General features: G+C 30.2%; 45 protein-coding genes (1 of these 45 cut by a window edge). 25 read left to right on the forward strand and 20 right to left on the reverse strand.

Annotation, left to right across the window (positions count from 1 at the left end):
- Positions 1–109 precede the first annotated feature (109 nt).
- The 11 genes from QWY99_RS10235 to QWY99_RS10285 all read left to right on the forward strand — a co-directional run bounded on the left by QWY99_RS10235 (position 110) and on the right by QWY99_RS10285 (position 5,728).
- The gene (locus QWY99_RS10235; RefSeq protein ID WP_290264515.1) at positions 110–1,231 is read left to right on the forward strand and encodes a hypothetical protein; all 1,122 of its coding nucleotides are present in this window, start codon (positions 110–112) and stop codon (positions 1,229–1,231) included.
- Complete coding sequence (locus tag QWY99_RS10240) at positions 1,228–1,452, forward strand: hypothetical protein (protein ID WP_290264519.1); 225 nt, start codon at positions 1,228–1,230, stop codon at positions 1,450–1,452. Before QWY99_RS10235 ends, QWY99_RS10240 begins: the two co-directional genes overlap by 4 nt.
- Positions 1,453–1,551: 99 nt before the next feature.
- Positions 1,552–1,779: a hypothetical protein gene (locus QWY99_RS10245; protein ID WP_290264521.1), complete on the forward strand. Its 228-nt coding sequence runs from the start codon at positions 1,552–1,554 to the stop codon at positions 1,777–1,779.
- 50 nt (positions 1,780–1,829) lie between these two features.
- On the forward strand, positions 1,830–1,994 hold the full coding sequence (locus tag QWY99_RS10250) for an HTH domain-containing protein (RefSeq protein WP_290264524.1): 165 nt from the start codon (positions 1,830–1,832) through the stop codon (positions 1,992–1,994).
- Between the two features lie 108 nt (positions 1,995–2,102).
- Positions 2,103–2,825 (forward strand): hypothetical protein, encoded by a 723-nt coding sequence (locus QWY99_RS10255; RefSeq protein ID WP_290264526.1) that lies wholly within the window; start codon positions 2,103–2,105, stop codon positions 2,823–2,825.
- Between the two features lie 2 nt (positions 2,826–2,827).
- The gene (locus tag QWY99_RS10260) at positions 2,828–3,340 is read left to right on the forward strand and encodes a hypothetical protein (RefSeq protein ID WP_290264528.1); all 513 of its coding nucleotides are present in this window, start codon (positions 2,828–2,830) and stop codon (positions 3,338–3,340) included.
- A 117-nt stretch (positions 3,341–3,457) separates the two neighbouring features.
- Positions 3,458–3,670: a hypothetical protein gene (locus QWY99_RS10265; RefSeq protein WP_290264531.1), complete on the forward strand. Its 213-nt coding sequence runs from the start codon at positions 3,458–3,460 to the stop codon at positions 3,668–3,670.
- 120 nt (positions 3,671–3,790) lie between these two features.
- Complete coding sequence (locus tag QWY99_RS10270; protein ID WP_290264533.1) at positions 3,791–3,961, forward strand: hypothetical protein; 171 nt, start codon at positions 3,791–3,793, stop codon at positions 3,959–3,961.
- Positions 3,939–4,505: a hypothetical protein gene (locus QWY99_RS10275; RefSeq protein WP_290264536.1), complete on the forward strand. Its 567-nt coding sequence runs from the start codon at positions 3,939–3,941 to the stop codon at positions 4,503–4,505. Before QWY99_RS10270 ends, QWY99_RS10275 begins: the two co-directional genes overlap by 23 nt.
- A 123-nt stretch (positions 4,506–4,628) precedes the next feature.
- On the forward strand, positions 4,629–5,201 hold the full coding sequence (locus QWY99_RS10280; protein WP_290264538.1) for a hypothetical protein: 573 nt from the start codon (positions 4,629–4,631) through the stop codon (positions 5,199–5,201).
- Between the two features lie 17 nt (positions 5,202–5,218).
- Complete coding sequence (locus QWY99_RS10285; protein ID WP_290264540.1) at positions 5,219–5,728, forward strand: hypothetical protein; 510 nt, start codon at positions 5,219–5,221, stop codon at positions 5,726–5,728.
- A gap of 1,233 nt (positions 5,729–6,961) precedes the next feature.
- Here QWY99_RS10285 and QWY99_RS10290 read toward each other — a convergent pair.
- Positions 6,962–7,375: a hypothetical protein gene (locus QWY99_RS10290; protein ID WP_290264541.1), complete on the reverse strand. Its 414-nt coding sequence runs from the start codon at positions 7,373–7,375 to the stop codon at positions 6,962–6,964.
- A 151-nt stretch (positions 7,376–7,526) separates the two neighbouring features.
- Between QWY99_RS10290 and QWY99_RS10295 the strand changes: the two genes are divergently transcribed.
- Positions 7,527–8,756 carry a multidrug effflux MFS transporter gene (locus QWY99_RS10295; RefSeq protein WP_290264543.1) on the forward strand — a complete coding sequence of 410 codons (1,230 nt, stop codon included), beginning with the start codon at positions 7,527–7,529 and terminating at the stop codon, positions 8,754–8,756.
- A gap of 481 nt (positions 8,757–9,237) precedes the next feature.
- Here the strand turns inward: QWY99_RS10295 and QWY99_RS10300 are convergent, their stop codons facing one another.
- The 4 genes from QWY99_RS10300 to QWY99_RS10315 all read right to left on the reverse strand — a co-directional run bounded on the left by QWY99_RS10300 (position 9,238) and on the right by QWY99_RS10315 (position 14,511).
- A complete protein-coding gene (locus tag QWY99_RS10300) occupies positions 9,238–10,503 on the reverse strand; it encodes an NAD(P)/FAD-dependent oxidoreductase (protein ID WP_290264545.1) in 1,266 nt (421 codons plus the stop codon).
- 81 nt (positions 10,504–10,584) lie between these two features.
- Complete coding sequence (locus tag QWY99_RS10305; RefSeq protein ID WP_290264548.1) at positions 10,585–11,919, reverse strand: DEAD/DEAH box helicase; 1,335 nt, start codon at positions 11,917–11,919, stop codon at positions 10,585–10,587.
- Between the two features lie 411 nt (positions 11,920–12,330).
- A complete protein-coding gene (locus tag QWY99_RS10310) occupies positions 12,331–13,869 on the reverse strand; it encodes a DEAD/DEAH box helicase (protein ID WP_290264550.1) in 1,539 nt (512 codons plus the stop codon).
- A gap of 108 nt (positions 13,870–13,977) precedes the next feature.
- A complete protein-coding gene (locus QWY99_RS10315) occupies positions 13,978–14,511 on the reverse strand; it encodes a DUF6155 family protein (protein WP_290264553.1) in 534 nt (177 codons plus the stop codon).
- A gap of 104 nt (positions 14,512–14,615) precedes the next feature.
- Between QWY99_RS10315 and QWY99_RS10320 the strand changes: the two genes are divergently transcribed.
- Together QWY99_RS10320 and QWY99_RS10325 are read left to right on the forward strand one after the other, a co-directional pair.
- Positions 14,616–14,900, forward strand: coding sequence for a DUF3817 domain-containing protein (locus QWY99_RS10320; protein ID WP_290264555.1), 285 nt, complete (start codon positions 14,616–14,618; stop codon positions 14,898–14,900).
- A complete protein-coding gene (locus QWY99_RS10325) occupies positions 14,893–16,152 on the forward strand; it encodes a mechanosensitive ion channel family protein (protein WP_290264557.1) in 1,260 nt (419 codons plus the stop codon). Before QWY99_RS10320 ends, QWY99_RS10325 begins: the two co-directional genes overlap by 8 nt.
- 449 nt (positions 16,153–16,601) lie before the next feature.
- On the opposite strand, the gene QWY99_RS10330 is transcribed toward QWY99_RS10325, so the two are convergent.
- Positions 16,602–16,985 (reverse strand): acyl-CoA thioesterase, encoded by a 384-nt coding sequence (locus tag QWY99_RS10330; RefSeq protein ID WP_290264558.1) that lies wholly within the window; start codon positions 16,983–16,985, stop codon positions 16,602–16,604.
- 69 nt (positions 16,986–17,054) lie between these two features.
- Between QWY99_RS10330 and QWY99_RS10335 the strand changes: the two genes are divergently transcribed.
- Positions 17,055–17,456: a glyoxalase gene (locus tag QWY99_RS10335; RefSeq protein WP_290264560.1), complete on the forward strand. Its 402-nt coding sequence runs from the start codon at positions 17,055–17,057 to the stop codon at positions 17,454–17,456.
- A 219-nt stretch (positions 17,457–17,675) separates the two neighbouring features.
- Here QWY99_RS10335 and QWY99_RS10340 read toward each other — a convergent pair whose 3' ends face one another.
- The 11 genes from QWY99_RS10340 to QWY99_RS10390 all read right to left on the reverse strand — a co-directional run bounded on the left by QWY99_RS10340 (position 17,676) and on the right by QWY99_RS10390 (position 40,454).
- A complete protein-coding gene (locus tag QWY99_RS10340; RefSeq protein WP_290264562.1) occupies positions 17,676–20,015 on the reverse strand; it encodes an O-antigen ligase family protein in 2,340 nt (779 codons plus the stop codon).
- Between the two features lie 507 nt (positions 20,016–20,522).
- Positions 20,523–22,517, reverse strand: coding sequence for an OmpA family protein (locus tag QWY99_RS10345; protein ID WP_290264565.1), 1,995 nt, complete (start codon positions 22,515–22,517; stop codon positions 20,523–20,525).
- A gap of 14 nt (positions 22,518–22,531) precedes the next feature.
- Complete coding sequence (locus QWY99_RS10350) at positions 22,532–23,446, reverse strand: PorP/SprF family type IX secretion system membrane protein (RefSeq protein ID WP_290264567.1); 915 nt, start codon at positions 23,444–23,446, stop codon at positions 22,532–22,534.
- Between the two features lie 78 nt (positions 23,447–23,524).
- Positions 23,525–24,757, reverse strand: coding sequence for a T9SS type B sorting domain-containing protein (locus QWY99_RS10355; protein ID WP_290264570.1), 1,233 nt, complete (start codon positions 24,755–24,757; stop codon positions 23,525–23,527).
- A gap of 483 nt (positions 24,758–25,240) precedes the next feature.
- Positions 25,241–32,254 carry a phage tail-like protein gene (locus tag QWY99_RS10360; protein ID WP_290264573.1) on the reverse strand — a complete coding sequence of 2,338 codons (7,014 nt, stop codon included), beginning with the start codon at positions 32,252–32,254 and terminating at the stop codon, positions 25,241–25,243.
- A 1,372-nt stretch (positions 32,255–33,626) separates the two neighbouring features.
- Positions 33,627–34,442, reverse strand: coding sequence for a hypothetical protein (locus QWY99_RS10365; protein WP_290264575.1), 816 nt, complete (start codon positions 34,440–34,442; stop codon positions 33,627–33,629).
- A 32-nt stretch (positions 34,443–34,474) separates the two neighbouring features.
- A complete protein-coding gene (locus QWY99_RS10370; RefSeq protein WP_290264578.1) occupies positions 34,475–34,864 on the reverse strand; it encodes a hypothetical protein in 390 nt (129 codons plus the stop codon).
- A gap of 673 nt (positions 34,865–35,537) precedes the next feature.
- Complete coding sequence (locus QWY99_RS10375) at positions 35,538–36,989, reverse strand: tetratricopeptide repeat protein (RefSeq protein WP_290264580.1); 1,452 nt, start codon at positions 36,987–36,989, stop codon at positions 35,538–35,540.
- 32 nt (positions 36,990–37,021) lie between these two features.
- A complete protein-coding gene (locus tag QWY99_RS10380) occupies positions 37,022–38,497 on the reverse strand; it encodes a tetratricopeptide repeat protein (RefSeq protein WP_290264582.1) in 1,476 nt (491 codons plus the stop codon).
- A gap of 431 nt (positions 38,498–38,928) precedes the next feature.
- Positions 38,929–39,276 (reverse strand): hypothetical protein, encoded by a 348-nt coding sequence (locus tag QWY99_RS10385; protein ID WP_290264584.1) that lies wholly within the window; start codon positions 39,274–39,276, stop codon positions 38,929–38,931.
- A gap of 584 nt (positions 39,277–39,860) precedes the next feature.
- On the reverse strand, positions 39,861–40,454 hold the full coding sequence (locus QWY99_RS10390; protein WP_290264587.1) for an HD domain-containing protein: 594 nt from the start codon (positions 40,452–40,454) through the stop codon (positions 39,861–39,863).
- A 702-nt stretch (positions 40,455–41,156) separates the two neighbouring features.
- Between QWY99_RS10390 and QWY99_RS10395 the strand changes: the two genes are divergently transcribed.
- Positions 41,157–45,638, forward strand: coding sequence for a BspA family leucine-rich repeat surface protein (locus QWY99_RS10395; RefSeq protein WP_290264589.1), 4,482 nt, complete (start codon positions 41,157–41,159; stop codon positions 45,636–45,638).
- 45 nt (positions 45,639–45,683) lie between these two features.
- Entirely contained in the window at positions 45,684–46,544 is an 861-nt protein-coding gene (locus QWY99_RS10400; RefSeq protein ID WP_290264591.1) for an outer membrane beta-barrel protein, read from the forward strand.
- Positions 46,545–46,655: 111 nt separating this feature from the next.
- On the opposite strand, the gene QWY99_RS10405 is transcribed toward QWY99_RS10400, so the two are convergent.
- Both QWY99_RS10405 and QWY99_RS10410 read right to left on the reverse strand, forming a co-directional pair.
- Positions 46,656–47,156: a phage tail-like protein gene (locus tag QWY99_RS10405; protein WP_290264594.1), complete on the reverse strand. Its 501-nt coding sequence runs from the start codon at positions 47,154–47,156 to the stop codon at positions 46,656–46,658.
- A 45-nt stretch (positions 47,157–47,201) separates the two neighbouring features.
- Positions 47,202–49,274 carry a phage tail-like protein gene (locus tag QWY99_RS10410; RefSeq protein WP_290264598.1) on the reverse strand — a complete coding sequence of 691 codons (2,073 nt, stop codon included), beginning with the start codon at positions 49,272–49,274 and terminating at the stop codon, positions 47,202–47,204.
- 480 nt (positions 49,275–49,754) lie between these two features.
- Between QWY99_RS10410 and QWY99_RS10415 the strand changes: the two genes are divergently transcribed.
- A complete protein-coding gene (locus QWY99_RS10415; protein ID WP_290264601.1) occupies positions 49,755–50,492 on the forward strand; it encodes a hypothetical protein in 738 nt (245 codons plus the stop codon).
- A 636-nt stretch (positions 50,493–51,128) separates the two neighbouring features.
- Entirely contained in the window at positions 51,129–52,673 is a 1,545-nt protein-coding gene (locus QWY99_RS10420; protein WP_290264603.1) for a hypothetical protein, read from the forward strand.
- 342 nt (positions 52,674–53,015) lie between these two features.
- On the opposite strand, the gene QWY99_RS10425 is transcribed toward QWY99_RS10420, so the two are convergent.
- On the reverse strand, positions 53,016–53,243 hold the full coding sequence (locus QWY99_RS10425; RefSeq protein WP_290264605.1) for a SymE family type I addiction module toxin: 228 nt from the start codon (positions 53,241–53,243) through the stop codon (positions 53,016–53,018).
- Between the two features lie 161 nt (positions 53,244–53,404).
- On the opposite strand from QWY99_RS10425, the gene QWY99_RS10430 reads away from it, so the two are divergent.
- The 6 genes from QWY99_RS10430 to QWY99_RS10455 all read left to right on the forward strand — a co-directional run.
- Positions 53,405–53,833, forward strand: a complete 429-nt coding sequence (locus QWY99_RS10430; RefSeq protein WP_290264607.1) for a helix-turn-helix domain-containing protein — start codon at positions 53,405–53,407, stop codon at positions 53,831–53,833.
- A 310-nt stretch (positions 53,834–54,143) separates the two neighbouring features.
- Positions 54,144–54,575 carry a hypothetical protein gene (locus QWY99_RS10435; RefSeq protein WP_290264609.1) on the forward strand — a complete coding sequence of 144 codons (432 nt, stop codon included), beginning with the start codon at positions 54,144–54,146 and terminating at the stop codon, positions 54,573–54,575.
- A gap of 1 nt (position 54,576) precedes the next feature.
- A complete protein-coding gene (locus tag QWY99_RS10440) occupies positions 54,577–54,762 on the forward strand; it encodes a hypothetical protein (protein WP_290264611.1) in 186 nt (61 codons plus the stop codon).
- A gap of 433 nt (positions 54,763–55,195) precedes the next feature.
- On the forward strand, positions 55,196–55,777 hold the full coding sequence (locus QWY99_RS10445) for a hypothetical protein (RefSeq protein WP_290264613.1): 582 nt from the start codon (positions 55,196–55,198) through the stop codon (positions 55,775–55,777).
- Positions 55,777–56,847, forward strand: a complete 1,071-nt coding sequence (locus tag QWY99_RS10450) for a DUF262 domain-containing protein (RefSeq protein WP_290264616.1) — start codon at positions 55,777–55,779, stop codon at positions 56,845–56,847. Before QWY99_RS10445 ends, QWY99_RS10450 begins: the two co-directional genes overlap by 1 nt.
- Before the next feature lie 260 nt (positions 56,848–57,107).
- Positions 57,108–57,671 carry the 5' portion of a linear amide C-N hydrolase gene (locus QWY99_RS10455; protein WP_290264619.1) on the forward strand. The gene runs 495 nt beyond the window's last position, so the window shows 564 of its 1,059 coding nt (coding positions 1–564); it begins with the start codon at positions 57,108–57,110; its stop codon lies beyond the right edge, outside the window.

Below are 57,671 nucleotides of genomic sequence, written 5' to 3' on the forward strand. Positions count from 1 at the left end.
CATAAAGTCTTTTTCATGTTTAAAAATATTCTATTTTACATAATATAAATTATAGGTCAAACAGTATGTAAGTTATTTACTATCAAGCATTTAAAACCTAGATTAAACTATGTTCAACACAGGATTAATAGATTCGTTAAAAATTCGTGTCAAACTTGATAAAGTTAAAATACTCGATAAGAGATTAATAACTGATTTTATTGCTTATTATCCATCTATTGAAGACTTAGACAATGACGGAAACGAACAAACAAAATTAGGAGATAACTACCGTAAAGCTGAACCATTTACAAAAATCATCAACGGTATTACATATCGTTTTTATATTAAAGCTTTCATTGATAAAAATAAACTTGCACATGAATATGTAGTCTTTCAAATTTCTGCAAAAATGTTAAAAGAAAGATACTTTGAAGGAATTACCTCTCAAAACTATCATTTTATTGTTGATGATATTAACTCGTTTGGCGTTTTAAAAGTATCAAGACAAGACTTTTTACAAGGTTTAGTATCTGATATTGATATATGTATCAATCAATTAATCGATTTAAAAAGTTTAAAAACTGCATTTTCTTTTATTCTTCAAAATCCAAATTCTGGTAAACTACCGCTTATACATCATATTAATAATTCAAATGCTTTAAAAAATACAGCCAATTTAGGAATGGATTTTAATAAGCGTGAAAAAGCCTCTAATTCTGCACCATACTGTAAAATTTACCATAAAGGTTTTGAATTACTTTCTAAATCAATTGTTTTTTACAAAGCTTATTTAGAACCTATGAAAGCTTCGGTAATAGATAATTTGGTTCGTTATGAATTTACAATTAAGGCGCATAAACATAAAGAATACTTAATTAAAAACGGCTTAAAAGCTGATTTTAAGACATTTTACGATTTACTATTGGCAAAACCGAAAGATTTAAAATTAATTGCTCAAAGCGGTTTAAAATGCTACATAGATAAAAAAGAAAAAAGTAATGTTAGTAAAGAACAATCTCCCACTGATATTATGGTCCAATTCTATATTGAGAATTTAATTGCATTAGGATTTGATAAAGAAAAATTACTTGGTTTTCAATACTCTATCGATTGCCCTGTTGCAAAATCAAGAACCAAAACAAAAGCAAATAAATTGATAGATGATTTACTTAATAGAGATAAAAATTTAAGTAATGAAATACAGCAAAATGAACGCTCTAATAACTTTTTAAAAAATTTAGGAATATGAAAAAAAACTTAGTTTCAATTAAAAATTTAGAATTAAACAAAAATTATTGGATTGTCAATGGTCTATGGGAATTTAAAGTACAAGAAATTACAGAGACACATGTGAAAATTTGGATTTACGGCACTTCAAAGTCTATATTTTTAGATAAAAATGATGATAGAAGATTTACCATTGAACCAATAAATAAAAATTCAAATTCTCACAAAATACGCAACTCCTAGTAAACGCGCAAATCCCGACTAATGATAGTCGGGATTCAATTAACAATAATGTTAAATCATGATTACAAAATAATTTTATAAATTCTTACAAATAAGCCTATGAAAAATCAATGCCAAGATTGCCATTATTTTAATGGTGACAGACACAAGAATGACCCACGTACTGAACATGCGGGAATTTGCTCCAAATGGTGTGAAGTCGTTCCAAAGAAAGATACTTGTAATCAGTTCTTTGCAAAGTCTAATTTAACGGAACAAGAAATTTTTAAACCTCTTATTGATGTTGCCAAATTACCTCCAGCAAATCAATTGAACTTATTTAATTAAAAAGGAGGGGATTGCACTCCCCTCCTATCAAAAACCCAAAAATTTAACCTATGGAACAATTACAGAAAATTACCGCAAAAGATTTGGCTCAAAAAATGGGCGTAAGTATCAAAACTGCAGAGAAATACATGAAAGACGTAAAACAAGAATACGAAGTCAAAGTAGTTCTATTAAATCATATTAATACATATTTCAAAGTTAATGCCAAAAAGTAAATGATTGTAAAAAAACGTAAATAATCCCTCAAAGTCGGTAAATCCGATTTTGAGGTTTTTTTTTATAAGCAGATTTGTACCAATAATAATTTAACCAAAATTTAGTGTATGGAAATTTATAAAGGTACAGGTAAAACAACATCAGGTACAATTTTATTGACTAAAAGCATATCAACTTTAATTGTTGCTTCGTCATTAGAATTTAATCAACTAACAAACGAAACTATTCGAGTTGAAGTTGAAAGAGCCAATGGCTCAAACTTTGAAATTACAAAAGGATCTATGTTTTTAAAGGATTTTATTTTAGCTAATACCTATGGTGAGGATGCTATCGTTAGCGATACTTCTAGAACTTTAGGGTTAATTGCTGTATGTGAAATTTGTAATGAGGGTTCAATCCATTTATTTGAAAAAGATGTAATAAAAATTACATTAAATAGCTTAGATGCTACTAAAACTTATGTTTTGAATGGTATTGAAGAACCTGAGACAAGTACTCAAATTTTCTCATTTGAGCATAAAAGCATGAGTTCTGAGGACACAAATAAAGATTTCAATGTTCATGGTTATGACATTCTTGTATTAGATAAGTCTGATACAATCGAAGAAATCAATTATACTTTTTCAAACGGTCAAGTGGTAAAATACTCGCTTTACGAATTGGAATGTATGAGTAAATCAACAGACCCTGTGGCTTATGTTAAGTCAAATGGTGTCGTATTTAGTGCTTTTCCTGACAAAATACAACTGCCATTATTAGCTGTTGATAATATTAATATCAGAAAAACACAAGGTACCGTAATCAATTTAATTCTTAGAAATCATTTGTAATTATGGGATTTTTCAAAAAAATTGGTAAAGCCATCAAAAAAAATGTTTCGTTTAAAAACTTGGTAAAAGTTGCTACTCCTATAATGGGTGCTATACCAATCGCAGGAGGTTTTATTCAAAATACAGTCCAAGGTTTTAGCGCAGCGCATGAGGCTAAAAAAGATGCAGAAAATGCGCAAAATGAATACGATAGACAAGTTGCAGAAGCTAAAGCGGAATCAATAAAGCAACAAACTTTAGCCTATGCGGGTCAAAATGTTGGTGCTTTGGTAGGTTCAGGTGCTCAAATTTTTGCAAAAGGTGTAACTGAGGGGGTTTATAATGGTGCTTCTACAGGTGTAAAGCAAGGCTTAGGAACTGTAGGTGCAGAGGTTGCCGATTCAGCTTTAAAGGCTTGGTTTAAAAAGCATTGGAAGCATATTTTAATCGGTCTAAGCGCAATCGGTGCTATTTATTTAATTAAAAAGCATAACGACGATAAAAACCCGCGCAGACGTGTTCAAAGACGAAGATAAATTTAAACTGAAGTATTATCGAATTTACGGTTTGATTTTCCTGATAGATACGGTAATACTTCTTCTAAAAAAATTAGGCGATTTAATCGCAATTATAAATCAAATATTTTAAAAAAGATGTCAAAAAGTAGAATTAGTACAGATAGATTCGGAAATGCTTACCAATTAATTGGTTGTAAGGATAAAAAAGGAAACGGATTTGCACAAGGTTATATTGAATTAGGCGGTAAGTTATACAAGCTTGAACCATCAGTAGCACAAAAAGAAGGTGTTGAATTTTGGGTTAAAGTTACCGCAGTCAAAAAAAGACCAACTAACTCATCAATGTAATGTTTTTCAAAGGGCTAGCAAAATTATTACCTCTTATAATTCATGAGATTGCAGAGGTAATTATCGAAAAAATAAAAGAGCGCAGAGAGCGCAAAGTTGAACAACAAACAAATCAAGAAAATGAAAAGCATTAGTACTATTACAAACGTTCTTAAAATTATTGTTAAATATGGTGCATTTATCGCTGTAGCTGTGAAAGTTGTGCAATTTGCACATGATGAATTTTCAAAGCTAATTGATGAAAAAGACACTAAAAAAATAGATGAAAATGTCGAAAAGCTTTCTGAATAATGCTGGATTACCGCTTGGATTACGAAATAATAATCCTGGCAATTTACGATTGACAAATATTGCTTGGCAAGGTAAAATACCTAATGTGCAAAACACAGGTAAAGGTTACGAGCAATTTGTAAATGTTTATTTTGGTTTACGAGCAATGCTCAAAGACTTAATTAACGATATCGGAAAAGGAAAAAATACTGTAAAACTTTTAATTTCAGAATATGCACCTAAAAGCGATAATAACGATACAGATGCTTATATTAAGTCTGTATCTGCAACATTGGGGGTCTCTCCTACTCAAAAGCTTACGGAAATTGATTCAACCTTTTTACTTCGTTTGTCTAGAGCGATACTTAAGGTAGAATTAGGAAAACAGTATCATTCAAAAATTACTGATGCTGATATTGTAAAAGCAATTACAATGCTCGGTGATGTTTCAACCACAAATTTAAAGGTAAGCATTGATAAATTCGCTTTGGCAAAACAGTATATTTTGCCTGTCTTAATTACAATCGGGCTTTTTTTTTATTCATACGTAACCATAACAATTTAAAACCAAAAACAAGATGGAAAAATTAAAACAATTTTGGCAAGAGAACACAAAAGCTATTTTAATAGTAGCGGGATTACTTGCAACATATTTTATTTATACAAAAATTAAACAAAATCAAAAATAATGAGAAACGCTAGAAAAAAACCTAGCTTCTTAGATACTAAAATAATCCCGTTCTTAAAGAAGTACGGGATTTTTTTAATCGTCCTTTTTCTTGTATTTCCTTATGCATATAAGTATTTAAAGAGAGCAATTGAAAGTATTAAGGATACTAATCTAGAAGCAAAAAAAACAGAAAATACAAACGAAAATGCAAAAGCTGACCCAATAATTACAAAAGGTAAATTAGAAGCTATAAAGAAAAGATACCCAACTTTAAACAAAAAAACAATGGACGGGCTTAGTGCTTCAGCATTTAAAATTGCTAAAGCATTTGGTACTAATGTAGATGATAATCATGTTTTATTTGGCGGTTCAATTGATTTATATAATATAAGCGCTTGGGGTGAGGATGAAAAAAGTGCTATGTCAATATTAAAAAAACATACAGGAACCTTCCCAATATTAGAAGAGTTGTATTATAAAACAGCTACAAAATCTAAAAATTTGAGAAATGATATTTTGAAATATTTGTCTAGATCACAATACGAAGAAATGTCTAAATTTTACAAATCCAAAGGCTATAATTGGCTTTAATTCAAATAAAAAATAATATGTATACATTATACTACTTAAGCAAAAATTTACAATTAGATTCAATTAAAGTATCTAGTTTAGATGTACCAATATTATGCCCTGAAGACTTGATTTTTTGTAATCTTCGAGAAGGAATTAATTTTATTAAAGAACCTCATAAATGTATTGATTTTACAGATTTAGAGCGTTTAATTATTGCATCAGAGTTTACAGATACTTCTCTAATTAAACAAGGTGATTATCGTAAGGCAAATTCTTATTTAAAGCCATTGTGTCAAATTGATGTTCCTTTGGTCTTAAGTGAAGTACAAACAAATAGAGCCTTATGGAACTATCCAAAGGCCGTATTGGTTTTAATTTCAAACAGCGAAGAAGGTCTGTTTACTCCATTAATTAATGGAAATGAACAAGATTCTATTTTTATGAATGAATCGCCACTTATGCCAAATCAAACTTATTGGGTGATGCTTAAAGATGTACAAAAAGGGATTTTTTCTAATAAAATGCTTCACCTTATGCCAATGTAAAATTTTAACAGTTAATTTAAATAATTATGTATATTTGTCTAAACTTCAAGGAGGGATAAAAGGTAGTGGAATACCTCTCTCGGCGAAATAATCAGATATTTATGTATATTCCAAAAACTATTTATACCAATAGTATGCTCATTAATTTGGGTATACTATTTTTTTTTATCTCTAACCCCCTAAGCTATGGAAGATTTTAAAAAGAAAAATGATTACTCAGTAACGGTATATCACAATCAGGAAAAAAGACTATTTACTGAATATGTACATAACATTTATTCTTATGGTCAATGGCTTCAAAAACAGGCTATAGTATGGGATTATCTCCTTGTTTACGTTAGGCGTACAAGACAGGTACTTTGTTTCTATAGAAATGGGGATTTTCTTGACTCATATCCTACTTTCCAAAGTAGGGGTAGAGTAAAACAAAACTGGTAATATAAGTAACAAAAAAAAGAGCCTCAAACGCTAGTGGAATAGCTCGGCTCTCATTGAAATAATCAATGCAAAGATAATAAAACTTTCGTAAAATTTACTACTATCCATACTATAAATTATAGTTCATTTTTTAAGTCTCAGTTTTAAGTCTCAGTTTTAAGTCTCAGTTTTAAGTCTCAGTTTTAAGTCTCAGTTTTAAGTCTCAGTTTTAAGTCTCAGTTTTAAGTCTCAGTTTTAAGTCTCAGTTTTAAGTCTCAGTTTTAAGTCTCAGTTTTAAGTCTCAGTTTTAAGTCTCAGTTTTAAGTCTCAGTTTTAAGTCTCAGTTTTAAGTCTCAGTTTTAAGTCTCAGTTTTAAGTCTCAGTTTTAAGTCTCAGTTTTAAGTCTCAGTTTTAAGTCTCAGTTTTAAGTCTCAGTTTTAAGTCTCAGTTTTAAGTCTCAGTTTTAAGTCTCAGTTTTAAGTCTCAGTTTTAAGTCTCAGTTTTAAGTCTCAGTTTTAAGTCTCAGTTTTAAGTCTCAGTTTTAAGTCTCAGTTTTAAGTCTCAGTTTTTCCACAATCTTGTCTTTCTGAGGAACGAAGAATCTCCACAATCAACTAATAAAAACTTCTCTTTTGTTGCGGAGCTACTTAATGAGTTCCATCCTTCGTCAGGAAGACAAGATTGGGTTTGTTGATTGAGACTCCGTTTTTCTTCAAAATTGCAAACTGTAAAATACAAACCTAAGATATAAGTCTAAACTTGTAATAAAAAAACCACCTTATTGCTAAGATGGTTTAATATACTTGCTTTATAGCATTAATATTTCTTCAAGTAAACGGATTTTCCATTTACAAAAACTCCAAATTGATTTTTGTCTTCGTAGTAAACTGTTTTTATAACATCTCCTTTGAAAAGCGAAATATCTCCGTGAGTTCTTCCGTCTGTTTTTGTAGTGTAATCAAATTTAATTGTTTTATTGTACGGACCTACTGCTAAACTGTATGACGTAAACGGAGTTCCTCTTAAGTCAAATTCTTGTCTTGAATCGATGATTTTTTCCTCAGAATAAAAATTTGTAATTTGTTTAGTAACAGGAATGTCAGGGTAATATTTATTCACTTTTTCAAGAAATTCATGTTGCTCAACACTTACCGGTTCAATTTTGGAAGTAATCGTTTGAGAAAAAGAAACTGTAGTAACTAAAAGTAATAATAAGGCACATCTTTTCATAATTGATAATTTTAAATTGATAATTATAGCCATTTACAAAGCTAACTATGTTAAAAAAACAGTTATTTCACTAAAAAATTCTTTAATGATTTAACTAAGATACGAAATATTTATCTTTGCATTTAAATAAAAATAATATTTTTAAAATTCAATGACTACAAAAAAATACATCAAATTAATCCTTATTTTAGGATCTTTAACTGCTCTTGGTCCGTTTTCTATCGATATGTATCTTCCTGGTTTCTCAGGAATTGCTAGAGATTTAAACACCACAGTTGCTAAAGTTTCGATGAGTCTGTCTAGTTATTTTATAGGTATTTCGGCTGGACAATTACTTTACGGACCTTTATTAGATCGTTTTGGACGAAAAAAACCTTTGTATGTAGGGTTAATGGTTTACATATTAGCCTCTTTAGGATGTGTTTTTGTTACTGATATTGATACTTTTATTGGTTTGCGTTTTCTACAAGCTGTTGGTAGCTGTGCTGCAACTGTTGCTTCTGTGGCAATGGTTCGTGATCTTTTTCCTGTAAAAGACATTCCTAAGGTTTTCTCTATGCTTATGCTTGTTGTAGGTTTATCTCCTATGCTTGCTCCAACTATTGGTGGTTATGTAACTTCTGATTATGGTTGGCATACTGTTTTCTTTATATTAATGTGTATGGGAATCCTGATTTTAATCGGTGCTAAAATTGGTTTGCCGAACACACGTAAACCTGATACATCTATTTCGTTAAAACCGAAACCTATTATTACAAACTTTCTTAACGTTGTAAAAGAACCTCAATTTTTCACTTACGCCTTTACGGGTGCTGTGTCTTTTTCTGGTTTGTTTACTTATGTAGCCTCCTCTCCTATTGTCTTTATGGATATTTTTAAGGTTGACGCTAAAATATATGGTTGGATTTTTGCTTTTATGTCTTTAAGTTTCATTGGTGCAAGTCAGTTGAACTCTTATTTATTAAGAAAATATTCTAGTCAACAAATGATTTTTGGAGCGTTGATCACTCAATCTGTAATTAGTATTGTGTTTTTGATTTTGGCGATAAACAATTTGCTTGGCTTATACGAAACAATCGGTATGTTGTTTATTTATTTAGCATGCCTAGGAATTTCAAATCCCAACACTGCTGGTCTAACCATGGCTCCTTTTTCTAAAAATGCCGGAAGCGCATCGGCATTAATGGGTGCTATTCAGCTTGGTTTAGGTGCAATTGCTTCTTTTGCAGTTGGTGTTTTTGTTAAAGATTCTCTTATTCCGATGGTTGCTATTATGACTACAACTACAATTACTGCTTTTATTATTTTAAATATCGGTAAACGTTTTATAAAACAAAATATTGAGATCTCTAACGATGATGAATCTCCAATACTTCATTAGTTTTTTTAAAGGCGCTAAGGCTTTAAGGAACTAAGACTAAAGGAGGTTCAAAGTTGCAAAGGTTTTTAAGAAAGATAATATTGAGAAAGTGAGAAGTGAGAAGCAAGATGCAAGATGCAAGACCGCAACTGAAAACTGAACACTGGAACTGTCCTTCGTCTCCGCCCAGGATGACACTAAAACCACAAACTGAAGAATCTAAGAAGTCTAAGAATGTCTAAAAATCTAAGTAGTCTAAGAATGAGACTGTAAACTGAGACTAAATACCACTTCGACTCAACTCAGAATGAGACTGAAACCACAAACTGAAGAATCTAATAGTCTAAAAATCTAAGCAGTCTAAGAAATCTAAATAAAAAAGGTTTTTCTTTAAATTGCTTAAAGAAAAACCTTTTTTTTTTATAATAAATTAATAACTTCAATTAGGTTTTTGAAGCTTAACACCTCAGAACCTTAGCAACTTAGTACCTTTACAAAAGCTTTAGTTAATTGTTTTTTTATCTGGCCTGATAATCATACGTAGTGATTGATCTTTTGCAAAATAAGCTACCATCCAGTTTAAGAATGTGCTAAAACGATTTCTGTATGTAATGAGGGAAATAAGATGTACGAATAACCAAATTACCCATGCCAGGAATCCTTTAAAATGCCATTTGGGTTTTGGCAAATCAACAACGGCTTTATTTTTTCCAATAATTGCCATAGATCCTTTATCTACATATTTAAAAGGCTTTAGTGGTTTGTTATGAACCATTGCCTTAAAATTTTTAGCTAAATTTACTCCTTGCTGAATAGCTACTTGTGCAACTTGCGGATGTCCGTTTGGAAATGCAGAATCTGTATCCATGATAGAGGTATCACCAATAGCATATATATTTTGTAATCCTTTTATTTTATTATATTCATCGGTTGCCATACGTTTTCCACGTCCGTAACTTTCTACTGGAATTCCATTAAAAGCTTTGGCCGAAACTCCAGCTGCCCAAATTAGGTTTTTGGTATGTATCGTTTCTCCGCTAGAAAAGTACACAATATCATCTACATAATCTGTAACTCTATTGTTTAGCTTTACTACGACTCCTAAATCTGTAAGCGCTTTGAGCGTGTCTTGTTGTGAGGCTTTGCTCATAGGCGACAACAGTGCATCTCCTCCATCGACTAAATAAACATTACTTACTGATGTATCAAGTTCAGGGTATTCTTTTAATAAAATATTTTTACGCATTTCTGCAAACATTCCAGAAACTTCAACTCCTGTTGGTCCTCCACCTGCAACTACAATTGTTAAAAGTTTACGACGTTTACGAATGTCTTTGGTAATCGATGCTTTTTCTAGGTTCTTAAGCAAGGTGTTGCGCATTACGATGGCATCGTTAAGCGTTTTCATCGGAATGGCGTTTTTCATTACATTCTCCATTCCAAAATAACTTGTCTCTGCTCCTGTTGCAAATACTAGATAATCATAAGTTAATTCTCCATTATTAAGAACTACTTTGTTTTCGGTTGGAATTACTTCTTCTAATTCTCCTAATCTAAATTGCAGGTTTTTTTTGCCTGCAAAAAACTTCCTAAAAGGATAACTGATACTCGAAGGCTCTAAAAAAGCTGTTGCAACCTGATATATAAGTGGTGGAAAAAAGTTATAATTGTTTTTGTCTACAAGCGTTACTTGTATTTGAGGTTGATTTACAAGCTCTTTTGCTAAATTTATTCCTGCAAACCCTCCTCCTATGATGACTATCTTCATAAATACTGTATTAAATAGATATTATAAAAAAACACCTTATAAAAGTACAACATAAATAAAGAGTTACAAACTCAACAATACTTACTTTTTGAATTTTTTAACAGGTTTCTCAACCACCTCCGGTTTATTCTGCAAGATATAGTTTGCTAGTAACTTTTCGATCAATTCATCTTTCGTTAAATGATGAAAAACTGTTTTTACTTTCGTTTTTAAATCTGTTGAAACGTCGTGATTTGGTTTCGTTTTAAAGATTTGCTTAGCCCATAAAAGTGTATTATTTTCTTCTAGACTTGCAACAGATGGTTTTTTAAACTCTTTGAATTTAATTCCTAATTCTTTTTCAAAATCAGCTATTTCAACTACTTCTTCTGGTTGTAAAACGGTAAGCGATAGCCCCTTTGCTCCTGCTCTAGCCGTTCTACCACTTCGGTGAACATAAGCTTCATAGGCATCTGGTAAGTGATAATTTACTACATAAGAAATCTCTTTCACATCTATTCCTCTAGCTGCTAAATCTGTAGCGACTAAAATATTAATATGTCCTTCACGGAATTGCTCCATGATTCGGTCTCTAATTCCTTGCGATAAACTACCGTGCAATGCTCCTGATGAAAAACGGTTTATTGCTAAGTTTTTTGCTAGTTTATTTACAGCAGCTTTTGTTTTACAGAATATAATTCCACGTTCTCCCTCTCTTGAATTCAAGAAATGCATTAAAACATCTAGTTTCTCTATTGGATCTACAACTATATATTCGTGGTCAATTCCTTGATTTCCTACTGTTTCCATATTAGCACTTACTTGAACTACATTTTTAGATAAGTAATTCTGAATCAATTGCTTGATTGTCCCTGGTAATGTTGCTGAGAATAAGAAGGTCGTATGTTTTTTTGGTAATTCGGCTACAATTTCATCTAGACTTTCTTTTAAGATTGAAACCATTTCATCGGCTTCGTCCAAAATAAGATATTGTGTCTCTTTTAGATTGATTGCTTTACGCTGAATTAAATCGATTAATCGACCTGGTGTTGCAACTACAATATGAGTAGGCTGTGTAAGTCGCTCTATTTGTGGCTTTATCGGAATTCCTCCGCAAGTTGCAGCTATAGAAACTTCTGGTAAGTATTTTGAGAAATCTTCTAAATTTTTAAATATTTGATGTCCTAATTCTCTTGTTGGAACTAAAATTACAGCTTGCACTGTTGGTAATTCAGGGTTTATTAACTGTAGCAATGGTAATCCAAAGGCTGCTGTTTTTCCTGTTCCTGTTTTTGCCAAACCTACTACATCTGTATTATTAGCCAAAATTAGCGGAATAGTTTTCTGCTGAATTTCGGTTGGTTTAACTATGTTTAATTCGGTTAATGCTTTCTGTATTGGTGCTGAAATTCCTAAGTCTGAAAATTGTTTTGACATTATTTTATTTTTTAAAATTGAAAAATTTAAAGATTTAAAAATTTCTAACTGTGTTACTGTTTTGATCTCACAATGGTTATTTCTTTTAACCACTGCTTGCTCAGATTAAAATGATTTTTATCACTGAGAAATTGAGCTTTATTCGACTCAATTCCTTTTTTGTTTGTTTTAATAGCTTAATGACTCTTTTTTTTTTAGCCATTTATCCCACCAAGCTTAAAACAATTTAACCATTAAGAGATCAAGTTTTAATTTCCTTAATTTCTTAATGGTATATTTCTTTTGTTACGGGACTCTTAGCCCTGATGGAAGCGGCATCCTTTTATTTTTTCTTTTCGAAAAATAAAAGATAAAGCGTACAGCAGGAAAAAGCTCCTTATGAATAACTTTCTTTGAGTCTTTATTTTAGAATCAATCTGGTTCGTTCATTATTTTTTCACGGTATTTTTTACCGGTTAATAGTACCAATTTCAATTTATAATCATCGATAAGCCATTCGCGATAATTCTTACTACATTGACTTAAACATTTAGAATATCGCTTGATACGACAATCGATATCGTCGTCTAGCTCTTTCCCTAGTGCTTTTGCTTCTTGTAATGTTTCTGTATTGTCTACACACATTGCTGCGTGTTGCTCTAATGACTTATCTAAAACTACTTTTGAACGCAAGTTTTGCGCTATCGCTATTTTATGTTCTTCATCGACATCAAAACTTACATCGGCTGTTTTACTAAATTTAGCACGCAATTCTGGTGGCATGCTGTATTTAAAATACAATTCGATTTCGGTATCATCTCTTAAATTCTCCAAATAAAACTCTGGTGATTTAAAGATATGTTGCCAGTTTACTGGTTCACTCCATAATCCGAAACGTGCTGCATTATTTCCTAAATCGATAACTGTAAATTCATCTTTATTAGGTAATTTACGAGAACCACGTCCGATCATTTGGTAATATAACGTTAATGATTTTGTTGCTCTATTTAATATAATGGTTTCTACTGTTGGCTCATCAAATCCAGTAGTTAAGATTCCTACTGATGTTAAAATTGCATCCGGAGTTTTCTTAAACCATTGTAATATATCTTTTCTCTCTTCGTTACTGCTAGTGTTATCAAGATGACGGATATCATAACCTGCTTCTCTAAAGGTTTCATACACATATAATGAAGTATGGATACCATTATTAAAAATCAAGGTTTTCTTACCTAGTGATTTTTCGGTATAAGCATGCAATAATTTTTCTTGCATGATTGTGTTTGTATATAAATCATCTGAAGATTTTACGGTATAATCTCCATTGATACCAACTTTCAGCGATGTTAATCCTACATCATAACTATAAGTTGTTGCACGTGCCAAAAATCCTTGTTCGATTAACGAACCAATTGTGTCTCCTACAATTAGTTCATTATAACTTTCGTGCATTGGTAATTTTATATTAGAGCTTAACGGCGTTGCTGTTACTCCTAATATAAATGCATTTTTGAACGAGTTTAATAATTTTCGGAATGAATTGTAATGTGCCTCATCGATAATTACTAAACCAATATTGTCTAAATGCAATTTTTCGTCGTTAATACGGTTTTTTAATGTCTCAACCATAGCAACAAAGCACGAATACTCGTTTTGGTCTAATAATTCTTTTACCTTACTATTGATTATCTTATTTTTAACACCAAAACCTTTCAACATTTTTGAAGTTTGCTTGCAAAGTTCAATTCTGTGTGTTAAAACTACTACTTTTTTCTCGTGTTGCGCTAAATAACGACGTACGATTTCAGAAAAAATCACTGTTTTCCCTCCACCAGTAGGCAATTGATACAATAAATGATGTTGTGCCGATCCGTTATCTAAACGGTCAAAAATGGCATCAATATCATTTTGTTGGTATGCGTAAAGTTCTTTTTTTTCTACTTTTTCTATTTCTAAAGTGTTTTGAGACATTGTATTTTATTGGTTTTTGCAAAAATACACCTAAAAAACAGTTATTGCGCCTTTTTTATCTTAAAATAAAAAGAAAAAATTCACAATTATTTAATTATGAAACGGGTTCTAAAAAGTTATTTTATCCAAAATCACTTCAAAATCAGACTTGTTTTTCCATTTTTGAGTAGCTGTTTCCTCATAAATTTGATTTACTCGGGATTTAAATTCGGCTAAAATTCCGTTTGAAACTATAAAATTTACTGCTTGCTCAAAAGAATTGTACATGCTTTTGTAAAAAAGTTCTTGCTTTACTGGGTTTTCGGATGAGTAGGTTTGCGCAATTTCGATGTTATAAAGCATAACATCAGCAATTACAAATGGATCTACCCCCAAAAGTATAAAATGTTTGATATATTTTTGAGCTATAGAACGGCGCATTTTTGGTTTTAAAGGCCGTCTTGATGGTTTTGATTTTACGGGAAAATATTCATGCGAAATTTTCACCTTACATTCCTGCAAAAGTGTTTCTTCTTTTGGATTAAACACAAAATCGTAATAGACTTTTACCGGACTGAATTTTTCGTACAATTCGATTAGTTGCTCTTCTAATTGCTCTTTAGTAAGATCGTTTAAATATTTTTTTAAATCGCGTTTACTCATTATCAAAGTTTAAGATTGTAAAAGTAAATTACTTTCTCTTTGGATGCCGTAAAAATCGACCAGAATCATTAATTTTACCGTTAATAATTTAAAAAAATATTTAAATGCTCAAAATTTTTAAGATTACAGCGATTTTAGAAGGAATTTCATATCTGGCTTTATTTTCTAATATGCTTTTTATTAAGCCTACAAACCTTGATTTATACAAATCATTATTGTTCCCTATCGGAATGAGTCATGGTTTACTGTTTGTTGCCTATGTTTTATTAGCTATTTTATTAAAAAGTGCTCAAAAATGGGATTTTAAAACTTTTATGTTGATTTTAATCGCTTCTGTTGTTCCGTTTGGGACTTTTTATGTTGAGTATAAATACTTGAAAAATGCTTAAGTTTTTGGATAAAATATTTAATTTTTTATACCCTCTTTTTAGAGACTGGGGTATGAGTCGCAATATTGCTGCTTACCTTAGCCTTGTTTTAAATATCGCCTTATTAATTATAATGGCATACGCTGTGTATTACGTAGCCAAATTTCTTTTGGTAACTCTTACTGCCGTTTTTGCCCAAAAAACTAAAACTAAGTTTGATGACTTTTTAATAAATAACAAAACAACTAAATACACTGCTTACTTAATTCCATTTTTCTTTATTTATAAAGCTGTTCCAATAATTTTGGACAAATATGAATATTGGGAATTGGTATTTGGTAAAATCGTTGGTGTCTATATCGTACTGTTATCACTATGGATTATTCAAACTGTTTTTAATTCGCTTAAAGACTATTTAAAACAAAAACCTGAATACAGCGATAAACCTATCGATAGTTTTGTTCAGGTTGTTATGATGGTGCTCTGGATTTTTGGAATTGTAATTATTGTTTCTAAATTATTCGGAATCAGACAAAGTGAATTACTAACTATTCTAGGAACTCTTTCGGCTATTATTATCTTAATCTTTAGAGACACAATTCTTGGTTTTGTTTCTAGTGTCCAGGTTGCTATTAACGATATGGTTCGCATTGGGGACTGGATTACTATGGAAAAATTTGGTGCTGATGGTGGCGTAATCGAAATTAATCTTACTACTGTAAAAGTTCGAAATTTTGATAATACTATCACTACCATTCCTACTTATGCCTTGAGCTCTGACTCATTTCAGAACTGGCGCGGGATGCAACAATCGGACGGACGTCGTATCAAAAGACATATTTTGATTAAAACGAGTACGATTCGCTTTTTGTCTGATGAAGACTTGAATATGATGAAAAAGATTCAACTCATTACTCCTTATATTGAATCCCGTCAGGCCGAAATTGAAAAATTTAATACTATAAATGGCATCGACAAATCTTTGTCTCTCAATGGTCGAAATATGACTAATTTGGGTTTGTTTAGAAAATATATTATTCAATATATGCTTAATCATCCAGGTCTAAATAAAGAAATGCATATGATGTGCCGTCAGCTTCAATCGACTGCACACGGTGTTCCTTTAGAGATTTATACTTTTTCGAGCGACAAACGTTGGGCTAATTATGAATATATTATGGCTGATATCTTTGATCACATTATTGCTTCTGTTCCTTATTTTGATCTCGAAATATTCGAACTACCTTCTAAAATTAGTCACTTGGATGTCTAGTCACAATTTGTAGTATTCCGTTTTCAGTCGCAGTCGCGGTTTTACGGTGTTACTTTATAATTTCCTTCCTTCGTCAGGAGGACAAGATTTGGTTTATTGAGTGTTAAGCTCAGTTTTCAATCCTGTCACCCTGATCGAAGTCGAAGAGTTATCTGTTTTCAGTTCTTTAGAATATAATATACTATCAATAAGTAATTTGGGTGCTGAAAAAGTTTATAGTATTAAGTCATAATTTTCAGTTTTCAGTCCTGCTTTAAAGAATATAATCTCAATAAATAATCTGCTTGCTGAAAAAGTTTTCAGTATTCTGTCAGGGTGAAAAGATTGTGTTTATTGAGTGTTTAGTCTCAGTTTGCGGTGTATAGCTTATAGTCTTGCTTCTAATTTCTTGCTTCTCAATTTCTTACATTACCTTTCTCAAGCGACTTAGTACCTTTGCAACTCTGAACCTATAACCGGTCTTTTACATACTCAATTTTTGTTTTACCATGTGCTTTTGGCTTGCCATCTTCTCCTAAATTGACCATTGTAATAGTATCTATTGATATAATAATCTCTCTGGTCATCATGTTTCGCACTTCACTCCTTAATATAAGCGAAGTGTTTCCGAATTTAACTACTTCAATACCAATTTCAACAATATCTCCTTGTCTTGCAGAGCTTTTAAAATTAATTTCAGACATATGCTTGGTTACTACTCTATAGTTTTCTAGCTGAATTATTGTGTATAAAGCTAACTCTTCGTCTATCCATGCCAGTAATTTCCCTCCAAATAAAGTTCCATTTGGATTTAAATCTTCGGGTTTCACCCATTTTCGAGTATGAAATCTCATAATTTTATATTTTAATAACAACAAAAATAGCGTTTTAGTGCTAATTTTTTTTTAATTTTAAATAAAAAAATGAGCCAGCGAGATACTTTTTTACATGAATTCCGAGGATCAACTTTAGGCACTGTAAATACTCAATCTTCTGCAGATGAATTATTTCAAAACGAAGTAATTCGCCCAATTTTAAAACTCCAAAATGATTTATTAATTGCCGTATTTAGGAACTACGTCAATAAAAACAAAACCGACTTTTACTCATATACCGTTGAAAAAAAACTTTCGGTGATTGAGAATGCTATTCAAAAAGATATCAAGTTTCGAAATTCACTAAAAGGAATGATTATCGCTCTTTTTACATTAGACGAATATGATTCTTATATACTTAACTCTTCTAGCCTTAACAAAAGGATGATGAATTTGGTAATTGACAGACTCAAAGGTCAAATTCAATTATTTGAACTTGAATCCAATTAATTTAATGTATTAAATATCGACTGCATACTTGCTTCATCAAACAAAACCTGTGATATTAGCAAAAAAAATTACAACGCTCATAACAGAATTATAAATTCATCTGTTATGGGCTTATACTATTAAAATATTTCAATGAATATCAAATCACATATCTTAATTTATCTCTCATAGAAGATAAGTCCCTAAGTAGCGAAATTCCTTTATAACCTCTAAAAAAGTTTATTTACAGAATCTTTTAATCGACTGTTCTGCATTAGGAAAGTTTTTTTCTTTTGATATTCTAAGGTATTTACAGCCTTTCGTTTTGTTTTGAATCGCGATATAGCTAATTCCCAAAACATATTCTACTGTTCCGCCATCCAAACTAGGTGAATCAACAATTTTCAATAGAGTATTAATGGCTTTTTCAAATTGATTCATTTTAAAATAACAAATTCCAATATTCTGTATCACCAACTCATTTTGAGGATCTTCTTTTAGTGCTTTTTGGTAATATGTAACTGCCAAATCAAAGTTTTCTTGATCTCCATATTCTTTAGCTTTAATCAAAAAATTATCTCTTAAAGCATATAATGCGTTAGATCTTCTTTCTAATAAAAGACTGTCCTTTGGAAAAAAAGCTAATCCTTCATCTAAGAATGAACGCAGTTTTTTATTGCTGTATCCCGATAATTGTAATGCTTTTGAAGTACTGACCCAATTCGAAGCCATTTTTCTGTATTTAGTAAACTGATTGTGAATTTTTATCATTCCCACAGTATCCTTTTTTTCGTTGGCTATAAAAAGAGCTGATAAATAGAAATCTCTATTTCTTGGTCTTTTGTTAAAAGCTATTTTAGCATATTTATAAGCTTTATCAATATCTCCGCTGTTAAAAGCAATCTTATGAATATACCAATCTGAATTACCTAAATACGGATTTAGTTTCTGAGCTAATTCGAAATAATGCAAGGCTTCTTTATATCTTTCCTCATAAAACAATGAAACGCCAACATATTCTACAAAGGGCTCAGAATAATAACTTAGCGTTGGAAATTTTGGTAAATGACTAATAATATCACTAGATTCTAATAACCGTCCCGTTTCAGGTAGCCTATCGTTTGCTCTATAAACTGCCTGATATACCTTAAATTTATACTCTAATTGTGACGCTCTAAATTGTGAAAAAGTAAAATATAGACAGACAACACTCATAATTATGATTGTTATAGGCAGAGTAGTAATTTTTATTTTAGATTTTTTTTGTTCTGAATCACTTGCTATTCCTTTTTGATTTACCAATGAAAGAGCCAATAAAAAACAAAATCCAAATTGTACTGCTGGTATATATAATGGGAAATTTAATAGTGCATCGAATCCATAACTAATAAGTATCATTAGAGAAAACAAAGCCACCAACTTCATTTCAACTTCATTAGATTTAAGAATTTTACTTACTGTGACATATAAAATAAAAACAAATAATGAAAGATAAAGTAGTCCGTTTACAACTCCTGTTTCAGTCATTAATTCCAGAAAATCATTATGAGCATTACTAGAAATATTCGAATCATCTATAAGTAAGTTTTCATAAGCCAAGCTTTTAATTTTCCAATTTCCAATACCAATCCCTTGAACTGGATTTTCGATAATAATTTCACTTGCATTTTTCCAAAAATCCAGTCGCAATTTTGCAGACGAGTCTGATGGATTATCCGTAAGTTCTATTTGTCCTATTCTATTCCCTATTGATTGATAACGGTCTGAATCTCCATGTTTTGCTAAAATGGTATTCGAAAAAACAAACGAAACAATAACTGGTAAAATAACATGGCCTATTTTTATAAATTCGTCTTTTTTAATTGTGTGAATTTTAAAATAAAATACTAAAAAGAAAGTTAGCTGTATAGCTAATCCTAAAAATGTAGCTCGAGAGCCTGTTAAGAAGATTATGGAAACACCTAAAAATAAGGTCAAGATTAATAGGATTCTTTTCCAATTTGAAAAGTGTATGATTCCTAAAACTAAAAATGGAATTTTTATATTTAAACTCGCAGCAAGTATATTTATATTTCCCGAGTTTCCTTTAATTACTGATAAATCAAGTGTTTTTGAAAAATCATAAAGAATTGATATTGATTGAATAAATACACTAATTCCAACAATTAAAGCAATTTTATAAAGTAAATAAAGGCGTCTATAAAGTAGTATAGTTAGATTTAAAAATGTACAAAAAATAATTAATAACTTACTAAAAGTAACTACTGCTAGTGAAACATTAATAGCCGTGAATATTGAAACTCCGCAAAGGAATAAAAACGAAGTATAGATTTTTAATACAACACTATTTCTACATAGCGAAATCAAACTTTGAGCTATTAATTTTGGGTTACAATAGAAATAAATGCCAATAACAATATTTAATAACGCTAGATATATATATTGCGGACTATACCTTTCAATCGTTTTAAATGAAGGCAAAAATTCCATTAATAAATACCCAATAATAAATAGTAGTATTATGAAACTCGAGTTATCAGTATCAATATGTTGTTTTTTCATGTTTAATTTTACTTCCATGTATTTTTATTATCTATCATTATTTTATTTATCTAGTTTCCGTTTTTAATTTATATAAACGAACTACTATCTTTACTTTCTACTCTCTCGTTTAACCATATTTTACTTGTTTAATAATCCCGAATTAAAATTTTAAGCATTAAATTTGAAACAAAAAACAACGTCTATATTTTTCCTTTGGTGATTATTTTAAGGAAGAACTAAAAGTTCTTCTTTTTATTAAACTCAAGAATTATTTTGTAATATTATCTCCTTTTCTTATGGCTGTACACATAATCTAAGGGTAAATATCACCCTTAGAAAAAAAATACAATCAACTATAAAACAAATAATTACCACTATTTAATAATAATAATAATAAATTGCTAGGTTTTTTTTTTGATGTGTATTAACTATAATCCAAAATTTATTCTTTTATACCTTAAAATACCATTTGGACATATGTCTCAGTAAAATGTATTTTACCTAAACACTAATGTCCAAATTGGTAGTTTTAACTTAATAAAATCATTGTTTTTTAATGATTATAAATTCGGATCGTCTATTTAACTGATGTTCACCTTCTGAGCATTTGACACCTTTTTCACACTTGTTAATTAGTTCTGTATCACCGAAGCCTTCACCTGAAATTCTTTCTTTTTCAATACCCGCATTTACAATATAGTTTACAGTCGAACTAGCTCTATTTTTTGATAAAGTCATATTGAGTTCTTTTCTACCTCTACTATCTGTATGGGATTGCACTTTTAATGAAATATTTGGTCTAGCTAATAACAATTGGACAATTTTATTCAGTTCTTTTTTAGACGATTCTCTTATTATAAAACCCTCAAAATCAAAATAAATCGGACTAAGCTCTAATTTTTGGGTTAAATCATCTCCTTCACTTAATACGACTATTTTGTTGGCAACAATTACTTCCATTTCATTATATAAGTTTGGCGATATATTTTTTTTCTCCAACTGTTTCATTGATGAGATTAATTCAGTTGCCTCAATTAGTCCTTCTTTTTTGAATACTAATCTGTAACTTTTATAAGGTTCTAATCTAAGTGAATAATTTCCATCGTTATCTGTATAATGAGTTGCAACTTTATTGTTATCTAAATCATAAACTTCGATAGCCACCTGGGCAATAGGTATCTCAGTAATGCTATCTTTTAAGACTCCAGAGATAATTGGTTTTATGCTGAATGGCATCTTTTTTGGTTTGTTTTCTTTAAATCCATATAAGTCATCATTTCCATTGCGATTTGATGAGAAATAGCCCTTTTTGGTTTCTTCATTTATTGCATAGCCAAAATCATCATAACGAGAATTCACACCATCTCCTAAATTCATTACATGATATACACCTTCTTCATCTTTAACTGCAGCAAAAACATCTAATCCGCCCAATCCCGGGTGCCCATCAGATGAAAAATACAAGATACCTGATTCGTCAATAAAAGGATATGTTTCTCTACCTAAAGTATTAATTTCATCACCTAAAGATTTAACCTCATTGCTTATTTGATAAGCTTCTGTAATGTTAACTACATACAAGTCTGAATTACCAATTTCATTATTTCTATCAGACACAAAGTATAATTCTTTATCATCAGGACTTAAAGCAGGATGACCTGAAGAAAATCCGCTACTATTTACTGGGTAAGGTAATTCTTCAATATTTTCCCATTCATTATTGATATAATGCGCTTTATATATTTTTAAATAGCTTATATCTAATTTATTGCTTCTTCCTAATTCTCCCGAAGAATAATTCGTTCCAGTAAAGTACATTGTTTTACCATCTTTTGTTATTACTGGAGTACTCTGATGATATTTTGAATTTACTTTTCCTTTTAAAATTTTATCATTTTCTAATTCACCATCGGCAGTAATAGTTGCTTCATAAATTTTTAAAAACGGTTTATTATCCCAATTGTGTTTAGCTTTTAATGAAAGTCCAACCTCTTTTGCAGAAGAATAAAGTATTTTATCATCACCCCAAAAGGCTGCCCCAAAATCTGAATATGCAGAATTATTTTTTATATTTTTGATTTCATAACGCCCAGATTGTTCCGCTATTTTAGACAAAAAATTTTCTGGTAGCCAATCATCACTTCTATCTTTTTTTTCTGTTAGCTTAAAATAGTTTTTTAAAACTAATGCTGCTTCTAAATATTTCTGTGCAGCTTTTAATGTCTGTGCGTATCTAAAGTAATATTCCGGAGAAATACTTTCTCCATTTTCCATAGCCTTAGAATACCATAATAAAGCTTCCGAATAATTAGAATTATAATAATAGGAGTCTGCAAGTTTTGCATAGACAATTGCTGTAGCATCATCTTTGTTCGCCAATTCTGTGTACAATTTACTTGCTTTTGTAAATGCAAATTCATTATAAGCTTCATTTGCTTTATGCATTTTTTTACTTTGCTTTTGTGTGTAGCCCATTTGCTTTATAAAAAGAGATAGGAAAACAAAAACGATAGTTGTTTTTTTATGAATCATTTTCATTGATTAATCTATTATTAAAAAAACCTAGGTGTAATTATTCTACTCTTTGCTAATGAAAGTAAGTCGAATCGCAAGAAAACTTCATGCGATCCTGAATTGTATCTCCCTAATTTGCTGGTATCAAAGTCATAAGCATATCCAATATTTAAACCCTCTGACACTTGAAATCCAGCCATAGCACTTACAGCTGCATCCCATCTATAGGCTACTCCTAATGTAAATTTTTCTTCCAAAAGAAAGTTAGCTGACAAATCAACTCCTAATGGTGATCCTACTACAGCTTTTATCATTGCAGCAGGCTTAAATTTTACGGCATCTGACAATGTAAATACATAACCTCCCATCATATAAAAGTGCTTTTTTCTCGTAACCATAGAGGTTTGAATATCATCATAGAATTCTGTTTCCAAAATTTTTGGTATTGATACCCCTACATACCATTTATCTGAATACATAAATACTCCAGCACCTATATTTGGAGAAAACTTACTTAACTTACCAGCAAGATCTATGTCATTTTGATTTTGAATAGTTAATTTATTGTAATCTATATCCCAGAAGTTACCTACAGCGCTTAACCCTAGAGATAATTTTACATCTTCTGATAACGTAATTGGATAAGAATAATTAATTGCAGCAGTAGTTTCACTTGTTGCACCTATTTGATCATTAATGACTGTAAATCCTAATCCTTGTCCGTTACTGCTAACAGGTCCTTGAATTGATAAATTAGCTGTTTTAGGTGCTCCATCTAAACCTACCCATTGTGCCCTATAGATACCCAAAATGTTAGTTACGCCACTAGTTCCTGTATATCCAGGATTTATTGTTAAGGTATTATACATATATTGAGTATATTGACTATCCTGTTGTGCAAATGATGGAAAGTATACTGTCAGTAATAACAATAGTATTATTGTTTTTTTCATTTTGTTTTTAATTTTTTAATGCAGATTCAAGTCGCTTTTGATAAGTTCTTTTAAAAAAAGCCGATTAATTGATTGTCCTTAATTAAAATACAGATAGCCTACTTTTTCTCTAGTAATTTCATTATTTGTTTTATATCTAAGTACATAAAAATAGGTTCCTGTAGACAACTTCTCTCCCTTACTTACAGTTGCTCTACCTTCAGAAATTCCTTTAAACCAATTTCCATCTGTACCATAGCCCGAAGTTTCAAACACTTTAACACCCCATCTGTTGTATATTTCTAAAGTGTTGTTTGGGTAATTAGATAAACCATCTATAAAAAAGTAGTCATTAACTCCATCTTCGTTAGGCGAAAAACCATTGTAAACAATAACATTATCCTTAGGAAAATCCAGTGTTTTTTTTATTCTTGCTAGTGTAAAAATTCCATCACTAGTAATTTTTGCCGTAACCGCTTTATAATATTCATCACTTGCTGAATCATAAATCTTCCATTGCTTATCTAAATCATGCCATTTAACAATTGCAATAGAATCATCATCACTACCAGTAATTATAGCATTTGGAGTCGTATTCTCATCCCAAGTAAGTGTCAAAGCAAAATCAATTGGGTTATCTGTAGTTTCAAATTTCCAATATTCAGATGAGTCAATTAATACTATTTTATCTTGCTTCTTATCATGAGGATACTCCCCATTTGAATTTTTATAATAATATTTACCAGTATAAATCTTGCCATTCTGAGTACTTTGCCCAATAGATATTGGTCTAAAAAATCCTTCGTCTCCTACAGGAAACTGAAATTCATTTTTTCCATTTTGTTCTACATGCCCAAGTACATAACTTTCGTGACTCGTATCATTATGATTTGCATTAATTCCAAAAATAAATTTCCCTCCATTAGTGTCATTATCTACAATCCCATTATTAAAGTATGAAGTTCCCTTAACACTTAGTTCCCCTGACAATAAAAAAGCTGGTTGCGCTGATGTATTATCAAATCTTACATCATTTAATTCACTTGGTAATGTTCCAGAAATAGTCTGCGCTCCAGTTATTCCTTTAAAATAAGTTAATCCTGTTTTTGATGATTGGCTAAATGTCACCATCCCATCATTATTAAAATTTGCGTATACAAAAAAGACACCATCATTAACAAAATTCCCAGTAAGAGTATTATCAAAACTTTCTACTGAAGAAAACTCTGTTCTGGGCATAATTACTAAATCTCCTGTGTTTACCGTTTGTGCATTTAATTTGCCAACTGCACATACCATTAGTATGATTGTATTTCTATAAATTCTGGTCATCACTTATATTTTAAAATGTTATCCATAATATCATTTGCTATCATTATTTATACTTTTAAAAAGCATCTTCAGTTTACACTCAATACTAATTTTAGCCAGTAACTTGTTTGTTGTTGAAGTTTAAACATATAGAATCGCAATTCTATAAATCGTACCCAACTGACTATTTAGTAATTGTATTGAACATAAACAATCCAACTAAAAATTAACAACTTGTATCTGTACCGAACAGATTTTGCCCTTTACTAGTAATACAACCTTAATTATTATTTAATTTTCGGAAAATTATCCAACGTTTAGTCTTTCAGCTTTAGTATTTTATAGTTTCTCCATCAATTTGTTTAAACACTGAACAAAAACTGATTAAGCTGATAAGGATTGTAAAGATCATCTCTTAAATACAAGAGGTAATCTTTTTTATATTTTTAAAGTATAATAAGGAACTACAATTAAAATTGTAGTTCCTTTATTTTTAATTACTGTTTATTTTATTTCAGAAATAAATTTTTCCAATTTTTCCAAACGCTCGTTAATTGCTTTTGAATTGGTTTTTAATTCCTCTATTTCATTGTTCTTTGCATCTAGCTGTTTGTTTTGCTCAATAACGTGCAAATACAACTCTTCTGTTTTTTCTAGTAACTGAATTGATAATTCTGAAATATTAAATGCATAACCTCCAGCTGTTTTCTCTAGTTCAGTTATAGGAGTTATTCCTGGTAAATGTTTGTTCTTTTGGATAAAAGCATCTACTTCGGCTAATGTTTTAAATTTATAATCTGCTTTAATATCTGAAAAGCCTTGGAAATAATCTTCAAACACATAATCAGCAAAGTAACTATTCACAGTTGTAATTACTCCGTTAACTCTCAATCTTTCATTTGGTGTAGACGATGGTGTATTATAACCAATACCTACCCAATCACCCATTGTATAAATAGACTCATCATTTTTAGTTGCACCTGCATTAGTATCTGTACTAAACCATGGTTCTTTTACTAATGGAGCAATATCTAACTTATGAGTTATTGTCTTTTCATCTGTATAATCTAAAGTTCCTTTTGCGAGTGGATTTACTTCAAGCTTAGTTATTGTTTCATAAACATCGACTGCAGCATTAGCTGTCTCATTTTTATAACTAGCAATTTTATTTCCTGCTGTTACCAAAGGAGTTATCTCCGTAACTGTTTCTGCATCTTTTATTGCAGGAGCTAAATCAATAATTCCTTCAACTTCGTTTATCGAACTAGTTAACGTAGAACCTGATAAAGTAACGACATTACTATTAACAGCTGGTGCTGTTTTTACAATACCATTTACTGTTGACGTAATTGTGTTTAGCGGGTTACTTAAATCATTGGTAGTTACTTGAGCAACAATTTTATCCAATTCTACCGAAGAAGTAACTCCATTTACATTAGAGATCAATTTATTATCAGCATCTAAGTTCAATTCATTGGTAGTTACTTGAGCAACAATTTTATCCAATTCTACAGAAGAAGTAACTCCATTTACATTAGAGATCAATTTATTATCAGCATCTAAGTTCAATTCATTGGTAGTTACTTGAGCAACAATTTTATCCAATTCTACAGAAGAAGTAACTCCATTTACATTAGAGATCAATTTATTATCAGCATCTAATTTTAAATCATTCGTAGTTACTTGAGCAACTATTTTATCCAATTCTACAGAAGAAGTAACTCCATTTACATTAGAAATCAATTTATTATCAGCATCTAAGTTCAATTCATTGGTAGTTACTTGAGCAACTATTTTATCCAATTCTACCGAAGAAGTAACTCCATTTACATTAGAGATCAATTTATTATCAGCATCTAAGTTCAATTCATTGGTAGTTACTTGAGCAACAATTTTATCCAATTCTACCGAAGAAGTAACTCCATTTACATTAGAAATCAATTTATTATCAGCATCCAATTTTAAATCATTCGTAGTTACTTGAGCAACTATTTTATCCAATTCTACAGAAGAAGTAACTCCATTTACATTAGAGATCAATTTATTATCAGCATCTAATTTTAAATCATTCGTAGTTACTTGAGCAACTATTTTATCTAATTCTACAGAAGAAGTAACTCCATTTACATTAGAGATTAATTTATTATCAGCATCTAAGTTCAATTCATTGGTAGTTACTTGAGCAACAATTTTATCCAATTCTACCGAAGAAGTAACTCCATTTACATTAGAAACCAATTTATTATCAGCGTCTAAGTTCAATTCATTGGTAGTTACTTGAGCAACAATTTTATCCAATTCTACCGAAGAAGTAACTCCATTTACATTAGAGATCAATTTATTATCAGCATCTAAGTTCAATTCATTGGTAGTTACTTGAGCAACTATTTTATCCAATTCTACCGAAGAAGTAACTCCATTTACATTTGAGATCAATTTATTATCAGCATCTAAGTTCAATTCATTGGTAGTTACTTGAGCAACAATTTTATCCAATTCTACCGAAGAAGTAACTCCATTTACATTAGAAACCAATTTATTATCAGCGTCTAAGTTCAATTCATTGGTAGTTACTTGAGCAACAATTTTATCCAATTCTACAGAAGAGGTAACGCCATTTACATTAGAGATCAATTTATTATCAGCATCTAATTTTAAATCATTCGTAGTTACTTGAGCAACAATTTTATCCAATTCTACCGAAGAAGTAACTCCATTTACATTAGAGATCAATTTATTATCAGCATCTAATTTTAAATCATTCGTAGTTACTTGAGCAACAATTTTATCCAATTCTACCGAAGAAGTAACTCCATTTACATTAGAGATCAATTTATTATCAGCATCTAATTTTAAATCATTCGTAGTTACTTGAGCAACTATTTTATCCAATTCTACAGAAGAAGTAACTCCATTTACATTAGAAATCAATTTATTATCAGCATCTAAGTTCAATTCATTGGTAGTTACTTGAGCAACAATTTTATCCAATTCTACCGAAGAAGTAACTCCATTTACATTAGAGATCAATTTATTATCAGCATCTAAGTTCAATTCATTGGTAGTTACTTGAGCAACAATTTTATCCAATTCTACCGAAGAAGTAACTCCATTTACATTAGAAATCAATTTATTATCAGCATCCAATTTTAAATCATTCGTAGTTACTTGAGCAACTATTTTATCCAATTCTACAGAAGAAGTAACTCCATTTACATTAGAGATCAATTTATTATCAGCATCTAATTTTAAATCATTCGTAGTTACTTGAGCAACTATTTTATCTAATTCTACAGAAGAAGTAACTCCATTTACATTAGAGATTAATTTATTATCAGCATCTAAGTTCAATTCATTGGTAGTTACTTGAGCAACAATTTTATCCAATTCTACCGAAGAAGTAACTCCATTTACATTAGAAACCAATTTGTTATCAGCGTCTAAGTTCAATTCATTGGTAGTTACTTGAGCAACAATTTTATCCAATTCTACCGAAGAAGTAACTCCATTTACATTAGAAACCAATTTATTATCAGCGTCTAAGTTCAATTCATTGGTAGTTACTTGAGCAACAATTTTATCCAATTCTACAGAAGAAGTAACTCCATTTACATTAGAAATCAATTTATTATCAGCATCTAAGTTCAATTCATTGGTAGTTACTTGAGCAACAATTTTATCCAATTCTACAGAAGAGGTAACTCCATTTACATTAGAAATCAATTTATTATCAGCATCTAAGTTCAATTCATTGGTAGTTACTTGAGCAACAATTTTATCCAATTCTACAGAAGAAGTAACTCCATTTACATTAGAGATCAATTTATTATCAGCATCTAAGTTCAATTCATTGGTAGTTACTTGAGCAACAATTTTATCCAATTCTACAGAAGAGGTAACGCCATTTACATTAGAGATCAATTTATTATCAGCATCTAATTTTAAATCATTCGTAGTTACTTGAGCAACAATTTTATCCAATTCTACCGAAGAAGTAACTCCATTTACATTAGAAACCAATTTATTATCAGCGTCTAATTTTAAATCATTCGTAGTTACTTGAGCAACAATTTTATCCAATTCTACCGAAGAAGTAACTCCATTTACATTAGAAACCAATTTATTATCAGCGTCTAAGTTCAATTCATTGGTAGTTACTTGAGCAACAATTTTATCCAATTCTACCGAAGAAGTAACTCCATTTACATTAGAGATCAATTTATTATCAGCATCTAAGTTCAATTCATTGGTAGTTACTTGAGCAACAATTTTATCCAATTCTACCGAAGAAGTAACTCCATTTACATTAGAGATCAATTTATTATCAGCATCTAAGTTCAATTCATTGGTAGTTACTTGAGCAACTATTTTATCCAATTCTACCGAAGAAGTAACTCCATTTACATTAGAAATCAATTTATTATCAGCATCCAATTTTAAATCATTCGTAGTTACTTGAGCAACTATTTTATCCAATTCTACAGAAGAAGTAACTCCATTTACATTAGAGATCAATTTATTATCAGCATCTAAGTTCAATTCATTGGTAGTTACTTGAGCAACAATTTTATCCAATTCTACCGAAGAAGTAACTCCATTTACATTAGATATCAATTTATTATCAGCATCTAAGTTCAATTCATTAGTAGTTACTTGAGCAACTATTTTATCCAATTCTACCGAAGAAGTAACTCCATTTACATTAGAAACCAATTTATTAGTAGCATCTAAGTTTAATTCATTAGTAGTTACTTGAGCAACTATTTTATCCAATTCTACCGAAGAAGTAACTCCATTTACATTAGAAACCAATTTATTAGTAGCATCTAAGTTCAATTCATTAGTAGTTACTTGAGCAACTATTTTATCCAATTCTACCGAAGAAGTAACTCCATTTACATTAGAAACCAATTTATTAGTAGCATCTAAGTTCAATTCATTAGTAGTTACTTGAGCAACTATTTTATCCAATTCTACCGAAGAAGTAACTCCATTTACATTAGAAATCAATTTATTATCAGCATCCAATTTTAAATCATTCGTAGTTACTTGAGCAACTATTTTATCCAATTCTACAGAAGAAGTAACTCCATTTACATTAGAGATCAATTTATTATCAGCATCTAATTTTAAATCATTCGTAGTTACTTGAGCAACTATTTTATCTAATTCTACAGAAGAAGTAACTCCATTTACATTAGAGATTAATTTATTATCAGCATCTAAGTTCAATTCATTGGTAGTTACTTGAGCAACAATTTTATCCAATTCTACCGAAGAAGTAACTCCATTTACATTAGAGATCAATTTATTATCAGCATCTAAGTTCAATTCATTGGTAGTTACTTGAGCAACAATTTTATCCAATTCTACCGAAGAAGTAACTCCATTTACATTAGAAACCAATTTATTATCAGCGTCTAAGTTCAATTCATTGGTAGTTACTTGAGCAACAATTTTATCCAATTCTACAGAAGAAGTAACTCCATTTACATTAGAGATCAATTTATTATCAGCATCTAAGTTCAATTCATTGGTAGTTACTTGAGCAACTATTTTATCCAATTCTACAGAAGAAGTAACTCCATTTACATTAGAGATCAATTTATTATCAGCATCTAATTTTAAATCATTCGTAGTTACTTGAGCAACTATTTTATCCAATTCTACCGAAGAAGTAACTCCATTTACATTAGAGATCAATTTATTATCAGCATCTAATTTTAAATCATTCGTAGTTACTTGAGCAACTATTTTATCCAATTCTACCGAAGAAGTAACTCCATTTACATTAGAGATCAATTTATTATCAGCATCTAATTTTAAATCATTCGTAGTTACTTGAGCAACTATTTTATCTAATTCTACAGAAGAAGTAACTCCATTTACATTAGAGATTAATTTATTATCAGCATCTAATTTTAAATCATTCGTAGTTACTTGAGCAACAATTTTATCCAATTCTACCGAAGAAGTAACTCCATTTACATTAGATATCAATTTATTATCAGCATCTAAGTTCAATTCATTGGTAGTTACTTGAGCAACAATTTTATCCAATTCTACCGAAGAAGTAACTCCATTTACATTAGAGATCAATTTATTATCAGCATCTAAGTTCAATTCATTGGTAGTTACTTGAGCAACAATTTTATCCAATTCTACCGAAGAAGTAACTCCATTTACATTAGAGATCAATTTATTATCAGCATCTAAGTTCAATTCATTGGTAGTTACTTGAGCAACAATTTTATCCAATTCTACCGAAGAAGTAACTCCATTTACATTAGAAACCAATTTATTATCAGCGTCTAAGTTCAATTCATTGGTAGTTACTTGAGCAACAATTTTATCCAATTCTACCGAAGAAGTAACTCCATTTACATTAGAGATCAATTTATTATCAGCATCTAATTTTAAATCATTGGTAGTTACTTGAGCAACTATTTTATCCAATTCTACAGAAGAAGTAACTCCATTTACATTAGAGATCAATTTATTATCAGCATCTAATTTTAAATCATTCGTAGTTACTTGAGCAACAATTTTATCCAATTCTACCGAAGAAGTAACTCCATTTACATTAGAGATCAATTTATTATCAGCATCTAATTTTAAATCATTCGTAGTTACTTGAGCAACTATTTTATCTAATTCTACAGAAGAAGTAACTCCATTTACATTAGAGATTAATTTATTATCAGCATCTAATTTTAAATCATTCGTAGTTACTTGAGCAACTATTTTATCCAATTCTACAGAAGAAGTAACTCCATTTACATTAGAGATCAATTTATTATCAGCATCTAATTTTAAATCATTCGTAGTTCCTTGAGCAATGGCTACTTTTGTATCAACCCAAGTAGGAATTGTACCAACAGTCTGCAAAATTTGACCTGGGTTTCCAGCTCTTAAACTAATATTAGTATCTTGGAATGCATTATTGACTCCATTAGTAATATCAATTAAATTTAAACCAGTAACATTTCCAGCACCACTTGTTGGTGCAGCACCTGCTGGTCCGATTGGACCTTCATCTCCTTTTAATGTAGCTAATTGCTCTGAAGTAAAATCTGTAAATTTAAAATCTTTACCATCGTCTCCCTTATCACCTTTTAATCCATCAAGAGTTATAATTTGAGGAGCGCCTGAGGCATCAATATAAGTAAACTCCTGACTTATTGGATTAAAAATAACTGTTCCTTTAGATGATGTTATTTCATTAGAAACAACAATTCTGTTCCATTTATTATCATACCAATAGTAATAGCCCGGTTTAACATCAGCCTGACTTGCCGTATTAAACACCATAAGACTTGGAGGTAGCGAGCCATCATTAGTAATAGGACTCATGCTTGTTGCGTTTATAAGATTTACCCTAGGTATTAAAATACCTTTAGTTGAAGCTACCACATCTAATTGAGCGGAGCTATTGGGCAAAGGGGTCCCTACACCTACCTGTCCATACGTGGAGACCCCCCCCAAGACAAGAAGTAAGAATAGTAATTGATTTTTCATAAATACTTATTAAAATTAATAAAAACTAAAAAATAATTTGTTAGATTAATCGTGAGTACTATTACACGAAATTGATTAAAGATTAAGCCATTATTATTTAATAATATCTATCACAATTTACTTAGGATATTACACACTAACCATAATAAGGCCTCACATTGTCATTAAAATGCAATCATAATTTTGTCAATATTTATAATCTAACAATCTTAAAAAAAACATAGTTAGATTATTTAAACTGAAATTATTATCAATTTAAAACGTTAGACAATTAAAACGATTTGGTAAAAAATCGTAAAATTTCATATAGTATGGCTACCTAGAATTAATTAGGGATTTAGCTCATCTACATGAAGAATAAATAAAACTTATAAGACTGGGGCGTCAGTTTTAAAATTGATTATGTTTTACAATATTTATGTTACATAATTGCAGATGTAATTTTTCACAAACAGAATCATGCAAAGAATGCTCATAAAATAATGAAAACAAAAAAACTCGCTACTCACATCTACTTAGCAACTAAAAAAAACAACAAACACCTATTTATCAGTAATTTAAACACTAAACCAAACAATAATGAGTAGATTTGAGTAGGTGTAAAAAGTTAGTGTTATTGTATTGAACTGTTAAAATCAAAAAAAATAAAATGTAGATGCCAAATATGTTCTTTCAGCATTTCATTAAACTCATTTTCTGCAGAAAAAGTTATCAAAGAACCAAACTTATTTAAGTTATTTCTACAAAATTGTATATTCTTATAGAGGCAAATACTCAATTATTTTTAATTTAAATCAAAAATTATAAATATAAAATTGAATGATTTTGTCCAAAAATGAAAAAATAATTAAGGTGATTTCTAGATAGAACTAGATTAGCATAAAGCAAAATTTTTCTTAAAAAATACGACTGGAAAATCTAGAAAGGATGTAAAAAAAGAGTAATATTTGATTCTTTTCTAGATAGTTTAAATTGTCCAAAAAAAAAACAACAATAATTAAAATAGGAATTTAGCTAACAGGAACCTTTTAAAAGCTCATTATCTTGACCAGATCCTTCCATTTTTATTAATTAAAAAAATCAAATAAAACTCTTTTAACTATAACTGACAAAATATCAGTTATTTAAAAACAATCATAAAATATAAAACAATAAATAAAGAAGTAAATATCAGACATGAATTCATATCTAGGTTATAAGTAGCCTTTATTCTAAAAATTTCACTTATTGAGAATGTATTTGGAATAGAATTACAAATATTAAGCTTAAATTCATGCATCTGATTATTCTTAAGCAGTAATTTGGCTAAACTCTAGAAAGATCATAAAGCTTTAAAAAACTTCTTTAAATGAAAAAAAGTCTACAATTCATTTTACCCAAAACTTACTTTTGTTTTCATAATTTCATTTAATGATGCTCTATTATTAATAGCACAGGCTGGAAGTTGCTTTCTTAGTAAGTCCAACTCCTGTTGATTTACACTAATATTTAAATGCTTTAATTTTTTTAACTTACATAAGTTATCTACTGTATTTTTTAGCCTCATTGCATTTGTTTCGACCAAGTGCAATATACTTATATTACTTTTTTCAGTAATAAAATCTAGCTCTGGTAAATTTTCGTTTCCAGAAATTTTTAATATATGTAGACTATTTAAATTTTGTAAAAATTTAAAATCCAAAAAGGCTTTACATTTATCAAACGACAAAGATTTCATCGCTACAATACGCTCAATATTTTCAATGTGTGTCAATTTGGGTGTATAACTTATATCCAATGCTTCAAATGTACTACTCTTGGGCAAGACAATTTTACGGGCTTTTTTTGCGACGCAGACCTTAACTTTGAGTAATTTTTTATCAAGATGAGAGAAATCTAATATTTCACTAGTTGCATCACCAAAAATTGAGAGGCCATTATATATATCAAAAATTTTATCGTACTTAATATTTATATTGTAATCAGTTTCAAGTAACCCTAATTCATCAGCACTATCAATATATTTTCTTTGTAATAACAGCACAAGCGCCATTACTTCTCTAGAAGACAAATCTTTACTTAATAAAATACTTTCTATTTCTGTAAAACTTTGTATTTCAGGAACATTTTCAAGCCAGGCCCTAGTACTATAAACACAATCCTCTGAAGGCGCACTGCGTAACGCAGTTCGTAAATATTCATTATTCATGTTTTTTGCTTAAATTAAATTTTACTATAGCATTATAACTTCAACATAGAATTTTGTAATTTTATGTTCCACAAGAAGGGGTATTTAAAATATACCATGGTTATTATCAAAATCAGTAAAGGGAGCTCTAGAAAGGCTGCTTTAATGTTACTATCTAATAAATACAAAAAAATTATTAAAAAGGTTTTAGAAGCAATTAAACAATTAGCCCAGATGTAGGTGTAAGGAATTAAAAGCAAAGCACCACACATAATACTAATCATGCCTATTATTATTATACCTTTTATAGAAAATCCCCATTCTAAAAAGATATTTTCTAAACCATTATTCATATTAACAATATCAATCCCGTTTAAAATTTCTTTTATAGAAACAAATATTATTATTGAAATAACCATCTGCTTAATTACTATTTTTTTCATGGTAACCTATTATGTATAAAAACCACGATTTTAAGCAGAGACTGCTCCCATAACAGTCTCTATAATTTATCAGCTCATCCCCCAACAATCTGACAAACGCTTAAAAATCGAGTATAATCATTAATATCTAAAAATTGATGTTTAAAAAAGGGGGGAAGAACAGCTAATCAAAGCTCCACCCCCTTTTTTTTTGTTAACACTAAACAAACATTAACAATAACTTCAGGTAATCTAAAAATATAAATACCAATACAACATATGTCCATATATGTTATATTCATTTTTAATTTTATCAATAATGTACCTACTACAAACTAGTCTATGAATTGGTCAAAAACATAAAATAATTTAATCAAACATCTTAACTTTAGCAAATTGAAGCATTTTATTCCTAAAAAACAGACTAACTAACTACACTTATCTACGCAAGCGACAAAAAAAACACAAACACCTACTAACCAGTGTTTTAAAATAAAAACACGCATAAATACAACACTAATTGAAGTGGTTAAAACAATAGTAAGTAGCAAACGAGTAGGTGTTAATTTGTAAATTGTAGTAACAATAATGAGTAAGTATGAGTTTGAGAAAAATGAGCAAAAAAAAAGTATCCCTATTGCTACGATAAGGATACCTTTATATTATTATTATTTTATTTAAACTAAACTAAACCTTATAAATCAGCAATCCAAATACCAATATCATTTTTCTCAGTAAGATTAGCTTTTTTTCTAATTCTATAAATTCTTGCTTCAACAGATCTAACAGTAACATCAGTATACAAAGCAATATCTTTAACTGCAAATCCAAGTTTTAAAAAAGCACATACTATTAATTCCATTTTTGATATAGTAGGAGCTTCTTGGAGTATTCTGTTATAAAAATCTGGATGAGTAGCTTCAAACTTAGATAAGAACATCGGATCATTATTTTTTGCTAGTTTTAAAACTTCATCTAAAGATGTACTGTTTATAAGTATTACTTTTTCAAGTATATCTTTTTTATTTTGTAGCCTTTGCTTCTTTTTAGCAATTTTTACTTTTTCCTTTTTTTTGTTTTTGTATAAACGTATTGCAAAAAAGAGAAAAAGAGCTGTAAGTACGGCACTTAAAACAAGGGCTACAACACCTGTCTTTCTAATTTTTTCAATAGTTGAGTATTCGTCTTCAATAAGTTCTTTTACGGTTGCGATTACTGCTTTCTGCTGATTTTTTTGTAGACTATCGTTAAGAGAAAAATATTTTTCGGAGTATAGTTCTTCCTTTGTTTTATTCTTAAGTTTCTCATATGTCTGTGAAAGATTCAAATAAATATCCCGCTGTAATTCTCTTTTTTTAAGCTTTTTTGCAAAAAAAAGTGCTTCTTGATAATATTTTAAAGCTTCTGCAAAGTTGTCTTTTTTAAATTCTAAGTTACCTAGATCAATATAGACATACAATTTAACCGAATTATAATTTTCTTTTTCTGCCAGTTTAGAAGCATTTACTAAATAAACTCTTGCGCTATCGTATTGTTTTAATGCTAGATAACAAGCACCTACATTAGCACTAGCTAAAGACAAATTAATATTCTTAAATTTAGTATTTTCAATTTTATTAAATTGATTATAACCTAATACATAATATTTTTTTATAGAATCTATTACTCCAGTACTTCTGTCATATCCAACTGCAATGTCATTATAAAGCAATCCTTTTTGTCGTAAAGCAACATCAGTGTTGGAAATTTGTGGAGTAACCCCTAATCCTTTTTTAAATTCCGAAAATCCTTGTTTATAAAGTCCTAAGCCTACGTAACTAATTCCTTTTAATCTATATGCTTCAGAGAGTAGCTCATAATCATTTATTAATAAAGCAAATTCTTCTGATTTTGTAGCCTGCTCTAACGACCTATCATACTGATTTGTATCGTACAAATTTTTTCCAGCAAGCATTGCACTTAATGCCATTCCTTTCTTATAATCTAGAATTTCAGAATATTTATAACTTTTTAAACTGTTTTCTATAGCTTTGTTAGGGATACTGTCCCCCATTTTTTTTATATCACTAAGCATACTATCAATTTGTTTTTCAGTATACTGCTGACTATAACCAGTTACTACCACAAATAGAATTAGTATTTGCAAAAAAAGTCTTTTACCCATATATTATTTATAAATTAAATATTTGCTAACCAATCATATAAGTCCTCTTCAGGGGGAACGTTTAGTTTTTTTCGAAGTCTATATCTTTTAGACTGTACAGCTCGAATAGTACTTTTTGTGTAAGTGGCAATTTCATTAGTAGAAAAACCTAATTTTATTAATGCACAAAACTTTAATTCACTCGAAACTATTGTGGGATTAATTTTAATAACCTCATCTATATACTCTGGGTGTATTTCTTTAAATTTTGCAAAAAACAACGGACTACCTTCTATCGCAAGTTGTTTTAAATCCGTTCCTTCTAATTTTGGGTTTACATTTTGGCTTTTGATTTTTTCTATCAGTTCCTCTTTAATTTTTAACTGATTATCAATAACATTACTTTCTTCTTTTACTATCACAAATCTCTTTCTATATTTTTTAATGTAAACAAAAGTGATAACTATTATTATAATAAGTAAAGATAATAATGCAATTATTAACTCTACGTCGGTTAGCATCGCTTCATCTTTATCTTCTAAATAAAATCTTAGTGAAGTATATATTGCATCCTTATGAATTTTAGAAAGACTATCGTTAAGTATCACATATTTATTTCTATAATATTTTGTACTATCTTGATCTTTTAGAATACTGTAAATTCTAGATAAATTATAATAAAGATCATTAATGTAAAAAATTCTTTTATTTTCTTTAGCTAGTAGTAGCGCTTCTTGAAAATACATTTTTGCATTATAAAAATTCCCTCTATAAAAGTTTATAGATCCTAAACCGGAAATTGATTCAATTGCTATAAAGTCTAATTTAAGTTCTTTAGAGAGTTGTGTTGCGTTTTTAAAATAGGGTTCTGCCTTGTCGAAATCTCCTTTTTTGAGATAAAAAGATCCTAAAAAAACATTCGCAAAAGCCATAGATCTATTCTTATGCGGGTTTTCATCATCTATATTGTCAAAAAAGAAAAAACTTTTCCTATAATAGTATCCTACTGAATCTTTATTTATTTCATTATCTTCCTTATTCATTGCAATATTTGCATAAATAAAGCCTAAATTTCTATTTCTATCATTCGCGTCTTTAATTTTTTCTCCATAAATGATAGATTGCTTTAATATTTTAGTAGCTGGATCATAAAAACCAAGTCTAGCAAGACTTATTCCTCTTAAACGTAATGCTTTAGATTTTAAAAATGATGATTCTATATTTGTTGCTATTAGCTTATCTGCTTCTGTTGCATAATATAATGCTAATTTATTGTCTTTACCCCTTATATAGCTTTCACTCAAAAAAAGTTCCGCTTGTATAACTCCATTTTTATAATCGATTTCTTTAGCCAAAGAGATAACTTTAATCGCTTCTAATTGAGATTTGAGGGGGGATTCATTTTCTATACCCATGGCAGAATTCAGCAAACTATCAATTATTTTGATATTATTTTGAGAAATACAGATATTATATGAACACAATAAAATGAAAAGCAATACTCCTCTCATAAATTTATATTTTATTAAAATTAGTTTATAGTAAGACAAGAACATGAAGTTAAAAGTTGACTTTATCATCCTTTAATCACATCTTAATTCATTAACGGGAGAAATACTAATATCATTTTGACCTTATAGACTGAAAATAAAAACTTGCAAAAAATATATTGGGTTATCTCTCTATTTCACAAAAATTATAATCTAAAAACACACAATCTCATAGTATGGGAGGATGAGATATATCAAAAATTATTTCCACAAATATAATTAATAACATTCCACATTAACATTATGTTTGTTTTTTTTTTATGAAAAAATGCCTTTCAAAAAAACGTATGTATTCAGAAATTATAAGAAAACAGTTTTATCATTTAAGATCCATCATGCTAAGGATATATACTTTACTAGCACCCAAAATACACTATTAGAGCAATGTTGTTTTAAGAAACAATATTAAAAAAGAATCGCAACTCTACTCTCATTTCTGATTTGATTTTGGATTGGTCAAATAATAAGATATCCTCTATTTTATCTAACTTTAATTTAATATCCTGATTTAGTGTAGAAACTATCAACGGTACTCCCCTTTTGTATATTCGTAACAAATCAATTAATTCTTGATCTGAGTGAATAACAAATAACATAAAAGTATAACTATCTAATGCATCATCAAAATTTTTAAAATTCTTATATACATCGAATGAAAAATGCTCTTTAAATTCGTATTTCAAAAATCTTGAAAAACAATTTTGACTGTCATATATTAATACTCTATTTTTCTTTTCCATAACTGTGCTTTTTTTAACTGCTCTCCAGTTATACATTTTATATCACGTTTCCCTTATCAAACCTCATCCAACAACTTTAGCTCTTCTTTTTTAAATACTACATGTTAAAAAACAATACGCATAAATCCTGTTTTAAGAGTTAACTAATAATTTATTAGGCTCTTTCGCTATCCGATATTTAATTTCATTTTATTCAAGCTGTTTTATGATTATAAATAAAAAAAAGATCATTATAAATTATCAACAGTCGAAGTTTTAACAGTACACTAAATGAAACTAAAAATCGCTGCAAAACTAGCTTAATACCAACTATAACAAGCTAAAACTACCTACGCATATCTACTCAAAAGGCCTAGAATAAAGTTTTTTATGTCTTAATTAACATTCAAAATAGAAAACAAAATTATTTTTAAGTTTACTATAACAGTAAATTTCACCTGAAAAACAATTAAGCGATTCTGATAATCAACGTTAAGAAAAAATAATTCAATATTTTTTTTGACAACAATTAGGTTATAAATCCAATAAAAACTAATCTGCTATTTAATAATAACAAAAATCAAAATCATGTGGACATTTACTAATTATTCTTTCTTTAAAATTCCTCTATCAACACTTTCATCAATTAGTTTTTCGGCATAATTCCATATACTGTTTGATCCCTCTTTAATCACATTTTTTTTCTCATAAACTTTTGCATAGTTCACCCCAAATTCATTCCAAGTTCCTCCATTATTAGAAGTGTTTTGCAATAGTGGTTCTAATCTGTCCATTGCTTTGGCAAATTTTGCTTCATTAGATTCACCCGCTTCAAATTCTTCCCAAACTTCAATAAACTCTTTTGCCTGTTCCCTTGGTAATAAACCAAAAATCCTATTAGCTGCTAAACGTTCTTCATCTGTATTAGAATGACTTTTTTTGGTGTCATAAATAAAAGTATCTCCTGCATCAATTTCTACAATATCATGTATCAGAACCATTTTGACGACTTTTAAAACATCAATTTCAGCATCTGAATGTTCAGCTAATACGATAGCCATTACAGCTAAGTGCCAGCTATGTTCTGCATCATTTTCGCTTCTGTCACTGTTAAACAGTTTTGTTTTTCTTTGAATGTATTTTATTTTATCAATCTCTTTAATAAAATCAATTTGTTTTAGTAATCTCTCAGATAACATATTTTGTATTTTATTTAATTATTCACAATGCTATTTTAATTTTCTCTTATTGGTATAAATTAGCTTGTTATCGACGAAAGGGTAACTTTTGTAGCTAGATATACTTACATAACACCTCTATCTTACTTGCGATTTGATAAGAGATTTACAGTCTGGTTCTAAAAAGTCAATTTGGTAGTATTAGGGCTTATTCATATTTTCTTGTACTAACCTCAACGACGGGAGCTTATCGTCAGTTCTGAATGTTTCAAAAAAAATTTAATCTTATTTTTTTTTACAATTATATGATATGTAAAATTACGGAATACAAATCGGTTTAATAAAAAATTACTGAAAAAAAATAGGATATGATTAAATGTACCTACTGTTTATTATAAAAAAATTGCGAATATGCTTATTCCGATATTTTGTTCAGATTAATAATTCAAAAAAAACATTCACATTGAACAAGTATATACATATAAAGTTAACTATTTCTATGCGTACTTGATGTAGATTCTTATAAGTTTACAATTGCAATAAAAAAAAAACAAAAAAAATATTTGAATTCATTAATATTCATTAATTTAGAGTATAAATTCTACATCCATTATACGCCATTACCGTATTAAAACTACTGAAGAATTTAAAAAACCAATGCTTTTAAAATGCCACAAAAAATACTGATTAAAAGTACTTATAAAAGCATATAAAAACCACAAAATGAAATACAACTACTCACTAGTATTAATGTGTTTAATGTGCATTGGAATAATTCAAGCGCGAATATATAATATTGATAATTCTTTTTTAAAATCATCACCTCCTTCCCTAGCTTTTGAGAATACATCTTATAATTCAGGATTAGATACTGATTTTATAAATAAAAAAACTTCGATAAAAACTGCTATTCCTATTACAGGATCTAAAAATAAAATTGTTTCTATAGATCCAATCATTCCGGGAGATACCGGAAATTTCATTACTACTTGGGAAGTTAAGGCTGGTGATTTAACAATCACTATTCCTACTAGTGGATCAGGTTATAATTATAACATCTATTGGTCTGAAGTAGGTAATCCTAGCAATCAAAATACAATTACAAATAGTACAGGAGACCAAATAATTACCTTTCCTTCTGCTGGAACTTACAAGGTTGAAATTAATGGTGATTTTCCTCAGTTTTACATAAACAATTACGCCGATAGAGATAAAATCCTAAGCGTTGAACAATGGGGAACTATAGTCTGGAGAAGTATGCAAAGCGCTTTTTATGGTGCTTCGAACTTAAATGTCACCGCTACTGACAGACCTAATCTAAGCCAAGTTACAGATATGAGCTCAATGTTTGCTGCAAGTTCATTTAATAGTCCTGTTAATAATTGGGATGTTTCTAATGTAACCAATATAGCTAGTTTATTTAATGCCGCTTTTGCCTTTAATCAAAGTCTTAATAACTGGAATGTCTCTAAAGTAACTGATATGCATGCCTTATTTTCTTATGCTCTGGCATTTAATCAAGATATTAGCAGTTGGGACGTTTCTAAAGTAACAAGTATGTACGGAATGTTCTTTGGAGCTGGTGCATTTAATCAAAACATTAGCAATTGGAATGTTTCGCAAGTTACCAATATGGGGCTGATGTTTAATGAGGCTATAAGTTTCAATCAAAACCTAGGTAATTGGAATGTAAGCGCTGTATCTTTTATGAATGTTATGCTAGATGACGCGGCACTATCTACTGCTAACTATGACAAAACTTTAGCAGGTTGGGCAACACAAACTCTTAAGACAAATGTTAGTTTAGGAGCTTTAGGGCTTCATTATTGTAATAGCGAAACTGCCCGTCAATCAATTATTAACAACTACGGCTGGTCTATTACTAGAGATAGTAAAGATTGTACAAACAATAATCCTTCAGATATTAGTCTTAGCAACAATTCTATAAACCAAAGCGCAGGTCTTAATGCAACAGTAGGTACGCTTAGCTCAACCGATGCCGATGTTGGCGATACGCATACTTATAGTTTAGTGACCGGAATTGATGACAATGACAATGCCAGCTTTAACATTTCTGGCACAATACTAAGAGCCAACAATACATCGACGATGTGTAACAGTACTTACAACATTCGTATACGCACAACAGATGGTTATAATGGTAGCTACGAAAAAACTTTTATTGTTACAGTAATAGACGATGTAGCTCCTGTGCCAAGTATAGCTAACTTACCAAATATAGAAATGGAATGTGCTGTAAAAATTTCAGATATTCCTGTCCCTGTTGCCACAGATCCTTGTACAGGAACTGTTAATGCCACAACAAACGATCCGCTTGAATACACTACTACAGGGACATATACTATAACATGGAATTATGTAGACAATAACAATAATACAAGTTCGCAAACACAAACTGTTATTGTAAAACCATCTGCTCTTGGGCAAGTTACTTTTGATGATGTTACTGTTACTTATAATGGTACTGAACAATCTATTGCAGTAGCTAATCTTCCAACAGGAGCAACTGTAAGTTATACCATTATCCTACCAACAGAAACTGTAAGTGGAAATAGTGCCATAAATGCAGGAACCTACCCTGTTACGGCAACGATAACCCCACCTCCTACTGAAATAAATTGTGATCCAATTGAATTACAGGCAACATTAACCATTCTTAAAGCTGATTTGACTGGGGTTGACTTTGAGGGAGCTCATTTTATTTATGATGGAATGTCACATTCGCTTTTAGCAACAGACATACCAACAGGCGCAACAGTAATTTACACCAACAATTCCAAAATTGAAGCAGGTACTTACGAAGTAACTGTTTTAATTTCATTGCCCAATTATAATGATTTAGAGTTAACTGCAACTTTAATTATTGATAAAGCGGTGGCTATTATCACTGCCGATGACATACAGACGTATGTTTACGATGGCACTGTAAAAAATGCTGTTGCTAGTCTGAATAATCCTGAAGGCCTTTTAGTTTATACACCTCAACAAGGCTATATTGATGCTGGAACCTATCCTATTGAGATTTCAGCCGCAGAAACAACAGATTACTTAGCTGTTTCTAAAACGATTAGTTTGGTTATCGAAAAAGCCGATTTAATGGGAATTATATTTAACGGAGCTAATTTTACTTATGATGGTACGCCACATTCGCTTGCTGTAAGTGGTCTCCCAACTGGTGCTACAGTAGTTTACACTAATAACAACCAAACCCAAGCAGGTACTTACGAAGTGACTGCTTTAATTTCATTAGCAAACTATAATGATTTAGAATTGACGGCAACTTTGATTATTGATAAAGCGGTGGCTATTATCACTGCCGATGACATACAGACGTATGTTTACGATGGCACAGTAAAAAATGCGGTTGCTAGTCTGAATAATCCTGAAGGGATTTTAGTTTATACACCTCAACAAGGTTATATCAATGCAGGTACTTATCCTGTTGAGGCTTCTACAGCTGAAACAGCTAATTACTTAGCCGTTTCTAAAACGATTAGTCTGGTCATCGAAAAAGCTGATTTAACGGGAATCGTATTTAACGGAGCTAACTTTACCTATGATGGTACGTCACATTCGCTTGCTGTAAGTGATCTTCCAACTGGTGCGACCGTGGTTTATACCAATAATAACCAAACTCAAACAGGAACTTATCAAGTAACTGCTTTAATTTCATTAGCAAACTATAATGATTTAGAATTGACGGCAACTTTAATTATTGATAAAGCTGTTGCTATTATCACTGCCGATGACTTACAGACCTATGTTTACGATGGCACTGTAAAAAATGCGGCTGCTAGTCTGAATAATCCTGAAGGGGTTTTAGTTTATATGCCTCAACAAGGTTATATCGATTCGGGTACCTATCCTATTGAGATTTCTGCAGCCGAAACAACCAATTACTTAGCCGTTTCTAAAACGATTAGTTTGGTTATCCAAAAAGCTGATTTAACGGGAATCGTATTTAACGGAGCTAACTTTACTTACGATGGCATGTCACATTCGCTTGCTGTAAGTGGTCTTCCAACTGGTGCTACCGTCGTTTATACCAATAATAACCAAACACAAGCTGGAACTTATCAAGTAACTGCTTTAGTAACATTAGCCAATTATAATGATTTAGAATTGACTGCAACTTTAATTATTGACAAAGCAAATCAGTTCATTACATTTGATCCTATTCCTGTAAAAAACTTTTCCAACGGTTCTACTTTCCAATTAAATGCGACTGCATCATCTGGTGAAAACGTGTATTATACCTATAGTTACAGTACTCCAAACCCGGCTGCTACTGTTACTCCTGCAGGATTGGTTCAATTATTGGCTCCTGGCTCTATATTGATTACTGCTCATCAGGATGGAAATCAAAATTATAACCCTGCCGAAACAGTAGAACAAGAATTAATCATTACCAGTTCAGACAATTCCATTCGTGAGATTATCATCAATAACCGTGTTTATAAAAATCCTGACAGCGAACTGCATTATTTAATTGATTGTAATGACAATACAGACATAGTAAATATTCAAGTTAAAACAGAAATAGGTAATCAGGTTTCTCCAGGACTAACCTTTACTATTCAAACCCCTCGCCCGGGAATATACCGCCAAAAAATAATTGTAACAGCTCCCGATGGATCTACTAGGGACTATGAAATTATCATCGAGAAAAGATTTGACTTTGAAGACATTGTAGTTTCTAAATTTGATAATGTCCTTTTAGTAAATAACAATCCACAAACTAATGGTGGGTTTGAGTTTGTAGCTTACGAATGGTATAAAAACGGCACCTTAATTTCAACGGAGCAATACTATTCAGCAGGAGATAATTCATCGGATCATTTGGGCTCAAAATCGGTTTACACGGTTCGTGTCAAAACAAAAATGGGTATATGGCTAACAACTTGTGAAATTGAAATTTCTCAAAAAAGAAGTTATTCGCTTAAATTAGTTCCAAATCCAGTTTATAGTGGCACTGTACTAAAAGTAATAAGTGATTTCCCTACTGAGGAATTAAAAGATCTTAAAATTAGTATCTATGATTTAACTGGAAGATTGATATTAGAAAAACCATCTAATCAAAATAGTACTGAAATAATCATACCTTCAGGATTAACACCTGCTGTTTATGTACTCCGATTTGATACTGGTAGAACGGTTAAAGCCTTAAAGTTTTTAGTACACTAATTATTGGTAGTCAATCGACAGTTTTAAAGAAATAAAAATGAAATTATGAAACAGATATATAGTTGCTTATTCTTAGTAATTGCTTTTGTGGCTAGTGCACAAGAAAACTCAAAAGAAAGCCCACATCAATTATCAATTTCTGCCGTTGGCGTCCTCAGTAAACAGCTTGATGAACCTGCAATAGGAAAAGCAAATACTGAAAATGGTTACCAAGTGGGAGTTGGTTACAGATATTACCTCAATCCTAAATGGAGTTTGGGCTCTGGGCTAGAATATCAATATTACAAAACCAATATGTACCTAGCTTCTTTATCTGACAGATACAATACTGTGGATTTAGAAGGAGATTCTTTTGAATATAGATATACTGCAACTGCTTTTTCTGAAAATCAAAATATGCATTATCTAGCCATTCCATTAAATATTCAATTTGAAACTGCTGGACCTGCGAGTTGGTATGCTAATGTAGGTATGAAAGTTGGTTTTAATCTTTCTGCCAATTATGAAACTTCTATTGATAAACTTACCACTAGTGGTTATTATCCGCAATGGAATGTGGAGCTATATGACCCAACTTTTATTGGTTTTGGAACTTGGTCTGATTTTAATTCCCGAAAGCAAGATTTAGATGTAAAGACTCAGTTTATGCTTACCGCCGAATCAGGAATTAAATTACAAATGACTGCTAAAAGCAATCTTTATGTTGGACTTTATATGAATTACGGTTTAAATGACCTGAAACAAAGTAATGGCAATCAAAATCCTATAGTTTACAATACAAACAATCCTGAGGAACCAATACTCAATTCTTTATTGAATGCTTCTGATAGTAAAGGAGCGCCTTATTTAAGTAAGTACAACTTATTCTCTTTTGGCATTAAGCTAAATTGGAGTTTTAGAATATAATAACTTCGCATTTCGTTTTTTAAACTCTTTAAAAGATTAAGTATGTTTACACCAAAATCCCTCGAGATTAAAATACCGAGGATTAAAATGAATAAAAACGTAACTCCACTTTTATTTCCAAAATGTCCATTCGCTACCATTATAAACACACATTATTTTTTTGATTGTGTCATAACAAATAGTACCTGCCATAGGTTTAATAATATTTAAATGTGGAGAACTAACCTTAGGTAGTATTAAAGCTTTATCTGTTGTTTCTAATACAAGTATCCCTTTTACGGTACTGTTTAAAGCTCCAATAATAGTTCCTGTGCCATTTTCAGGAATTGCAGTCTGTTCGGTTAAATTTACCGTACCAGTATTTATAGATAAATCGCTCCAAGCGGTACCATTGTAATACATTACTTTTTTTTGATTGGCATCATAAATAAGCATTCCTGATGTTAAACCATTTCCTGTAGGTATTGTAGTTATCCAAGGCAAAACAATACCAGAAACTCCATCTGCACCAAAATCTATTATTCCCGAGCCTTCGATACTAAACTTTCCTATTGCCATCTGCGCATTAGCTGTTAATCCTATAACCAAAATTATATATAATATCTTTTTCATTTTTATGAGTTTATTTAGTACTAGTTTTAAAAACACCTATTACAATTAATCATCGATGCACGTTTGCTTGATACAATTCCATAGGATGCCATTATATAATTTCAAGCAATTACTCGTTGTATCATAAACAAGCATTCCCTCTACTGGAACTGCGATGTCATTTTCTGGCGAGGCGACTTTACTAATCGCAAAACCTTTTTCTTTAGATTCTAATATTAAAGCTCCATTTCTTGGGTTTATCGCTGGATTATTCTCTCTGTCTAACGTAGAGATAACTGTCGAATAACCTGCAGAAGTACCAGTAACTGCCCCTGGCTTATAACAAATTCCACAAGTAGTACCAAATTTTACATCAATAGTACTAGAAGGTGAATTACACGTATATTTTAAAGAATGATAATATACTGTATAAATTCCTGGTGTAGTAATTGCTGTTGGGTCAATTAGCTCATCCGCATTTGCATCTTCCCAAACCACAACCGTACCTGTTGGTGCTGAGGAAGTAATTAGGTTATTTAAGTCTAAAGAACTTCCTAAGCAAATTACTTCTTTATCAATTATGACCGGTCCTTTATTTCCAGCTTCACAAGCAATAACTAATTTATTACTACTAGTAAAACTACCTGGTACTTTACCAAAATCCATTGAAATTCCTATACCATTATCAATATAGTTATTTGAGTCAATAGTATTATTAAATTTCATATCGCTTCCTAAATTTCTACCCAAATCGTAATAATAAGCAGAATAATAGCCGCTCCACGGCACTCCTCCCAAATACTCAAAAGCTTCAAAAGAAGGTGCTCTTTTTACTCCAACAATCAAATCTGGAGCCGTTCCTACCACAAACCCTGGACCAGTATCTTTACCTTCTAAGTAAGTATCCCAACCATGAGCCAATTTAACTACTTCGGTATTACCCGATGGTATTGTTACGTTATAATCCATCTGGAAATATCCATCTGGAAAATTATAAATATATTTTATAATTAAATAGTAGGTTAAATTATTTTTGACAGCACCAAGTTTTATTTCATTTACAAAATGTCCTGTTGGGGATTCTATAAGTCTTTGCTCTGTGCTAGTAATCACTATTAATTTTTCTGCATTAGTATCGGGGGTCAATCTACCTCCTACAAAATACGTATTGCCTACAGAAAGAACCAAACCTTGTAAACTAGATCCTGGAGCTGTGTATGGATTTGAAGTACCGTAAAGTAAATCATCATCGGGTGCATATAATTGATTCTGGTTATTATTTCTAATTTGCATATTTCCAGCACCAGTTAAGGTAATCCTAAGGCCATCATTTGAATTTGTGCCCCCCGTTTTATTTATCATCGTCTGACCATAAAAACTAATTTCACCACAAGTACTTTCAGAATCGTTACAGGTAAAACGGTACAACTGTCCATTTGCTGGAGGTTGTATTATATTATCGATAAATTTTTTAGACACTATTGGGTTAGCACTACTATTATCAAGCCATAAATCTTTAGATTCAGGTGTATTACTAGTCCCATTAAACATACCTATTGAGGCATTGATGTTACGGGAATTTGAATTATCACCATAAATATATTCAATAATATTAGTTCCTTCATACAATTTAATCTGAAAGGTGACTAAATTCGAACCATTACTATAAAATAACCTCCAATTTTTCCACTCTGCAGTAAAAACTCTATTAGGCGCTATACCTGTAGTTTTGTATGAAAAAACACCTCCCATTCCGCTTAGATCTTTCCATAAAGGTGCTAATAAAGTTAAATTATCAGGAACTAATGAAGAAACGGAATTAATCCTATCACCAAACGGCACATTAAAGGACAATGTTCCATTAGAACTAGCATAAAAATTAGAGTAACTTTCGCATCCCAACTTAAAAGAAAACCCTAATGGTAGCTTATCACTTATAGCATCATCAGTACTAAGATCAGAAACAACTGTACCTCCAATAAGAAGACTAAAGATCCTCCTCTCACTACTAAAAGTATAAGGAACGTTAGGTTTTGATCGAAATGAATACTGTTCCTCCTGTCCAATACTACTTATAGGAAACAGCATTACTAAAAAAACTAACATTCTACTATTACAATGGCATAAAAAAAACTTCATAAAAAATGTATTTAAAATTTTACAAATGTGTTAGAAATACTCATTACTTGATCTGAACCTATAGATACTTAATTATATAGCTGTGGTATTGTTAAATTGGCATTCTTGACATATAAACAGTATTTTAGATTAAGTAATATTATTCGTGTTTTTTGTTTTTTTTAAGAGCTAAACCGAATATGACTAAGCAAGTAAAGTATTTTATACGGAATTATACGGTTAAAAAATACAACAATAAGCCTTTTATTCTTGTTCGCAATTCTAATAAATACTTATAATACAAGAACAAAACTAATTGTGTAGTAATTAAGTAGCCTAGTCTTGAAAATCAACAGAAGTATTAAAATAATCATAATTTGTGTTTTCTTAAACCTCTTAAGAAAGTTAAAATTATTATATTTACTTTTTTGGCTTACAAAATCACATTGTACAGATAATATATTTCTAAAACGTAAAGCCTATTAATTTTAAGCATACAAGATGGGAAAACATACCATAGCAGAAGAAACAATAACATTGGATAACAATCCAACCCCAAATAGTTTAATAAAAAAAGCCGATTTATTACCTGATTTAGAATCACAGTTAGATTCTACAAATAAAAAGGAAACTCCTATACAAGATTCTAGTATTCCCTATAGAGATTTAACAGATTCTACTACTAAAAAAGAAAGCCTTGGTCGCCTCATCGATAAATTAGATGTTGAAACAAACATTAGGTACCTAAGAACTCCTGAAGACACTTATTGTAATGTGTACTCCTACGATTATTGCTACTTCAGCAAAGTCTATCTTCCAACGGTTTGGTGGACAGATGAATCTTTGGAGAAAGTACTACAAGGACAAGAAGTTGAAGCCATTTTTGAGCAAACTGTAGAGCGCATCTACTCAAGTGCTTTGGTTGATTGGTTTTTAGAATGGGGAGCTTCTTTTGGTTGGGAAAGAATGCATACTGTTGATGAAATTCAAAATAAAGTAAATACTAATGGCGGAATTGGAATAATTTGCGCCAAAAGAAGAGAAAAAGGACTTTCAGGACATATTGTTCCTATTGTTCCCGAAACAGACTCACATAAAGCCTATCGTGAGAATGGAATCGTAGTGTATCCACTTCAATCACAGGCTGGTAAACTAAATTACAACTACTTTTCTGATGTTAGAGAAGATTGGTGGAATGACGAACTATACTCTTCTTATGTCTTTTATTACCACGAATAAATAAAAACAATTACCTATATTGTTTTAAAACAAAAATACTTACTGATTATCAATGTGTTACATATTTGGAAATCACATAAAGAATAACTATATTTGCGCTTTGGAAAACAACATAAATAGTCTAAACACAATTTAGGCTATTCATCTGCTTAAATTATTGATATAAAAGCAATTAATGACAATCGTAATTTTATAACTTCATTATAAAATTTTACTTTTTTATCAATCTTTCAGTCGATACAAATGCAAATTTCTAGGGTAACAATATAATTTCTACAATTTTAAAAAATTAAGATTAATCCGTTAGGATGCAATTCACAAAAATGCATTCAATACATAGTTCCGATAGTTATCGAGATAGAATAGATAATAAAAGTTGATTCAAATTGTATACATTTTGCATTACCTTCTGTAAGCTATTCTAAGTAAAATATCTTTTTTATACTATGTTAAACGATCCTTCTGTGTGTTAAAACAATTACACTGGGTTGGGATTAAACTTTTTATGGATGCATCCATGATGCTAATCCGTGCAGAATGTTACACTCTAGTTTCGGCAGATTAAACTTGTTGTATCCAAACAAAAAATAAAGACTTAAAAATTTAAATTAATCACAAAAAAGACAATTAGTATAAATGAAAAACACTGAGACAAAAAAATATTATTGGGGCATAGGATTAGAGAATGAAACCTATTTGCAGTTTGAAGACCCCTTGATAGTCTCTGGTAAATTTATTCAAGAAAAAATTGGCTTTGAGAGATATAGTCTAGATTATACAAAATGCTACAAACCAGACAGTTTGACTACTGTTTTGGATAAAGCTTTTGACGAAAACGAAAACTATAAAGTAAGCCGAATGATGAATAGTCATTCGCTTGAAAAACTAGATATTAACTTTCAGCACAAAACATTAGCCGAAGTTAAAACAACTGAAGAATCAGAAACGGCTCCAAAACCTATTGAAAATCCTGAATACCTTGGTAAATCTATCATGGAAACTTTCCTCCAAGATCAACCATACAATATTCAGAGCATGATTACCCAAAGAAATAAAACAATGGGATCTGTGCATTTTGATGGAGATTCTATTGAGTTTGTAACTAAATATTTTGAAAACAGAACGGTGGTTGATTCTTGCAAAGAGTTAAAAGCTACCAAGAAACTATTCATTGACAAAATCAATGAATCGGGAGTTCTAAAAGAAAAACTAAACTTTCCAGATTACAACAATGGTCTTAATATGTTTATGACCAATCAGGAAAACCTTGTTATGTTTAACAATGGAACCTACCATTTTCATATTACTTTACCAACATTAACCGAAGATAGCAGAATTGTTGATTACAAACATTTTGAAAAAATACATGCCAATGCTATTTATATGATACAATGGTTCGAACCTTTGTATATAGCAACACTTGGAAGCCCCGATATAATGGGAGTTATAAGTAAAAAACACAACTTAGACAAACAATTTACTATGGGTTCTATGAGAAATGCCATGTCGCGATACATAGGTGTTGGAACTTATAATAAAGCAATGCCAAAGGGCAAAATATTGACTTATAATGTAGATGATTTTAGAGAACTGCTAAAATTCACAAAAGAAGAAAATGTTTGGTGGCGTGATCAGATTGAAGACGAAATGCAATACGAAATGCTTTCGGAATTGGGTCTTGATTTTAATCAGGAAAAAATGTACCAAAGCGGTTTCGAATTCAGAAGCCTTGATGAGTTTCCAACGGAATATTTAAATGATGTACTTCAATCAATTCTTTTAATTTGTGAGCACTCTTTAAACCTGCCTGATATACAATGGGGACATGATAGCATTGCTTGGAATAATCTAGTGGTAAAAACGCTAAAAATGGGTTATTTAGCCGAAATCAATGAAGCTGAAAAGAATGAGATTTTAGATTTGCTACAATTATTAAATCCTTCTGATAGTAATTACAACACGCTGAAATCTGAATTTGACGCAATCGTAATGCTAGATGCGTTTTTCTTTAAAATTTTAGAAGTTTTACACGAACTATACAAAGACAATAATGTTTGCCTAGATGCGATGTACGGACAAAAAACTACTTCTCCACCAAGATGGGGTAACTTTAATAAATTCCAAATAGAAAAGCATTTACAAAAAATAACTTCAGTAGAAATGGACTGCGAGTTGGTTTAAAAAATAAATTCTTAGAGTAACTTCTATTAAAAATAAAATATAAACTTGGGTCAGATTTTTTAATTAAAGTCTGACCCAAGTTTTTTTTTGCGCGTATATTTTAAGGGAACTGGTAAAAAATCATATTAGGTACTATTTTGGCTAAAGCCTTTTACTTCTACTTCATAAACCTCCAGCTAAAGCAGGAGGCAATCAAGAAATACTTTGTGTTAGTTTCTTGCGAAGATTACTTCGTCTGTTCGCTATCGCTCGGGTCTTCGTTCCTCAGAAAGACAAGACTGCGGTTAAAAAAATTCTTGTCACTCCACAGGTTTTCGTATTGATCCCTTATTAGCATAAACACTATCCAATATCAAAACGTTGTTCTTTTGCCAAAGTGATAGTCAATTTACAATCATCTACGCAAACAACATCTATTAAGTGACCGGGTTTAAAACCACTTTCTTCAAGCCATTTACCACTCAAAACAACAATTGGAAGCTTAACAATTTTGCCATTCTTTCGCCCACCCTGCTTATTACATATTGTTAGCTGTCTGGTTTTTACAGATTTTTTACCCTCATTTTTCATTTTCATATTATTTTTGATTCAATTGTAAAATGAGGCATTTATAATCATGTATAAAATACAGAAGAATGGTAATTTACAGCGTAGATACCGTTTTTTACAAGTATTTTGCTACCTTTAACTCCTATAGATTTATTAATTTTGATATCATAACACATACCGCTATGACACACACAAAAACACACCAAGGTCGAAATATAAAACGTTTCCGTGAAATGCTAGGCATAAAACAAGATGCACTTGCTTTTGAACTTGGTGAAGATTGGAATCAACAAAAAATATCTCTACTTGAACAAAAAGAAGCTATTGAAACCAATATTTTAAAACAAGTAGCTCAAATACTAAAAATCCCTGTAGAAGCCATTGAAAACTTTGATGAAGAGCAAGCTATTGTAAATATTCAAAATAATTATGAAGGCGCAAATACTGGTAGTGGAACTTTAAACAATAATGCAAATTATGTTGATTGCGCATTCAATCCAATTGATAAAATAGTTCAGCTCTATGACGAAAAAATCGTCTTATACGAGCGTATGCTTGAAGAAAAAGAAGAAATGATGTCGAGATTAGAAAAGTTGATTCAGAATAAATAAACATCACCACAATTATATATAAAAGCTTAACCTTTGGTTAGGCTTTTTTTGTGGGGTAAAATTGAATTCTGTTATTAATGAGTTAAAGTTTATTTACAATAAGCTTCTTTTATGTTAACAAATTACAACTATTATCAAATATTTTTAGTTTACTTACGGAATCCCGTATTCATATTAATAAACTATTTAATATGTTTGTGAAACTGATTAAAGAGTAGTTTTTTTTATGTCATAGACAATTAAAGTTTTGTAAAAAAGAAGTTATAAGAAATCTTCAGACAACATTAAATAAAAACAATATTTATGATAGATGAATAATAAATACAAATATTGTCATAGAATACTTAAATTTCTATATGACGACAGGAGAACAAATAATCAGCAAGAAAAATTGATAGGTTCTATTAAAATTGCTGAAAGTACAAATATCCCGATACTAAAAATTCACGAAGTCCAACATATATTAGTAAACAAAGGTGATATTGTTGTTATAGACAATGACGGGCAATCAATGATGTCTATTCAGCAACAAGGCATGAGTTCTTACATTGATAAAAAATATCTCAAAGATAGTGCAAAAGAATTTTGGGATGGAATATTTAATTGGGTAAGAATTATAATTCCATTAGGAGCTTTGATTTTGTCGATAATGAACTTTATAAGCAATAAAGCTATTTCCAAAAGAATTGATAAAATTGAAATACAATTAAAAAAAGTAGAAACGATTAATAAAAATAAGTAACATGAATAAATATAAAGTAGCATATATATCAGGGGAAAGTAGTAAAGTCTCATTCTCACTTGAACAAACAATAGAAAATATAAATAACAGAAATGGAGAAATAAAAGAAATTGTACAATCTCAATCAATGAGTTCTACGGGGACAACTATTGTAACAATAACTATAATATACTCTATTAGATATTAAAACTGCTTATAGTATCAGTTTTACGAAATTATAAAATATTTAATAAATTAACATTTGTTTTTAGTAAGAAATTTTACCTTAGTAAAAAAAACAAATAATTTTAAAGCTTGTAATTACATTAAGCACTTGAACGTTATCCTTTTGCCGATGTAAACTAAAATGGTCATTAGAGTTAATACAACTATTCCATTCTTAATAATATTACGTATTTTCAACTATTTTACTTCACTATTCGGAATAATTTAATTTTAAAAAAGCTACAACTTATACTTATTTAATTATGTTTGCAATGCCAATTTACAAAATAAATCTATTGCATTTTTCCACTCAATTAAAACATGAAAAGCTTCGTTCAAAAAATAAGTTCATGATATTTTTTTTGCAAAAAAATAAAAACAAAAGATAAAGTATTATTTAATTATAAAGCAACAATATGCATTTAGAGTCAATACAAAGAGGAATAGACAGAAACAAACCTCATAATGAAATTATCAGGAAGATATATTTAACATATCCAACGATGGCGTTAGTTGGCGATGAAGAAAGACAGTTTGAAATACTTAACGAGATAAGTGAATATTTTAATATTCCAATAAATAACATTCAAGTTGCAGGTTCTGCAAAAACTGGAATGAGTTTTCATAAAAATAAAACATTTACACCAACAATATCAGATTTAGATATTGCAATAATTGACACAGATTTATTTAGGTTTTATACTGAATATATTTTTAAAACAACAAAAGGTTATAATGATAGAACATCATTTCCTATTAGAAATAATCGTTCCACATTTGCAGAATACACATCATATCTTTCCCGAGGTATTTTCAGACCAGATTTAATGCCTAGTTGTAAAAAAAGAGCGAATTGGTTTGAGTTCTTTGGAAAATTATCAACAAAACATAAAGATTTATTTAAAAGTATAAATGCTGGTATTTATATTTCTCAAATTTTTTTTGAACATAAACAATGTTCAATTATTAACGATTACATATCAAATAAAGCAGTATAATGGTAGACTATAGGGTACGCTCAGTTTCATTACTAAATTTAGTAAATGACGTAAGAAAAGGAATTTTAATTCCAGATGCTTATTTTCAAAGAAATCTTGTATGGCGAGAAATTCATAATAAAGATTTTATCAAAACTATTCTTTTGGGATATCCTTTTCCTCAAATATTTATCTCAAAAGGAAAAGTTGATGTGGCCAAAATGTCCACAATTTCTTGTATTGTTGATGGACAACAAAGAACAAATGCATTAATAAAATTTATTGAAAACCAATTTGAAGTTGATGGGAAATTTTACAAAGACTTAACTGAAGAAGAACAATCTAATTTTCTAAAATATGAAGTTGCAGTAATTGAATTAGATTTAGAAAATGATGACCCAAAAGTGCAAGAAATTTTTCAAAGAATTAACAGAACGTCGAATTCATTAACAACTATTGAAAAAATGGCTTCTGAATATTCTACCGCAGAATATATGCTTGTAGCAAAATTACTAGCTAATCAAATTGATTTAGAAAATGAAAAAGAAAATGAAGATTTTAAAGAAGACCCAAATATACCTAAAGATTTTTTTATTTGGGGAAAAAAACAAAAAGTCAACAAATTCAATCAGTTAATTACTGCAAAAAATATTTTTACAATAAATGATATTGCTAAGAAAGCTCATTTGATGCATATTCTGAATATAATGTCAACAGTATTGACAGATTTTTTTAACAGAAATGAAAAAACTAATGATTTTTTAAATGATTACGCCATAAATTTTGACAGAAAAGATGAAATAGTGGATACGTTAGAAAAAACTGCTGATGTCATTAATCGATTAAAACTTAAACCAAAATCATATTGGTTTAATAAATCAAATATCTTTTCCCTGATTGTTGCTATTGCAAAAGAGATACAAGACATCAATACTATTGACATCGACTTATTCAAGGTAAATTTAGATTATTTTGAAAAAAATACTCCTGGAGATTATAAACTGTCTGCAAAAGAAGGTGTAAATAATAAAAATGAAAGAGAATTAAGAAACAGGTACTTAATTGAAATCATTAATAATTCACGAAACTAAAACTTACTATAAAAAGCCGTTTAATACGATTGAAACTCATTTGTTAATTACAACACATCTACGTTACTCGTTTCACAAACTTTCTTCATTTTTACTAAAACACAAACTAACTCGGGTTAGACTTTCATTAAAATCTAACCCTAAAGTTTGGGTAATTCTGATAATCCTAATCAAACATTATTATTTAAGAAAACTTTGTCATTTTTTTCTTAAATTAGCGAAAGTGTATAATTATAAATAAAATACTTAATCCCCCTTCTATGAGAAAACACAAAAGCCTAAAAAATAGTATTGTACTTACCTTACTATTTTTAACTATTCTATCACCAGAAGTTTATCCTTGTACGAGAGTTGTTTACAAAGGTCCTAACAACAATGTTATTACAGCGCGCTCAATGGATTGGAAAGATGAAATTGATGCTAATATTTGGATTTTCCCAAGAGGAATGCAAAGAGACGGTAACGTGGGTAAAAACTCCGTTAAATGGTCTTCTAAATACGGAAGCGTAATAACAAGTGCTTGGGACATTGCTACAACCGATGGAATTAATGAAAAAGGATTGGTTGCAAATGTTTTATGGCTAGCTGAAAGCCAATATCCAAAATTTAATCCACAGAGCTCTTCTAAAGGGATTACTATATCTGCTTGGGCTCAATATGTGTTGGATAACTTTGCTAACGTAAAAGAAACTGTTGATGAGCTAAGAAAAGAAGATTTTGTTATCGTATCTGATTATATCCCTGGAACTACAAAATTTACCACCTTGCATCTTTCTATTTCTGATGCTTCGGGTGATAATGCCATTTTTGAATATGTTGGAGGT

The organism is Flavobacterium branchiarum (assembly GCF_030409845.1).
GTDB lineage: Bacteria > Bacteroidota > Bacteroidia > Flavobacteriales > Flavobacteriaceae > Flavobacterium > Flavobacterium branchiarum.

Bases quoted from the DNA above. Each gene is read 5' to 3' on its own strand.
- QWY99_RS10235 (WP_290264515.1), top strand. From the start codon at position 110: ATGTTCAACACAGGATTAATAGATTCGTTAAAAATTCGTGTCAAACTT.
- QWY99_RS10240 (WP_290264519.1), top strand. From the start codon at position 1,228: ATGAAAAAAAACTTAGTTTCAATTAAAAATTTAGAATTAAACAAAAAT.
- QWY99_RS10245 (WP_290264521.1), top strand. From the start codon at position 1,552: ATGAAAAATCAATGCCAAGATTGCCATTATTTTAATGGTGACAGACAC.
- QWY99_RS10250 (WP_290264524.1), top strand. From the start codon at position 1,830: ATGGAACAATTACAGAAAATTACCGCAAAAGATTTGGCTCAAAAAATG.
- QWY99_RS10255 (WP_290264526.1), top strand. From the start codon at position 2,103: ATGGAAATTTATAAAGGTACAGGTAAAACAACATCAGGTACAATTTTA.
- QWY99_RS10260 (WP_290264528.1), top strand. From the start codon at position 2,828: ATGGGATTTTTCAAAAAAATTGGTAAAGCCATCAAAAAAAATGTTTCG.
- QWY99_RS10265 (WP_290264531.1), top strand. From the start codon at position 3,458: ATGTCAAAAAGTAGAATTAGTACAGATAGATTCGGAAATGCTTACCAA.
- QWY99_RS10270 (WP_290264533.1), top strand. From the start codon at position 3,791: ATGAAAAGCATTAGTACTATTACAAACGTTCTTAAAATTATTGTTAAA.
- QWY99_RS10275 (WP_290264536.1), top strand. From the start codon at position 3,939: ATGTCGAAAAGCTTTCTGAATAATGCTGGATTACCGCTTGGATTACGA.
- QWY99_RS10280 (WP_290264538.1), top strand. From the start codon at position 4,629: ATGAGAAACGCTAGAAAAAAACCTAGCTTCTTAGATACTAAAATAATC.
- QWY99_RS10285 (WP_290264540.1), top strand. From the start codon at position 5,219: ATGTATACATTATACTACTTAAGCAAAAATTTACAATTAGATTCAATT.
- QWY99_RS10290 (WP_290264541.1), bottom strand. From the start codon at position 7,375: ATGAAAAGATGTGCCTTATTATTACTTTTAGTTACTACAGTTTCTTTT.
- QWY99_RS10295 (WP_290264543.1), top strand. From the start codon at position 7,527: ATGACTACAAAAAAATACATCAAATTAATCCTTATTTTAGGATCTTTA.
- QWY99_RS10300 (WP_290264545.1), bottom strand. From the start codon at position 10,503: ATGAAGATAGTCATCATAGGAGGAGGGTTTGCAGGAATAAATTTAGCA.
- QWY99_RS10305 (WP_290264548.1), bottom strand. From the start codon at position 11,919: ATGTCAAAACAATTTTCAGACTTAGGAATTTCAGCACCAATACAGAAA.
- QWY99_RS10310 (WP_290264550.1), bottom strand. From the start codon at position 13,869: ATGTCTCAAAACACTTTAGAAATAGAAAAAGTAGAAAAAAAAGAACTT.
- QWY99_RS10315 (WP_290264553.1), bottom strand. From the start codon at position 14,511: ATGAGTAAACGCGATTTAAAAAAATATTTAAACGATCTTACTAAAGAG.
- QWY99_RS10320 (WP_290264555.1), top strand. From the start codon at position 14,616: ATGCTCAAAATTTTTAAGATTACAGCGATTTTAGAAGGAATTTCATAT.
- QWY99_RS10325 (WP_290264557.1), top strand. From the start codon at position 14,893: ATGCTTAAGTTTTTGGATAAAATATTTAATTTTTTATACCCTCTTTTT.
- QWY99_RS10330 (WP_290264558.1), bottom strand. From the start codon at position 16,985: ATGAGATTTCATACTCGAAAATGGGTGAAACCCGAAGATTTAAATCCA.
- QWY99_RS10335 (WP_290264560.1), top strand. From the start codon at position 17,055: ATGAGCCAGCGAGATACTTTTTTACATGAATTCCGAGGATCAACTTTA.
- QWY99_RS10340 (WP_290264562.1), bottom strand. From the start codon at position 20,015: ATGGAAGTAAAATTAAACATGAAAAAACAACATATTGATACTGATAAC.
- QWY99_RS10345 (WP_290264565.1), bottom strand. From the start codon at position 22,517: ATGAAAATGATTCATAAAAAAACAACTATCGTTTTTGTTTTCCTATCT.
- QWY99_RS10350 (WP_290264567.1), bottom strand. From the start codon at position 23,446: ATGAAAAAAACAATAATACTATTGTTATTACTGACAGTATACTTTCCA.
- QWY99_RS10355 (WP_290264570.1), bottom strand. From the start codon at position 24,757: ATGACCAGAATTTATAGAAATACAATCATACTAATGGTATGTGCAGTT.
- QWY99_RS10360 (WP_290264573.1), bottom strand. From the start codon at position 32,254: ATGAAAAATCAATTACTATTCTTACTTCTTGTCTTGGGGGGGGTCTCC.
- QWY99_RS10365 (WP_290264575.1), bottom strand. From the start codon at position 34,442: ATGAATAATGAATATTTACGAACTGCGTTACGCAGTGCGCCTTCAGAG.
- QWY99_RS10370 (WP_290264578.1), bottom strand. From the start codon at position 34,864: ATGAAAAAAATAGTAATTAAGCAGATGGTTATTTCAATAATAATATTT.
- QWY99_RS10380 (WP_290264582.1), bottom strand. From the start codon at position 38,497: ATGAGAGGAGTATTGCTTTTCATTTTATTGTGTTCATATAATATCTGT.
- QWY99_RS10385 (WP_290264584.1), bottom strand. From the start codon at position 39,276: ATGGAAAAGAAAAATAGAGTATTAATATATGACAGTCAAAATTGTTTT.
- QWY99_RS10390 (WP_290264587.1), bottom strand. From the start codon at position 40,454: ATGTTATCTGAGAGATTACTAAAACAAATTGATTTTATTAAAGAGATT.
- QWY99_RS10395 (WP_290264589.1), top strand. From the start codon at position 41,157: ATGAAATACAACTACTCACTAGTATTAATGTGTTTAATGTGCATTGGA.
- QWY99_RS10400 (WP_290264591.1), top strand. From the start codon at position 45,684: ATGAAACAGATATATAGTTGCTTATTCTTAGTAATTGCTTTTGTGGCT.
- QWY99_RS10405 (WP_290264594.1), bottom strand. From the start codon at position 47,156: ATGAAAAAGATATTATATATAATTTTGGTTATAGGATTAACAGCTAAT.
- QWY99_RS10410 (WP_290264598.1), bottom strand. From the start codon at position 49,274: ATGAAGTTTTTTTTATGCCATTGTAATAGTAGAATGTTAGTTTTTTTA.
- QWY99_RS10415 (WP_290264601.1), top strand. From the start codon at position 49,755: ATGGGAAAACATACCATAGCAGAAGAAACAATAACATTGGATAACAAT.
- QWY99_RS10420 (WP_290264603.1), top strand. From the start codon at position 51,129: ATGAAAAACACTGAGACAAAAAAATATTATTGGGGCATAGGATTAGAG.
- QWY99_RS10425 (WP_290264605.1), bottom strand. From the start codon at position 53,243: ATGAAAAATGAGGGTAAAAAATCTGTAAAAACCAGACAGCTAACAATA.
- QWY99_RS10430 (WP_290264607.1), top strand. From the start codon at position 53,405: ATGACACACACAAAAACACACCAAGGTCGAAATATAAAACGTTTCCGT.
- QWY99_RS10435 (WP_290264609.1), top strand. From the start codon at position 54,144: ATGAATAATAAATACAAATATTGTCATAGAATACTTAAATTTCTATAT.
- QWY99_RS10440 (WP_290264611.1), top strand. From the start codon at position 54,577: ATGAATAAATATAAAGTAGCATATATATCAGGGGAAAGTAGTAAAGTC.
- QWY99_RS10445 (WP_290264613.1), top strand. From the start codon at position 55,196: ATGCATTTAGAGTCAATACAAAGAGGAATAGACAGAAACAAACCTCAT.
- QWY99_RS10450 (WP_290264616.1), top strand. From the start codon at position 55,777: ATGGTAGACTATAGGGTACGCTCAGTTTCATTACTAAATTTAGTAAAT.